The sequence below is a fragment of the Streptomyces sp. NPDC047072 genome (genome assembly GCF_040643855.1).
Classification (GTDB): Bacteria; Actinomycetota; Actinomycetes; order Streptomycetales; family Streptomycetaceae; genus Streptomyces.
The window spans coordinates 1-51,279 of sequence record NZ_JBEYVC010000068.1; the positions used below are offsets into that span (position 1 = coordinate 1).

General features: G+C 70.6%; 42 protein-coding genes, 2 tRNA genes and 3 pseudogenes. 36 read left to right on the top strand and 11 right to left on the bottom strand.

Annotation, left to right across the window (positions count from 1 at the left end; genetic code table 11):
* Positions 1–68 precede the first annotated feature (68 nt).
* The gene (locus ABZ896_RS26515; RefSeq protein WP_360934025.1) at positions 69–785 is read right to left on the bottom strand and encodes an LPXTG cell wall anchor domain-containing protein; all 717 of its coding nucleotides are present in this window, start codon (positions 783–785) and stop codon (positions 69–71) included.
* Between the two features lie 194 nt (positions 786–979).
* On the opposite strand from ABZ896_RS26515, the gene ABZ896_RS26520 reads away from it, so the two are divergent.
* Positions 980–4,555 carry a protein kinase gene (locus ABZ896_RS26520; RefSeq protein ID WP_360934028.1) on the top strand — a complete coding sequence of 1,192 codons (3,576 nt, stop codon included), beginning with the start codon at positions 980–982 and terminating at the stop codon, positions 4,553–4,555.
* A 61-nt stretch (positions 4,556–4,616) separates the two neighbouring features.
* Here the strand turns inward: ABZ896_RS26520 and ABZ896_RS26525 are convergent, their stop codons facing one another.
* Positions 4,617–6,044 carry an amino acid permease gene (locus tag ABZ896_RS26525; protein WP_360934031.1) on the bottom strand — a complete coding sequence of 476 codons (1,428 nt, stop codon included), beginning with the start codon at positions 6,042–6,044 and terminating at the stop codon, positions 4,617–4,619.
* Between the two features lie 204 nt (positions 6,045–6,248).
* On the opposite strand from ABZ896_RS26525, the gene ABZ896_RS26530 reads away from it, so the two are divergent.
* Both ABZ896_RS26530 and ABZ896_RS26535 read left to right on the top strand, forming a co-directional pair.
* Entirely contained in the window at positions 6,249–6,734 is a 486-nt protein-coding gene (locus ABZ896_RS26530; protein ID WP_360934034.1) for a ribose-5-phosphate isomerase, read from the top strand.
* Between the two features lie 56 nt (positions 6,735–6,790).
* Positions 6,791–7,600, top strand: coding sequence for a DNA-formamidopyrimidine glycosylase family protein (locus tag ABZ896_RS26535; protein WP_360934037.1), 810 nt, complete (start codon positions 6,791–6,793; stop codon positions 7,598–7,600).
* A gap of 34 nt (positions 7,601–7,634) precedes the next feature.
* Here ABZ896_RS26535 and ABZ896_RS26540 read toward each other — a convergent pair whose 3' ends face one another.
* A complete protein-coding gene (locus tag ABZ896_RS26540) occupies positions 7,635–8,864 on the bottom strand; it encodes a GNAT family N-acetyltransferase (RefSeq protein ID WP_360934040.1) in 1,230 nt (409 codons plus the stop codon).
* 162 nt (positions 8,865–9,026) lie between these two features.
* On the opposite strand from ABZ896_RS26540, the gene ABZ896_RS26545 reads away from it, so the two are divergent.
* The 4 genes and pseudogenes from ABZ896_RS26545 (at position 9,027) to ABZ896_RS26560 (ending at position 11,898) form a co-directional block, all read left to right on the top strand.
* Positions 9,027–10,202, top strand: a complete 1,176-nt coding sequence (locus ABZ896_RS26545; RefSeq protein ID WP_360934042.1) for a PP2C family protein-serine/threonine phosphatase — start codon at positions 9,027–9,029, stop codon at positions 10,200–10,202.
* Positions 10,203–10,319: 117 nt separating this feature from the next.
* Positions 10,320–10,433 (top strand): annotated as a pseudogene (locus ABZ896_RS26550) (ABC transporter ATP-binding protein); the annotation flags it as partial.
* Positions 10,427–11,443, top strand: a pseudogene (locus tag ABZ896_RS26555) (ABC transporter permease); the annotation flags it as partial. The pseudogenes ABZ896_RS26550 and ABZ896_RS26555, both read left to right, overlap by 7 nt.
* Positions 11,440–11,898 (top strand): HD domain-containing protein, encoded by a 459-nt coding sequence (locus ABZ896_RS26560; RefSeq protein ID WP_360934045.1) that lies wholly within the window; start codon positions 11,440–11,442, stop codon positions 11,896–11,898. The pseudogene ABZ896_RS26555 and the gene ABZ896_RS26560, both read left to right, overlap by 4 nt.
* Here ABZ896_RS26560 and ABZ896_RS26565 read toward each other — a convergent pair.
* Positions 11,888–12,991, bottom strand: coding sequence for an acyltransferase family protein (locus tag ABZ896_RS26565; RefSeq protein WP_360934048.1), 1,104 nt, complete (start codon positions 12,989–12,991; stop codon positions 11,888–11,890). The genes ABZ896_RS26560 and ABZ896_RS26565 overlap by 11 nt on opposite strands.
* A gap of 267 nt (positions 12,992–13,258) precedes the next feature.
* On the opposite strand from ABZ896_RS26565, the gene ABZ896_RS26570 reads away from it, so the two are divergent.
* Complete coding sequence (locus tag ABZ896_RS26570) at positions 13,259–13,453, top strand: hypothetical protein (protein ID WP_020136157.1); 195 nt, start codon at positions 13,259–13,261, stop codon at positions 13,451–13,453.
* Positions 13,454–13,531: 78 nt separating this feature from the next.
* On the opposite strand, the gene ABZ896_RS26575 is transcribed toward ABZ896_RS26570, so the two are convergent.
* Positions 13,532–13,602 (bottom strand) — tRNA-Gly (locus tag ABZ896_RS26575).
* A gap of 130 nt (positions 13,603–13,732) precedes the next feature.
* Here ABZ896_RS26575 and ABZ896_RS26580 point away from each other — a divergent pair.
* The 5 genes from ABZ896_RS26580 to clpX all read left to right on the top strand — a co-directional run bounded on the left by ABZ896_RS26580 (position 13,733) and on the right by clpX (position 18,500).
* A tRNA-Pro gene (locus ABZ896_RS26580) sits at positions 13,733–13,809 on the top strand.
* A gap of 175 nt (positions 13,810–13,984) precedes the next feature.
* Positions 13,985–15,370: a trigger factor gene (gene tig, locus ABZ896_RS26585; protein ID WP_360934052.1), complete on the top strand. Its 1,386-nt coding sequence runs from the start codon at positions 13,985–13,987 to the stop codon at positions 15,368–15,370.
* A gap of 348 nt (positions 15,371–15,718) precedes the next feature.
* Positions 15,719–16,324, top strand: coding sequence for an ATP-dependent Clp protease proteolytic subunit (locus ABZ896_RS26590; RefSeq protein ID WP_360934133.1), 606 nt, complete (start codon positions 15,719–15,721; stop codon positions 16,322–16,324).
* A gap of 48 nt (positions 16,325–16,372) precedes the next feature.
* Complete coding sequence (locus ABZ896_RS26595) at positions 16,373–17,053, top strand: ATP-dependent Clp protease proteolytic subunit (RefSeq protein ID WP_046586779.1); 681 nt, start codon at positions 16,373–16,375, stop codon at positions 17,051–17,053.
* Positions 17,054–17,213: 160 nt separating this feature from the next.
* Positions 17,214–18,500: an ATP-dependent Clp protease ATP-binding subunit ClpX gene (clpX, locus tag ABZ896_RS26600; protein WP_360934055.1), complete on the top strand. Its 1,287-nt coding sequence runs from the start codon at positions 17,214–17,216 to the stop codon at positions 18,498–18,500.
* 67 nt (positions 18,501–18,567) lie between these two features.
* On the opposite strand, the gene ABZ896_RS26605 is transcribed toward clpX, so the two are convergent.
* On the bottom strand, positions 18,568–19,605 hold the full coding sequence (locus ABZ896_RS26605; RefSeq protein WP_360934058.1) for a hypothetical protein: 1,038 nt from the start codon (positions 19,603–19,605) through the stop codon (positions 18,568–18,570).
* Positions 19,606–19,740: 135 nt separating this feature from the next.
* Here ABZ896_RS26605 and ABZ896_RS26610 point away from each other — a divergent pair, with 135 nt between their 5' ends.
* From ABZ896_RS26610 to ABZ896_RS26680, 15 genes are all read left to right on the top strand, one after another.
* Positions 19,741–22,365, top strand: a complete 2,625-nt coding sequence (locus tag ABZ896_RS26610; RefSeq protein WP_360934061.1) for a valine--tRNA ligase — start codon at positions 19,741–19,743, stop codon at positions 22,363–22,365.
* A 105-nt stretch (positions 22,366–22,470) separates the two neighbouring features.
* The gene (locus tag ABZ896_RS26615) at positions 22,471–23,955 is read left to right on the top strand and encodes a folylpolyglutamate synthase/dihydrofolate synthase family protein (protein WP_360934064.1); all 1,485 of its coding nucleotides are present in this window, start codon (positions 22,471–22,473) and stop codon (positions 23,953–23,955) included.
* Between the two features lie 9 nt (positions 23,956–23,964).
* Positions 23,965–24,321 (top strand): DUF4233 domain-containing protein, encoded by a 357-nt coding sequence (locus ABZ896_RS26620; protein WP_360934066.1) that lies wholly within the window; start codon positions 23,965–23,967, stop codon positions 24,319–24,321.
* A 64-nt stretch (positions 24,322–24,385) separates the two neighbouring features.
* Complete coding sequence (gene ndk / locus ABZ896_RS26625) at positions 24,386–24,799, top strand: nucleoside-diphosphate kinase (RefSeq protein WP_360934069.1); 414 nt, start codon at positions 24,386–24,388, stop codon at positions 24,797–24,799.
* Between the two features lie 307 nt (positions 24,800–25,106).
* Entirely contained in the window at positions 25,107–26,126 is a 1,020-nt protein-coding gene (locus ABZ896_RS26630) for a rod shape-determining protein (protein WP_004931372.1), read from the top strand.
* Between the two features lie 131 nt (positions 26,127–26,257).
* Positions 26,258–27,205 (top strand): rod shape-determining protein MreC, encoded by a 948-nt coding sequence (gene mreC, locus ABZ896_RS26635; RefSeq protein ID WP_360934072.1) that lies wholly within the window; start codon positions 26,258–26,260, stop codon positions 27,203–27,205.
* Between the two features lie 12 nt (positions 27,206–27,217).
* Positions 27,218–27,895, top strand: coding sequence for a rod shape-determining protein MreD (gene mreD, locus ABZ896_RS26640; RefSeq protein WP_360934074.1), 678 nt, complete (start codon positions 27,218–27,220; stop codon positions 27,893–27,895).
* 131 nt (positions 27,896–28,026) lie between these two features.
* Positions 28,027–30,282: a penicillin-binding protein 2 gene (mrdA, locus tag ABZ896_RS26645; RefSeq protein WP_360934077.1), complete on the top strand. Its 2,256-nt coding sequence runs from the start codon at positions 28,027–28,029 to the stop codon at positions 30,280–30,282.
* Entirely contained in the window at positions 30,279–31,478 is a 1,200-nt protein-coding gene (gene rodA, locus ABZ896_RS26650; protein WP_360934080.1) for a rod shape-determining protein RodA, read from the top strand. Before mrdA ends, rodA begins: the two co-directional genes overlap by 4 nt.
* A gap of 56 nt (positions 31,479–31,534) precedes the next feature.
* A complete protein-coding gene (locus ABZ896_RS26655) occupies positions 31,535–33,037 on the top strand; it encodes a CYTH and CHAD domain-containing protein (protein ID WP_360934083.1) in 1,503 nt (500 codons plus the stop codon).
* 88 nt (positions 33,038–33,125) lie between these two features.
* Entirely contained in the window at positions 33,126–35,105 is a 1,980-nt protein-coding gene (locus ABZ896_RS26660; protein WP_360934086.1) for a TIGR03960 family B12-binding radical SAM protein, read from the top strand.
* Positions 35,106–35,232: 127 nt separating this feature from the next.
* Positions 35,233–35,631, top strand: coding sequence for a hypothetical protein (locus tag ABZ896_RS26665; RefSeq protein WP_360934089.1), 399 nt, complete (start codon positions 35,233–35,235; stop codon positions 35,629–35,631).
* 229 nt (positions 35,632–35,860) lie between these two features.
* A complete protein-coding gene (locus ABZ896_RS26670) occupies positions 35,861–36,112 on the top strand; it encodes a hypothetical protein (RefSeq protein WP_360934091.1) in 252 nt (83 codons plus the stop codon).
* A complete protein-coding gene (locus ABZ896_RS26675) occupies positions 36,112–37,359 on the top strand; it encodes a putative T7SS-secreted protein (protein ID WP_360934094.1) in 1,248 nt (415 codons plus the stop codon). Before ABZ896_RS26670 ends, ABZ896_RS26675 begins: the two co-directional genes overlap by 1 nt.
* Positions 37,356–37,856, top strand: coding sequence for a hypothetical protein (locus tag ABZ896_RS26680; protein WP_360934096.1), 501 nt, complete (start codon positions 37,356–37,358; stop codon positions 37,854–37,856). The genes ABZ896_RS26675 and ABZ896_RS26680 overlap by 4 nt, the downstream gene beginning before the upstream one ends.
* A 20-nt stretch (positions 37,857–37,876) precedes the next feature.
* Here the strand turns inward: ABZ896_RS26680 and ABZ896_RS26685 are convergent, their stop codons facing one another.
* Positions 37,877–38,845, bottom strand: coding sequence for a zinc-binding dehydrogenase (locus tag ABZ896_RS26685; protein ID WP_360934099.1), 969 nt, complete (start codon positions 38,843–38,845; stop codon positions 37,877–37,879).
* Positions 38,846–38,942: 97 nt separating this feature from the next.
* Between ABZ896_RS26685 and ABZ896_RS26690 the strand changes: the two genes are divergently transcribed.
* Positions 38,943–39,581, top strand: coding sequence for a helix-turn-helix domain-containing protein (locus tag ABZ896_RS26690; protein WP_360934101.1), 639 nt, complete (start codon positions 38,943–38,945; stop codon positions 39,579–39,581).
* Positions 39,582–39,610: 29 nt separating this feature from the next.
* Here ABZ896_RS26690 and ABZ896_RS26695 read toward each other — a convergent pair whose 3' ends face one another.
* Positions 39,611–40,339: a collagen-like protein gene (locus ABZ896_RS26695; protein WP_360934104.1), complete on the bottom strand. Its 729-nt coding sequence runs from the start codon at positions 40,337–40,339 to the stop codon at positions 39,611–39,613.
* 223 nt (positions 40,340–40,562) lie between these two features.
* Between ABZ896_RS26695 and ABZ896_RS26700 the strand changes: the two genes are divergently transcribed.
* Positions 40,563–41,687 (top strand): glycosyltransferase, encoded by a 1,125-nt coding sequence (locus ABZ896_RS26700; protein ID WP_360934107.1) that lies wholly within the window; start codon positions 40,563–40,565, stop codon positions 41,685–41,687.
* Positions 41,688–41,710: 23 nt separating this feature from the next.
* On the opposite strand, the gene ABZ896_RS26705 is transcribed toward ABZ896_RS26700, so the two are convergent.
* The 3 genes from ABZ896_RS26705 to ABZ896_RS26715 are packed head-to-tail and all read right to left on the bottom strand — an operon-like array spanning position 41,711 to position 44,702.
* A complete protein-coding gene (locus tag ABZ896_RS26705; RefSeq protein WP_360934110.1) occupies positions 41,711–42,295 on the bottom strand; it encodes a TerD family protein in 585 nt (194 codons plus the stop codon).
* Positions 42,292–43,686, bottom strand: coding sequence for a M20 family metallopeptidase (locus tag ABZ896_RS26710; protein WP_360934113.1), 1,395 nt, complete (start codon positions 43,684–43,686; stop codon positions 42,292–42,294). The genes ABZ896_RS26705 and ABZ896_RS26710 overlap by 4 nt, the downstream gene beginning before the upstream one ends.
* Positions 43,683–44,702 (bottom strand): Lrp/AsnC family transcriptional regulator, encoded by a 1,020-nt coding sequence (locus ABZ896_RS26715; RefSeq protein ID WP_360934115.1) that lies wholly within the window; start codon positions 44,700–44,702, stop codon positions 43,683–43,685. Before ABZ896_RS26715 ends, ABZ896_RS26710 begins: the two co-directional genes overlap by 4 nt.
* A gap of 109 nt (positions 44,703–44,811) precedes the next feature.
* Here ABZ896_RS26715 and ABZ896_RS26720 point away from each other — a divergent pair, with 109 nt between their 5' ends.
* The 6 genes and pseudogenes from ABZ896_RS26720 to ABZ896_RS26745 form a co-directional block, all read left to right on the top strand.
* On the top strand, positions 44,812–46,323 hold the full coding sequence (locus tag ABZ896_RS26720) for an AbgT family transporter (protein ID WP_360934118.1): 1,512 nt from the start codon (positions 44,812–44,814) through the stop codon (positions 46,321–46,323).
* Between the two features lie 51 nt (positions 46,324–46,374).
* Positions 46,375–47,520: a M20 family metallopeptidase gene (locus ABZ896_RS26725; RefSeq protein ID WP_360934121.1), complete on the top strand. Its 1,146-nt coding sequence runs from the start codon at positions 46,375–46,377 to the stop codon at positions 47,518–47,520.
* 40 nt (positions 47,521–47,560) lie between these two features.
* Complete coding sequence (locus ABZ896_RS26730) at positions 47,561–48,097, top strand: GNAT family N-acetyltransferase (RefSeq protein ID WP_360934124.1); 537 nt, start codon at positions 47,561–47,563, stop codon at positions 48,095–48,097.
* Between the two features lie 15 nt (positions 48,098–48,112).
* Positions 48,113–49,120, top strand: a complete 1,008-nt coding sequence (locus ABZ896_RS26735) for a hypothetical protein (protein ID WP_360934127.1) — start codon at positions 48,113–48,115, stop codon at positions 49,118–49,120.
* Between the two features lie 46 nt (positions 49,121–49,166).
* On the top strand, positions 49,167–49,931 hold the full coding sequence (locus ABZ896_RS26740; protein WP_360934130.1) for a TIGR03936 family radical SAM-associated protein: 765 nt from the start codon (positions 49,167–49,169) through the stop codon (positions 49,929–49,931).
* A 270-nt stretch (positions 49,932–50,201) separates the two neighbouring features.
* A pseudogene (locus tag ABZ896_RS26745) lies at positions 50,202–51,279 on the top strand (ribonuclease E/G); the annotation flags it as partial.

Here is a 51,279-nt window from a genome sequence, read left to right on the forward strand (position 1 = left end):
TCACCGCGCTGGAGCTGCGCGGGCTGGACCAGGAGACGCTGGAGCAGCACTACGGCGAGCCTGTCGGGTCAGTCGGTCTGCCGCGGCCGCCGCTGCGACCACCACAGCCCGGCCCCGCCCGCCGTCAGCAGCATCGCGCCCGCCGCGCCCAGCGGCAGCATGACCCGCTCGCTGCCGGTCTTCGGCAGCGCGTCGCCGCCCGGCGCCACGGGCTTGTTGTCGGTCCCCAGCAGCAGCGGGGTGGCCGGGGCGTTCGGCGTCGGGTTCGTGGTCCCGAAGGGAACCGGACCCTGCTGCCAGAACGTCTTCTTTCCGTCACTCGTCTGCACCGGAAGACAGATCTTGCCGGTCTTGCTGAGATCGAATGTCGCGTCCACGTCGTACGACTCCGACTTACCGGCCGCGAGATTGTCGATGGCGCAGGCGAAACCGCTGTTCGAGCCCTCCGGCAGATCCTTTTCCGCAATCGGAGAGCAGCCTTGAACGTTTTTGACCGTCATGCCGTCGAAACCGACGACCAAAAGCCTGATCTTTCCGCTGTCCTTGGTCCCCTCGTTCTTCACCGACGCGGTGAGCGCGGTCTCCTGCGAACTGTTGTCGACGTCGATCTGCGACGGCAGCGTCGTCGTCAGCTTGACACCGGCCGGTGCCGCGTCAACGGCTTTTCCCCCCTTGCCACTTGCGGGTCCTTCGTCCGCCGCGGCGGTGAACGGAAGGATCATCACCGCCGAGAAAGACGCTGTGACCAGCGTTCCGGCGATGGTCGTCATACGACGAGAACTCATGTTCGTCCCCCTTGGCTGCGCCTGAATTCGCAGTACTGGAAGAGGTACCACAAGATTTCTCCGCACTATGCTGGTACGGCGCGAAGTGTGACCATTGTGTTGAAGTAGTGTTGACCGGGGCGGCGTTGAGGGGGTGCAGCGGATTGCCGGGGAATACGGGAAACACGAGGAGCGGCGGAGTTCCAGGGCTTCTGGTGACCGGACGTTATCGCCTGGTCGAGAGTATCGGTCAGGGGGGAATGGGGCGGGTGTGGCGGGCCGCCGACGAAATGCTCGACCGGCAGGTGGCCGTCAAGGAGATGCGCATCGACGGCCTCGACGCGGAGGACACCCGCACCCGGCGTGAGCGGACGCTGCGCGAGGCCAGGGCCACGGCCCGGATCGACCACCCGAACGTCGTACGGGTCTACGACGTGGTGGACGAGGGCGAACGCCTGTGGATCGTCATGGAGTTGGTCCGGGGCCGCTCCCTGGAACGGATCATGGTGGAGGACGGTCCGCTGGGGCCCGCGGAGACCGCGCGCATCGGACTCGGGCTGGTGGAGGCGCTGCGGCAGGTCCATGCGCGCGGGGTGCTGCACCGGGACATCAAACCCGGGAACGTCCTCGTGGAGTCCGGGGAGCGGGGCGGACGGCGGGTCGTCCTCACGGACTTCGGGATCGCGGCGATGCAGGACGCGAAGGCGCTCACGATGGTGGGGATGCTGGTCGGCTCGCCGGACTACATGGCGCCGGAGCGGATCGCCGGGCGACCGCAGGGGCCTCCGTCCGACATCTGGTCCCTCGGCGCGACCCTGTGCGCGGCGCTCGGCGGCCGCTCCCCCTTCTCCCGCGACACCACCCTCGCGACGCTGCACGCGGTGCTGTACGAGGAGCCCCAACTCCCGTCATCGGCGGGCCCGCTGACCGACATCCTCGCCGCGCTCCTGGAAAAGGACCCGACCGTACGCCCGGCCCTGGAAGACCTCCACGCCGCCCTCCGCCCGATCGCGTTCCCGGCTTCGACACCGACGATGCCGGTGGGCGGGGGAGAGGGCGTGGGGTCGAGTGCCGGTGATCTGATCGAGACGGATTCGGGAGCGGCACGCGCGAGGGAGGAGGCCGAGCGTCCGGGACGTCGGGCAGGCCGGGGGATTCGGGGCGGTGGACCTGAGCGGGAGACGCCGCCGGCGGCCGGTGTGGGTCCGGAGCCGGGGGCGGAGATCGGGGTGCCGGTGCCGGCGGGGGCCGAGTCGCCTGGCGCACCGGGGTCGTCAGCGGGGGTGCCCGTCGCGTCGGCGGACTCGCGAGGCGTCACGGAGGAGGCCGAGGGGCGGGCCGCGCAGGACCCGTCGGCTGAACCGGCCGCTGCCTCGGAGGCGGCCCCTCCGTCTCCGTGGACACCGAGGGAACTGCCCACACCGGCCTATCTGGGGGCCGGGCTCGTACGGGCGGTACGCGATCCACGGGTGCCGGATGCGGGCGGTGAACCGGGGCCGGTGTCCGAGCCCGTGCGGACACCTGAGCTCGGCACGAGGACAGAGGCGCCGTCGGGTGCGGAGGTCCTTCCCCCCGGAGGAGGCGAGGCCGGGCCTTCTGCCGTGCAGGGTGATGTCGAGCCCACCGCGTCGGAGGGCCAGGCCGGGCCGGGCTCTCCCGAGAGCGAACCCGCCGATGCCGTCCCCGCAGACGCCGTACCGAACGGGCCCGCTGACTCAGACACCCACCGCACTCCTCCACACACCCCACCCGAAGGGTTCCGACAGGTCACGGAGGCACCCGACGCAAGAATCCAACCCGCGGCCCTGGGGGAGCCGTCCGTGCCGTCCGCGAGCGCCTCCAGCGAAGCTGCCTCGGCCGAACCGTTTGTGCCGCCTGAGCCCCAGGCCGCCGGTGCTTCCGTCGAGCCGTTCGTGTCGCGGGAGACCCAGGCCGCCGGTGCTTCTAGGGGAGCCGCGTCCGCGGAACCGTCCGTGCCGTCCGCGAGCGCCTCCAGCGAAGCTGCCTCGGCCGAACCGTTTGTGCCGCCTGAGCCCCAGGCCGCCGGTGCTTCCGTCGAGCCGTTCGTGCCGCGGGAGACCCAGGCCGCCGGTGCTTCTAGGGGAGCCGCGTCCGCGGAGCCGTCCGTGCCGCCCGCCTCTCAGGCTGCCAGCGCCCCCAGGGGAGCCGCCTCCGCCGAGCCGTTCGTGCCGCCCGCCTCTCAGGCCGCGAGCGCCTCCACGGAAGCCGCCTCCGGCGAGCGCTCGGAGGTCCGTTCCGAGACGCCGTCCGGGAATTCCGCGGCGGCCGCGCTCCGCGCCTCCGTACCCACCGCGAGCCACCCCGTGGCCAGCGCTCCCACTCAGGACTCCCTGACCGCCGGCGCCCCCACCGAGCACTTCCCGGGCCCGGAGGCCCCGACCCGCGACAGTCTGGCCTCCGCCCCCACCCGAGCCACCCCCCGACGCCCCGGCGTCTCCCTGGCCCGCGCGAAGCCGGTCCCCGAACAACGCCCGCCAGCCGCCCAGGACTTGGAAACCCCCACCCCCGCCACGCCCGGCACCGACCGAGACACCAACGCGCCCCAAGCCCTGGCTCCCGACGCGGGCGCAGGTCAACTCCCCGCCTCCGGTACAGGATTTGCCGCGGGCGCGGGCCAAGCCTTGCTACCAGGCACCAGCCCTGAGGCCGGCGCGGGCCAACTCTCCAGCTCCGGCGCAGGCCGTGACGCGGGCGCGGGCCAAGCCCTGCTACCCGGCACCGGCCCTAAGGCCAGCCCGGGTCAACTCCCCGGCCCCGGCGTCAGCCGTGACGCCGGCGCGGGCCAAGCCCTGCTACCCCGCACCGGCCCCGACGTGGGCGCCGGTCAACTCCCCGGCCCCGGCGCCAGCCGTGACGCCGGCGCGGGCCAAGTCCTGCTACCCCGCACCGCCCCCGACGCCGGCGCGGGTCAACTCCCCAGCTCCAACACAGGCCGTGCGGGCGCAGACGCAGGCGAAGCCCCGGCCTCCGGCACCGGCCCCGATCCACGCCAAGCCCCGGCCTCCGGCACCGCCCCAGACACCCCCACAAACACCCACCCCGACACCGACACCGGCCCCGGAATCCCCGACCCCACCAACACCCCCAACTCCTCCCTCCTCCTAGGCCCCCACCCCCTCCGCACACCCCCACCCCACACCGCCCACCCCCACCGCCGCACCGCGATCCTCGTCGCCCTGGCCGCCGCCATCACCGCGGGCGCGGTCGTCGTCGCCGTCCTCCTGATGAACGGCTCGCCCGACGACAACCGTGCGAACCCGTCGACGTCGATCCCACCGTCCGCCTCCGCCTCCACCACCGGCCCCTCACCCACCGTCGAGGGCACCTCCAGGCCGCCCCTCCCGCCCGGCACCCGCAACGAGTCCGGGCTGTTCACCTGGATCCCGCCCGACGGCTGGAAGCGGACGGTCTTCAGCGGGTCGTACGTGCGCTACACCTCACCCGACGGCACCCAGGAGATCTGGGGCCGGGCGAGCATGGCCACCAAGAACTCCACCCTCCTGCAGAACTGGGAGCAGGAAGAGGCCACCCACACCAGCAAGGGCCAGGGCTACCGCAGGATCCGGCTGGAGGAGACCACCTTCCAGGACCGGCCCGCCGTCGCCTGGGAGTACACGGTCACCACGCAGGGCGAACCCTGGCACGCCCGCCTCCTCGGCTTCCGCAAGGGCAGAATGTCGTACGAGATCAGCACCTGGTACCAGGCCGACACGGAGAGCACGGCCGTGCCGACGTACGAGAAGGTCCGCGACAGCTTCACCGCCCTCTGAAGTTCTCTGAAAAGCAGAACGGGCCCCGCGGCACACGCCACGGGGCCCGATACCGGGAAGGTCAGCCCACGGACACCTTGTCCGTCGCCTCGCCCTCACCGCCCGCGCTCGCCACCGCGACCGCCGAACGCCCGCCCCCGACCCGCTCCTTGACCACCGCGACGACCAGCACCCCCGCCGCGACGAGCAACGACAACAGCACGGTCGTACGCCCGTCGTGCTCCGTGTCGGTCAGCATGTAGCCGAGGACGAACACGATCAACGCGGCCGTCGCCCACGTCAGATACGGGTACAGCCACATCTTCACGACCAGCTTCTCCGGCGCCTCGGCCTGGATGATCCGCCGCATCCGCAGCTGCGAGGCGCAGATGACCAGCCACACGAACAGGGCGACCGCGCCTGAGGAGTTGACCAGGAAGAGGAAGATCTTGTCGGGCGAGAGGTAGTTGAAGAAGACGGCGACGAAACCGAAGACCACGGACGCGAGGATCGCGGCCATCGGTACGCCCCGGGAGTTGACGCGCGCGAACGACTTCGGCGCGTCCCCCCGCTCGCCGAGCGAGAAGGCCATCCGGGAGGCCGTGTAGAGGCCGGAGTTGAGACAGGACAGCACCGAGGTCAGCACGATGAAGTTCATGATCTGACCGGCGTGCGCGATACCGAGCGAGTCCAGGGCGGCGACGTAGGACCCCTCGTCGGCGATGGACTTGGAGTCCCACGGCAGCAGCGTGACGACGACGAAGATCGAGCCCAGGTAGAAGACGGCGATCCGCCAGATCACGCTGTTGGTGGCCTTGGTGACGGCCTGCTGCGGGTTCGCGGTCTCGCCCGCGGCGAGCGTGACGATCTCGCTGCCCATGAAGGAGAAGACGACCAGCAGGACACCGGTGAGGATCGCGCCCGCGCCGTTCGGCAGGAACCCGCCGTGCCCGGTGAGGTTGGAGAAGCCCGCCTGGTCCGCGTCGACGCCCGGCAGCACACCGAACACGGCCAGCAGGCCGATCACGATGAACGCGCCGATCGCCACGACCTTGATCCCGGCGAACCAGAACTCGAACTCGCCGTAGGAGCCCACGGACACGAGGTTGGTGGCGGTGAGCACGATCATCACGATCAGCGCCCAGCCCCACTGCGGTACGGCCGGGATCCAGCCCTCCAGGATCTTGGCGCCGGCGGTGGCCTCCACCGCGAGCACCACGACCCAGAAGAACCAGTACAGCCAGCCGATGGAGAAGCCGGCCCAACGGCCGAGCGCGCGGTCGGCGTGCGCGGAGAACGAGCCGGAGGTGGGGTTGGCCGCCGACATCTCGCCGAGCATCCGCATCACGAGGACGACGAGCAGACCGACGAGGGCGTACGACAGGAGGATGCCGGGGCCCGCGGTGGCGATGCCCGAGCTGGAGCCGACGAAGAGACCGGCACCGATGACGCCGCCGATGGCGATCATCGAGAGATGGCGGTCCTTGAGTCCGGCCTGGAGACCAGTCATGGGGGGAATTCCTTCGCGCCAGGTGGGGGAGTGGCGTACGAGCGGCGTACGAGTCGGTCCAGTGAATCGGAGGTTAAGTAATTCGTGAACCTCTGAATCCAGATCGTTACTTGAGGTTTCCTTGAGGTTCCATGGTGGCCTGCAGAGTTTTCCGGGCCGACACCCGAGGCTGCTGCCCCGAAACAGCCATGTCACACTCATCCCATGCGCGTGTATCTCGGCTCCGACCATGCGGGCTTCGAACTCAAGAACCACCTCGTCGACTGGCTGAAGGCGGCCGGTCACGACCCGGTGGACTGCGGCCCCCACATCTACGACGCCCAGGACGACTACCCGCCGTTCTGCCTCCGCGCCGCGGAGCGGACGGCGGCGGACCCCGACGCCCTCGGCATCGTGATCGGCGGCTCCGGCAACGGCGAGCAGATCGCGGCGAACAAGGTCAAGGGCGTGCGCGCGGCCCTCGCGTGGAGCGAGGAGACCGCGGCGCTCGGGCGTCAGCACAACAACGCCAACGTCGTGGCCATCGGCGGGCGCATGCACACCACGGAGGAGGCGACGAAGTTCGTCGAGACCTTCCTCGGCACGCCGTTCTCCGGTGACGAGCGCCACGCCCGCCGTATCGAGATGCTGGCCGACTACGAGACGACCGGCGACCTGCCCCCGATCCCGGCCCACCACCCCCAGCAGTAGTTCGCAGCCGGAGGACGGCCGACGAGGAAAGACGGACGACGAGGAAAGAGGGGCCCGTGCCTGAGGGGCACACCATTCACCGGCTGGCGCAGGACTACGGCGCCAGGTTTCTCGGCACGGCACCCCGCGTCACCAGCCCCCAGGGCAAGTTCTCCGACGCCGCCGCCCTGCTCGACGGCTCCGAGCTGACCCGTACCGAGGCGCACGGCAAGCACCTCTTCCTCGGCTTCCGCGACAGCGACTGGGTCCACATCCACCTCGGCCTCTTCGGCAAGGTCGCCTTCGGCGACGCCCCCGCGCCCCCGCCCACGGACACCGTCCGGCTGCGGCTCGCGAACAGCACGGCGTACGTCGATCTCCGCGGCCCCACGACCTGCGCGCTGATCACCCCCGACGAGAAGCGGGCGATACACGACCGCCTCGGCCCGGACCCGCTGCGCGAGGACGCCGACCCGCGCGCCGCCCACCGGCGGATCTCCCGCAGCCGTACGACGATCGCGGCCCTGCTGATGGACCAGAAGGTCATCGCCGGCGTCGGCAACGTCTACCGCGCCGAGGTCCTCTTCCGGCACCGCGTCGACCCGTACCGCGCGGGCAAGGACATCACCCCCGCCGAGTGGGACGCGATCTGGGCCGACCTCGTCGACCTGATGCGCGAGGGCGTCCGCAACAACCGCATCGACACGGTCCGCCCCGAGCACACCCCGGAGGCGATGGGCCGCCCGCCCCGCGTCGACGACCACGGCGGCGAGGTCTACGTGTACCGCAGGGCGAACCTGCCCTGTCACATCTGTGGCGGCGAGATCCGCACCGCCGATCTCGCCGCCCGCAACCTCTTCTGGTGCCCCGGCTGCCAGAAAGCCTGACGCCCGGCCAGAAGCCGTAAGGTCCGACGCCTGACTAGAACCCGTGCGGCAGCCAGGGCGCCACCGCCGCCCCGAACGCCACCGTCGCCTCCGTCAACGCCCCCTGCCGTACCTCCCGCACCAGTCCGGCGGTCGCCAACGAGGAGAGGCTCACGCCACCGAGGTACGCGGCCGCCAACTCCCGTACGGACAGGGCGAGATCGGCCGAGTCCGTCGTACGGGAGCAGGACGCGCCCTTGGCGTCGCCGCTCAGGCGCCAACGCCCGCTGTTCCAGGGGCAGAAGGCGTCCTCGACCTCCAACACGACGTCCACCGGCGCCTGGTAGGTCCGCGCCTCCAGGGCCGCCCCGACGTCGACCAGGCGGACGTGCAGGGAGTCCCGGAGCAGGAGTCCGCAGCGGCGCAGGTCGGAGGCGAGGTACTGCCACGGCTCGTCGACCGGGCGGCGCCGCGCGTCGATCCGGCTCGTGAGGTCGAGGTCGAACAGGAAGCGCCACAGCGCGGCGTGCGCCGGGGCGTCCAGCGCGTCGAGGTCCGAGAGGACGACCGTGCCCTTGGGCCCGGCGGGCTCCCAGTCCGCCTTCACGCGGTAGCGGACGTACCCGACGACCTCGCCGTCCCGCTCCGCGACCACGCACTGCAGCGGCGAGGCGCCGTCCCGCTCGCTCTCCGGGTCGAGCAGCCACAGCTTCTCCCAGCCGGGGATCCGGGCCACCATGCCCGGCCGCCCGGGCACCAGACGCGCGTACACCGCCTCGCACGCCTCCAGCACGTCGGCGGGCGCCGCGTACCGCAGCCGTACGGCGTCGGTGCCGGGCGGCACGGTGAGCCGGACCCGGGTCGTGTCGATGTCGGCGTTGAGATGGAAGGTGGCGGCGGCGTACCCGAACCGGCCGTAGATGGCCGGTTCCGACGCCGTCAGGACGGCCAGCGGCTCGCCCCAGGCGCGGACGTCGTCCAGCTGGCGGCGCATCATCGAGGTCAGCACACCGCGCCTGCGGTGCGTGCCGGCCACGCTGACCATGGTGACGCCCGCCGCCGGCACCGAGGCGCCGCCCGGCACGGTGAGCCGGAAGGAGAACGCCCCCGCCGTGCCGACGCACAGGTCACCGTCCCAGGCGCCGATCGAGCGGTCCCGTTCGGTGAGTTCGCGCCACAGCGCCTGCTCCTCGGCCGACTCCGCGACCCCGCCAAAGGCACGGACCAGGCCGTCGTACCACTGGTCCCAGTCATCCTGTTCGAGCACCCGCAAGTCAGTCCCCATGAACCATGCCTACCAGGGCATTGCGGGACGAGCGAGGGAATTTCTCCTTGGCGGCGACGCGACGGCCCCCGGTGAAGTTCACTGTGAAGTTGAACCTCGGACGGGGGACAAGTGGGACCTCCCGTGCCAAGCAGCTGGTCCGATGGATAGGGTCCCGAACTAATGGCAGCAGGACGAGAGCGGCGCGCGGAAGCCGAGACGTTCACGGCCCGGTTGAGAATGCAGTGGCACCGGGCCCGCGTCGGCGTGCGCAGAAGCGCCGTGGACTACTTCCGCGGCGACGGCTCGGACTGGGTCGCGCTCGCGGGTCTGCTGCTCACGATCCCGCTGATCGCCGCCGTCACGCTGATGAACGAGGTGTGGTGCTCCCCGGCCGCGCTGGTCCTCCCGATCGTCGCCGGCGGCCTGCTGCTGCGCCCGGCGAGCCTGCTCGGGCTGTACGCGGCCGCGGCCACCGCGCTGATCGTGGAGTCGGTGCAGCTCGGGCCGTACACCGAGGGGCCCTCGCGGGTCACACCGGGTGTGGTCCTGGTCGTGGCCGCCTGCGGGTTCTTCGGGCTGCTGATCGCGCAGTTCCGCAGCCGGGTCGGCGTGCCCTGGCGGCGTGGCGGAACCATGCTGTTCGACCTGCGCGAACGCATCCGCGTGCAGAGCAAGCTGCCGACGCTGCCGCCCGGCTGGCACCGCGAGATGGCGCTGCGGCCGGCGGGCGGCCAGTCGTTCTCCGGTGACTTCGTCGTCGCGGCGCGGACCAACGGCGGCCGGACCATGGAGGTCGTCCTCACGGACGTCTCCGGCAAGGGCATGGACGCGGCGTCGCGTGCGCTGCTGCTGTCGGGCGCGTTCGGCGGACTGTTGGGTTCCCTGCCCCCGCACGCGTTCCTGCCGGCCGCGAACGGCTATCTGCTGCGGCAGGACTGGGACGAAGGTTTCGCCACGTCCATCCACCTCGTCCTCGACCTGGACTCGGGCGACTACGAGTTGTACTCCGCGGGGCATCCGCCGGGCCTTCAGCTGAGCTCGGGCAGCGGCCGCTGGGAGGAGAAGGCAGCGGAGGGGCCGCTTCTCGGTGTGTACGACGGCGCGCAGTTCGACCCTGTGAAGGGCTCGCTGCGGCCCGGTGACGTGTTGATGCTGTTCACAGACGGTCTGGTGGAGACGTCCGACCGCGACATAGTGGAGGGCATCGACCGCCTCACCGGCGAGGCGGACCGCTATGTCGCCGGCGGCTTCCACGGCGCGGCCTGGCACCTCATCGAGGCGGTCGCGAAGGACGTCAACGACGACCGGGCGCTGCTGCTGATCAGCCGCGAAGGGCACGCGTCGGTCCGGGTGTAGTCGCCCCGCCGGGTGGGGTTTCCCCCCGGGCCCATCCGCCGGCCGACCTCATCGCCCCGGGCCACCCCCGATCCGTACGTTCGAGAGGACGACGCAACGGATCGAAGGGCCCCCGCCGTGCCAGCCGCCTGGGCCGTAGAACTGCACGGAGTGACCCGCCGCTACGGGCGGGGTTCCTCCGCCGTCCACGCCCTGCGCGGTATCGACCTCACCCTCCCGCCCGGCACGTTCGCCGTCTGGCCTCCGCGATCACCCCGATCGTGCTCGCCATGGCCTTCTCGTCGGTCCTCGTCTTCATGCACACCAGCGAGGACCGCGTCACCGAGAAGCAGCAGCGCGCGGGCATCCTCGCCGACCACATCGTCACCGCCGACCCGGGGCTGGCCCCGGACGCCGTACGACAGGCCGAGCGCGCCCCCGAAGTCACCGCCGCCGTGGGCCTGTTGCGCACCTCGGTGCTGGTGCCCGCGTCGGACGGCTCGCTCGCCTCGGCCTCAGCACAGGGCGTCATCGGCACGGCCCACGACCTGGACGCCGTACAGGACTTGGACGTGCGCCAAGGCCAACTGGCCCTGAAAGCCGGGGAGATCGCGGTCGACGCCACCGTCGCCGACAACGCCGACCGCGCCGTCGGCGACCGCCCCCCCGGTCCGCCTCCCCGACGGCACCCGCGCCGAGCCCCGGATCGTGGCCACGTACGGCCGCGGCCTGGGCCTCGCCCAGGTGACGATGGCCCGCGCCGACCTCGCACCCCACGTCAGCAGCGCCTACGACACCGAACTGTGGACCAAGGACGACTACACCACCGCCCAGTCCGTCGACCGCGCGCTCAACGCCTGGGCGAACAACGTCATGGCGGCCGTCCTCGGCGGCTTCGCGGCCGTCGCCGCCGTCAACACGCTGGTGATGACCGTCCTCGCCCTCCCCCACGCTCGAACAACCTCGCGCGGGGGGACCCCCATCGCGAACTCGGCACGCTCCGCCTCATCGGCTCCACCCGCCGCCAGGTGCTGCGCATGGTCCGCTGGGAGGCCCTCCTGGTAGCCCTCGCCGGCATCGTCCTCGGCACGGCGATCGCCCTGGCCACGCTGGTGCCGATGACGAAGGGGCTGACGGGGGAGGGGCCGTACATCCCGCCCCTGGTCTACGGCCTCTTCGCGGGCGCGACCGTGGCGCTCGGGCTGACCGCGGTCACCCTTCCCGCCCGCGCCGCGCTCCGGGCGGAGACACTGGACGGGTGACGCACACCGGACGACTCACCCTGGCCGAGGTCGAGGCCACCGCCCGCGCCGCCCACGAGGGCCAGACCGACAAGGCGGGCCGGCCCTACGCCGAACACCTGAGCGCGGTCGCCGAGGGAGTCCGCGCGCGGGGCGGCGACGAGGAGCAGATCGCGGCGGCCTGGCTGCACGACGCCGTCGAGGACGACGCGCTCTCCGCGCACTGGCTGGAGGAGGCGGCCCTGAGCCGCCGTACGAAGGACATCGTGCTCGCCGTCACCAAGCGGGCCGGGGAGCCGCCGGAGGCGTACGCCGGGCGCATCCTCGTCACCCCGGGCGCGCTCCTGGTCAAGGAGGCGGACCTGGCGCACAACGCGGACCCCGAGCGCCTCGCCGTGCTCGACGGGGCGACCAGGGCGCGGCTGACCGAGAAGTACGCCAGGATGCGCGCGCTGCTCGGTGTCCCTACGCGTTGACCTTCTGACGCGGGGCCGGCACCACGGGCGGGATCCGCTCGGGGACCGCGTCGGGCTTGAACGCCCACTTCATGTCGGGCTCCATCACACACCGGAAGAGTCGCCGTACCGGCGCGGTGCACAGCGCGGTGACGGCGAGCGCGGCGAGGGCGCTCACGAAGAGCTCGCCGAGCGGGCGGTGCAGCCAGGCGCGGTCGAACCAGCCCGCGTACTCGGCGGCCTTGATCAGGAAGCCGTGCAGCAGATAGCCGTAGAGCGTGCCCGCGCCGAGCGCGGTGCACCACAGCCGCCGGCCCGGCACCCAGGCGAAGAAGCAGGCCGTCAGCAGCAGCGAGCAGGCGAACATCGCCAGGACCATCAGCGGGCCCGTCCACCAGGGCGCGCCCAGCTGCTGCACGGCGTCCCGGTGGAAGAACCACTCGACGTCCATGCGCGGCACCGCCCACCAGCCGACGGCGAGCGCGGCCGCGAACACCGGCACCGCCGCGACCCGCACCGAGCGCCGGCGCACCAGCCGGAAGTGCTCGGGCTTCAGCACCAGGCCCAGGACGAAGTACGGCAGGAACTGCAGCACCCGCTGGAGGTCCAGGTCGTCGCCGATGTCCGGAGTCACGGACGCCAGCATCGCGATGCCGAGCGCGAGCGGCAGCGGCCACCGCACGACCTTCCAGACCGGGGTGGTCAGCCGCCAGACGAACAGGGCGACCAGGAACCAGGTCAGGAACCACGGGTCGAGGAGGCTGATCTCCATGCCGGGGTCGTGGCCGCCGTAGCGCTGGAAGAGGGCGTACGCCGTCTCGAAGACGACGTACGGCACGGCGACACCGGTGACCAGCCGCCGCAGTCGGTCGGGGCGCATGTCGAAGCCGCGCGAGAAGAACCCGGAGATCACGATGAACGCCGGCATGTGGAACATGTACACGACCGTGTACACGCCCTCCAGGATCCGGCTGTCGTCCTTGATCGGTTCCCAGGAGTGGGCGACGGCCACCAGGACGATCGCGAGGTACTTGGCGTTGTCGAAGAAGGGGTCGCGCTGCTCGGCCCGCGGCGGGCGCGGACGGGGGACGGCGTCGGCGGCGGCTGAAAACATCTGAGGCACCTTAGACCCGGCTGTGTGTTTCCGTAAAACCCGCTTGACGGCTCCCCGTTGTTCACTCACGGTGTCATCCCGGGGCGTCCGCAGGGGGGTTCGCACCGAAATGATCCGGCCATCGCGGCCACCCCGGGTATCGGCCTGGCCAAACGTTGGCTCACCGGCCGCATATGCGGGCCGCGTTGGTGGCACGATGGTTCTGGCGGGGGTGCGCGGGGTCGCGTCCCCGGGCCGGGAGCGGACCGACCGAGGGTGTGATCAGTTGTGGCCATTTCACTGTCAGTGGTGCTGCTGTTGGGGATCATCCTGGTGGTGTTGATGCGGGGCGGCTCCATCAAGGCGGGACCCGCCATCGTCGCCGTGCTCTTCGGCTTCTTCCTCGCCTCGACCGGCATGGCCGACGACATCCAACGCTTCCTGGACTCGATAGCGGACACCATCAACTCGATCCAGTTCTAGCCCCGCACCACCCGGCGAAGAACCACAAAGACCTCCGGCCCGACCCCTCGAAGGGGACCGGGCCGGAGGCCTTGTCAGAGCGGGCGACGGGAATCGAACCCGCGTAGCTAGTTTGGAAGACTAGGGCTCTACCATTGAGCTACGCCCGCACGGAGCGCGCCGCAGATCGGTGACCGCGGCACTGGAGCATCCTAGCGGGTCGTCCCCCCTCGCCGCACACCCGGTTAATAGGGCGGCCGTGCCCCCCCCGCGGGCATGTACCCTACGTGTCGCACCAGACGGGGTGTGGCGCAGCTTGGTAGCGCGTCCGCTTTGGGAGCGGAAGGCCGTGGGTTCAAATCCCGCCACCCCGACCATCTGATCATCCGGATCGTCTCCAGTGATCGCCTTTGGGGCGTGTCGCCGCTGCCGTTACTATGCAAGCTGCACGCCCGTGTGTCTCTCCTCTGATGAAGTCCTCCGGGCGGCTAATCCGCAGGGTCGGTCTGGCCCCGGCGGAATCCAAGATGTCAGCCACAAGGAGACCGAACCGTGAAGAGCGCCGTGGAGACCCTGAACCCGACCCGGGTTCGGCTCAGCATCGAGGTGCCCTTCGAGGAGCTCAAGGACAGCCTCGACGCGGCGTACAAGAAGATCAACCAGCAGGTCACGGTGAAGGGCTTCCGCAAGGGCAAGATCCCCGCGCGCGTCATCGACCAGCGGTTCGGCCGCGGTGCGGTCCTGGAGGAGGCCGTCAACGACGCGCTTCCGAAGTTCTACACCGAGGCGGTCAACGAGGCCGAGATCGACGTCCTCGGCCAGCCCGAGGTCGACATCACGGAGCTGAAGGACGGCGAGACGCTGAACTTCACCGCCGAGGTCGACGTCCGCCCCGCCCTGGAGCTTCCCGAGGACTTCTCCTCCATCGAGGTCGAGGTCGACGCCGTCGAGGTCACCGAAGAGGACATCGACAAGTCCGTCGAGCAGCTCCGCGAGCGCTTCGCCTCCACCTCCCCGGTCGAGCGCGCCGCCGAGGACGGCGACGTCGTCACCATCGACCTGGAGGCCAAGGTCGACGGCGAGGTGCTGGAGGACGGCATCGCGTCCGGCGTCTCCTACACCATCGGCTCCGGCGAGCTCCTCGAGGGCATCGACGACGCCGTGAAGGGCCTGGAGGCCGGTGGCGAGGCCACCTTCACCTCCGAGCTCAAGGGCGGCTCCGCGGCCGGCAAGGAGGCCGAGGTCACCGTCAAGGTCAGCCAGGTCGCCGCCCGCGAACTGCCCGAGCTGGACGACGAGTTCGCGCAGCTCGCCTCCGAGTTCGACACCCTCGACGAGCTGAAGGCCGACAGCCGCAAGCGCCTCGAGAACATGAAGCAGTACGACCAGGCCACCCAGGCCCAGGAGCGCGTCCTGGAGAAGCTCCTGGACCTCGTCGAGGTGCCCGTCCCCGAGAAGCTCCTCGAGGACGAGATCAACACCCGCAAGCACAACCTGGAGCACCACCAGCTCGGCCAGATGGGCCTCGACCTCGAGAAGTACCTCGAGATCCAGGGCAAGACCGCCGAGGAGTTCGACACCGAGACCAAGGACGCCGCGGTCAAGGGCATCAAGACCCAGTTCGTCCTCGACGAGCTGGTCAAGCGCGAGAAGCTGAACGTCAACCAGGAGGAGCTCACCGAGCACCTCATGCGCCGTGCGGCCTCCTCCGGCATGTCCCCCGACCAGTTCGCCCAGGCGGTCGTCGAGGGCGGCCAGGTCCCGCTGCTCGTCGGCGAGGTCGCCCGCGGCAAGGCCCTCGCGGTCGTCGTCGAGTCCGCCACGGTCAAGGACACCAACGGCGAGATCGTCGACCTGGACGACGAGGAAGAGGAGACCGAGGCGACCGACGGCGAGACCGTCGAGGCCCCGGCCGCCGAGGACAAGCCCGAGGCCTGACGCCTACGGCGCCTCTGAAGGACGTACGACGGGCTCTGGGGAGTGAGACAACCCAGGGCCCGTCTTGTCATACCCCAGGGGCAGCACACCCAGGGGCGCGGGGAACTGCGCGACAAGCCTCCACGCACCCGCAGCCGCCCACAGACCCTCACCGCCACGGCGACTAGGCGGCGGCCCCCTCTACGCCCCCGGCGAACAGCCCCGTATCAGGGATTCCCCGAAGGGACCCGCGCGTTAGGGTCCATGAATACGAGGGCAGTGGAGTCCCGATCGGCTCCCTCCCGAAGGGAAACGCGAAGACGGCCCGGCGCCGTCGTAAGACGAGCAGGTGGATACGTGACGAATCTGATGCCCTCCGCCGCCGGCGAGCCTTCCATCGGCGGTGGCCTCGGCGACCATGTCTACAACCGGCTGCTCAACGAGCGGATCATCTTCCTCGGCCAGCCGGTCGACGACGACATCGCGAACAAGATCACCGCACAGCTGCTGCTCCTTGCCGCCGACCCCGACAAGGACATCTACCTCTACATCAACAGCCCGGGCGGTTCGATCACGGCCGGCATGGCGATCTACGACACCATGCAGTACATCAAGAACGACGTGGTGACCATCGCCATGGGCCTCGCCGCCTCCATGGGCCAGTTCCTGCTCAGCGCGGGCACCCCCGGCAAGCGCTTCGCGCTGCCGAACGCCGAGATCCTGATCCACCAGCCCTCCGCCGGTCTCGCCGGCTCGGCCTCGGACATCAAGATCCACGCCGAGCGGCTGCTGCACACCAAGAAGCGCATGGCCGAACTCACCTCGCAGCACACCGGCCAGACGGTCGAGCAGGTCACCCGCGACTCGGACCGCGACCGCTGGTTCGACGCCTTCGAGGCCAAGGAGTACGGCCTCATCGACGACGTGATCGCCACGGCCGCCGGTATGCCGGGCGGCGGCGGCACCGGGGCCTGACCCCCTGGAGCCCCTCAGCCGACCGCCCAAGCCCCTAGGAGACAGACAGTGAACGACTTCCCCGGCAGCGGCCTCTACGCCCGCACCGAGGCCGAGTACACCGGCCCGCGGGCCGAGTCCCGGTACGTGATCCCCCGCTTCGTCGAGCGCACCTCGCAGGGCATCCGCGAGTACGACCCGTACGCGAAGCTCTTCGAGGAGCGCGTGATCTTCCTCGGCGTGCAGATCGACGACGCCTCCGCCAACGACGTCATGGCGCAGCTGCTGTGCCTGGAGTCGATGGACCCCGACCGGGACATCTCGGTCTACATCAACAGCCCCGGCGGCTCCTTCACGGCGCTGACGGCCATCTACGACACGATGCAGTTCGTGAAGCCCGACATCCAGACGGTCTGCATGGGCCAGGCGGCCTCCGCCGCCGCGATCCTGCTGGCCGCCGGTACGCCGGGCAAGCGCATGGCGCTGCCGAACGCGCGCGTGCTGATCCACCAGCCCTACAGCGAGACCGGCCGCGGCCAGGTCTCCGACCTGGAGATCGCCGCCAACGAGATCCTCCGGATGCGCTCGCAGCTGGAGGAGATGCTGGCCAAGCACTCCACCACACCGATCGAGAAGATCCGCGAGGACATCGAGCGCGACAAGATCCTCACGGCCGAGGACGCGCTCGCGTACGGCCTGGTCGACCAGATCATCTCCACCCGGAAGATGAACAACGCCGCCGTCCGCTAGGCGGACCCCGTAGGATATGCCGCCCCTTGGCACCGTGCACGTCAAAGTGAACCCTGCCAAGGGGGGCCCGAACGGGGGGCCCGGCAAGGTACCGTCGGACATAAGGCAGCACCAGGAGCCGCTGGACGTAGGCGTCTCCCAGGCGAAGGGGAAGCACACCGTGGCACGCATCGGTGACGGCGGCGATCTGCTCAAGTGCTCGTTCTGCGGCAAGAGCCAGAAGCAGGTCAAGAAGCTCATCGCAGGGCCTGGTGTGTACATCTGCGACGAGTGCATCGATCTCTGCAACGAGATCATCGAGGAAGAGCTCGCCGAGACCAGCGAGGTGCGCTGGGAGGAGCTCCCCAAACCCCGCGAGATCTTCGAGTTCCTCGAGGGCTACGTGGTGGGCCAGGACGCGGCCAAGAAGGCCCTGTCCGTCGCGGTCTACAACCACTACAAGCGCGTCCAGGCGGGCGAGAACTCCACCGGCAGCGGCCGTGACGACGCGATCGAGCTCGCCAAGTCCAACATCCTCCTGCTGGGCCCCACCGGCTCCGGCAAGACGCTGCTGGCCCAGACCCTGGCCCGCATGCTGAACGTCCCGTTCGCCATCGCCGACGCCACCGCGCTCACCGAGGCGGGCTACGTCGGCGAGGACGTCGAGAACATCCTCCTGAAGCTGATCCAGGCGGCCGACTACGACGTCAAGAAGGCCGAGACCGGGATCATCTACATCGACGAGATCGACAAGGTCGCCCGGAAGAGCGAAAACCCGTCGATCACCCGGGACGTGAGCGGCGAGGGCGTCCAGCAGGCCCTGCTGAAGATCCTGGAGGGCACCACCGCCTCCGTGCCGCCGCAGGGCGGCCGCAAGCACCCGCACCAGGAGTTCATCCAGATCGACACGACGAACGTCCTGTTCATCGTGGGCGGTGCCTTCGCGGGCCTGGAGAAGATCATCGAGTCCCGGGCGGGCGCCAAGGGCATCGGCTTCGGCGCCACGATCCGCTCCAAGCGCGAGCTGGAGTCCAAGGACCAGTTCGAGGAGGTCATGCCCGAGGACCTCGTCAAGTTCGGCATGATCCCCGAGTTCATCGGCCGCCTCCCCGTCATCACCAGCGTCCACAACCTGGACCGCGAGGCCCTCCTCCAGATCCTGGTCGAGCCGCGCAACGCCCTGGTGAAGCAGTACCAGCGCCTCTTCGAACTCGACGGCGTGGAGCTGGACTTCGAGCGCGAGGCCCTTGAGGCCATCGCCGACCAGGCGATCCTCCGCCAGACCGGCGCGCGCGGCCTGCGCGCCATCATGGAAGAGGTCCTCCAGGGCGTCATGTACGAGATCCCGTCCCGCAAGGACGTCGCCCGGGTCGTCATCACGGCGGACGTCGTCCACTCCAACGTCAACCCGACGCTCATCCCGAGGGACGCCCGCGGGCGCGGCCCGGGCGAGCAGAAGACGGCGTAACGCGCGAGGACTTGCGAAGGGGCCCCGGTCAACCGACCGGGGCCCCTTCGGTGTCGAGTGCGCCGCGTCAGGCCTTGACGCGAACTTCCTTGCGCAGCTTGGCCGTCATGTCGGCCGCGTTCGACAGGTCCGCCTTCTTGCCGGCCATCGCGTCCGCCATGTCGATCGGGATGACGACACCCAGCGTGCTGTGGTCGCCCCAGATGCACACCGGCATGCTGATCGAACTCGGGCCGGAACCAGAGGAGTCGGAGATCTTCGTCTCCTGGCACTTGAGGACCGCGCCGTCCAGACCGGCCGGGGTGTACGCCTTCGGGGAGCCGACGGCCTCGCCGTCGCTGTCGTCGGCGGCGCTCTTCTTCATCTCGGCGAACATCGCGTCGACGACCTTCTCCGGGTCGTCGATGTCGCCGTAGACACCCATGAAGTTGACCATCTTCATGTTCAGGTAGCTGGAGACGTCACCCGACTGGTAAGTGGCGCTCACGTCCTGGGCGTTCTTCACGCCGTGCTTCTCGGCGTCCTTGACGTCGTCCTCGCTGAAGCCGCCGCTGCTGTCGGAGGCGGCGGCCTTCTTGTAGTCGGTGAGGACCGTGGCCGGGGTCGCCAGCTTGTGCGCGCCGTCGTCGGGGACGCTGGAGGAGCTGCCGCCGCCCCCGCCGATCACCAGGTACGCGCCGACCGCGATGGCGGCCACGACCGCGACCGCGCCGAGGATGATGCCGATCTTCTTGCCGTTGCCGCCGCCGGGGGCGGGCGGCTGCGGGACGCCGTAGGGGTCCTGGCCGTAGGGCGGCTGCTGACCGTACGGGGCCTGCTGGCCGTACCCGGGCTGCGGGGGCTGCTGCGGCTGGCCGTAGGGACCCGGCTGGCCGTACGGAGGGGTCTGCGGGGGGACACCCTGCGGGGCCTGCTGCGGGGCGCCCTGCTGCGGGTAGCCGTACCCGGGCTGCGGCTGCTGCGGAGGCTGCGGCGGCGGGGTCTGCTGGGGGTAGCCGTAGCCGGGCTGGGGGGCCTGCGGCGGCTGGCCGTAAGGACCCGGCTGGCCGTACGGCCCGGGCTGCTGGGGCTGCCCGCCGTACGGGCCCGGCTGGTTGTTGCTCATCTCTGGGTTCCCCTCCAGATGTTTATGTGGTCCTGACATCCTGGCCCAGCCGCCGCGGGCGCACCGCATCGGGGCCCCACCGTTACAGAACAAACGAGTTTCGGGGCACCGCCGCGGCACCCCTAAACTGACCCCGTGACCGAGAACGCTCAGCAGCAGCCCACAGCGCCCCACACCGAACTGCCGACCCAGTACGCGCCGGCCGATGTAGAGGGGACGCTGTACGAGCGCTGGGTAGAGCGTGGTTACTTCGCCGCCGACGCGAAGAGCGACAAGCCCGCGTACACCATCGTCATCCCGCCGCCCAACGTCACCGGCTCCCTCCACCTGGGCCACGCCTTCCAGCACACGCTCATGGACGCCCTCACGCGCCGCAAGCGCATGCAGGGCTATGAGTCGCTGTGGCTGCCCGGCATGGACCACGCCGGCATCGCCACCCAGAACAAGGTCGAGCAGCAGCTCGCCGAGGAGGGCAAGTCCCGACACGACCTGGGGCGCGAGGAGTTCGTCTCGCGCGTCTGGCAGTGGAAGGAGGAGTACGGCGGCCGGATCCTCGGCCAGATGCGCCGGCTCGGCGACGGCGTCGACTGGGACCGCGAGCGGTTCACCATGGACGAGGGCCTCTCCAAGGCCGTCCTCACCATCTTCAAGCGGCTCTACGAAGACGAGTTGATCTACCGCGCTGAGCGGATCATCAACTGGTGCCCGCGGTGTCTGACGGCCATCTCGGACATCGAGGTGGAGTACCAGGAGGACGCGGGCGAACTCGTCTCCATCCGTTACGGCGAGGGCGAGGACAGCATCGTCGTCGCGACCACGCGCGCGGAGACGATGCTCGGCGACACCGCCGTCGCCGTCCACCCGGACGACGAGCGGTACAAGCACCTCATCGGCAGGCAGATCAAGCTCCCGCTGACCGACCGCACCATCCCGGTCGTCGCCGACACCCATGTCGACCCGGAGTTCGGTACGGGCGCGGTCAAGGTGACCCCGGCGCACGACCCGAACGACTTCGAGATCGGCCGCCGCCACGACCTGCCGTCCCTGACGATCATGGACGAGCACGGCGTCATCACCGTCCACGGCCCCTTCCTCGGCCTGGACCGCTTCGAGGCCCGCTCGGCCGTCGTCGGCGCGCTCAAGGAGCAGGGCCGGATCGTCGCCGAGAAGCGCCCCTACATGCACTCCGTCGGCCACTGCTCGCGCTGCAAGACCACCGTCGAGCCGCGGCTGTCGATGCAGTGGTGGGTCAAGGTCGGCCCGCTCGCCAAGGCCGCCGGTGACGCGGTCCGCGACGGCCGCGTGAAGATCCACCCCGAGGACATGTCGAAGCGCTACTTCGACTGGGTCGACAACATGCACGACTGGTGCATCTCGCGTCAGCTGTGGTGGGGCCACCGCATCCCGATCTGGTACGGCCCCGAGGGCGAGGTCGTCTGTGTCGGCCCGGACGACGAGCCGCCCACGGGCGAGGGCTGGACCCAGGACTCCGACGTCCTGGACACCTGGTTCTCCTCCGGCCTGTGGCCGTTCTCCACGCTCGGCTGGCCCGAACAGACCGAGGACCTGCGGAAGTTCTACCCGACCGACGTCCTGCTGACCGGCCACGACATCATCTTCTTCTGGGTCGCCCGGATGATGATGTTCGGCCTCTACGCCATGGACGGGGTCGCTCCCTTCCACACCATCGCCCTGACCGGCCTGGTCCGCGACGAGTTCGGCAAGAAGATGTCGAAGTCGAACCCCAACGCGGTCGACCCGCTGGTCTGGATGGACGCCTACGGCTCCGACGCCGTCCGCTTCACCCTCGCCAACGGCGCCAACCCGGGCGCGGACGTGCCGATCGGCGAGGACTGGGTCAAGGCGTCCCGGAACTTCACCAACAAGATCTGGAACGCCACCCGCTTCGCGCTGATGAACGGTGCCACGATCGAGGGCCCGCTGCCGGACGCCTCCGAGATGTCCGCCGCGGACCGCTGGATCCTCTCGCGCCTCAACACCACGGTCGCGCAGGTCGACGCCTACTACGACGACTACCAGTTCGCGAAGCTGGCCGACGCGCTCTACCACTTCGCGTGGGACGAGGTCTTCGACTGGTACGTCGAGCTGTCGAAGACGACGTTCTTCGCGGGCGGCGAGCAGGCGAGGGTCTCCGGCCGGGTCCTGGGCGAGGTCCTGGACGTGATGCTGCGCCTCCTCCACCCGGTCATCCCGTTCGTCACGGACGCCCTGTGGACCACGCTCACGGGCGGCGAGTCCCTCGTGATCGCCGACTGGCCCGCGGACTCCGGTTTCCGCGACGAGGCCGCGGAGAAGGAGATCGAGCTGGTCCAGCGGGTCATCACGGAGGTCCGCCGCTTCCGCAAGGACCAGGGCCTCAAGGACGGCCAGAAGGTCCCGGCCCGCCTGACCCTCGACGGCACGGCCCTGGCCCCCCACGAGCCCGCCATCCGCCAGCTCCTGCGCCTCCAGCCCGAGGGCGACACCTTCGCGGCCACGGCCACCCTCCCGGTCGCCGGCGCCACGGTCGCCCTCGACCTCTCCGGCACGATCGACGTCGCGGCGGAGCGGAAGAGGTTGGCCAAGGACCTCGCCGCGGCGGAGAAGGAGAAGTCCCAGGCGACGGCGAAGCTCGGCAACGAGGCGTTCCTGGCGAAGGCCCCGGACAACGTCGTGGACAAGATCCGAGGCCGCCTGGCCAAGGCGGACGAGGACATCGCACGGATCCAGACCCAGCTGGACAGGCTTCCGGAGGCCTGACCCACCCAGGGGCGCGGGGAACTGCGCGACCAGCCACAATGTTCCCCGCGCCCGCCAAACAGGACCAGCCACCCCTCTCCTCACGCGCAGCCCTAAACTGACCGTGTGAGTGACAGCGACCCCTTCGACGAGATCATCGCGAACGAAACCGACCGCGACCCCGATCTCGCGGTCATCGAGGCCGGCAGCCGAACCCTCCGCACCCAAGGAGGCCCGCCCAGCACCGATGTCCCCGCACGCCCCGAAGACCCCGAGGTCGACAAAGCTCTCCGTACGGTCGAAGCGGCGCTGGCCACCCGCTGGGGCGAGACCAAGCTGGAGCCGTCGGTCACCCGCATCGCCGCGCTCATGGACGTCCTGGGCGAGCCGCAGCGGTCGTACCCCTCGATCCACATCACGGGCACCAACGGCAAGACCTCCACCGCCCGCATGATCGAGACCCTCCTCGGCGCCTTCGAACTGCGCACGGGCCGCTACACCAGCCCCCACGTCCAGTCCGTCACCGAACGCATCAGCCTGGACGGCGCCCCGATCTCCGCCGAGCGGTTCATCGAGACGTACGACGACATCAAGGCGTACGTCGAGATGGTCGACGCCCAGCAGGAGTACCGGCTCTCCTTCTTCGAGGTGCTGACCGGCATGGCGTACGCGGCCTTCGCGGACGCCCCCGTGGACGTGGCCGTCGTAGAGGTCGGCATGGGCGGTTCCTGGGACGCGACGAACGTCATCGACGGCGATGTCGCGGTCGTGACCCCCATCGACCTGGACCACACCGACCGGCTCGGCGGGACGCCGGGGGAGATCGCGGTCGAGAAGGCCGGGATCATCAAGCAGGACGCGACCGTGATCCTGGCCCAGCAGCCGGTGGACGCGGCGCAGGTGCTGCTGAAGAAGGCCGTCGAGGTGGACGCCACGGTCGCGCGCGAGGGCCTGGAGTTCGGGGTCGTGGCCCGCCAGGTCGCCGTCGGCGGCCAGCTGGTGACCCTGCGCGGGCTCGGCGGCGAGTACGAAGAGGTGTACCTCCCGCTGCACGGCCCCTACCAGGCGCACAACGCCGCGGTGGCGCTGGCCGCCGTGGAGGCGTTCTTCGGGGTCGGCGCCCAGCGCCCGGAGCGCCTCGACATCGACACCGTCCGCAAGGCCTTCGCCGCGGTCTCCTCCCCGGGCCGGCTGGAGGTCGTACGGCGGTCCCCGACCGTCGTCCTGGACGCCGCCCACAACCCGGCGGGTGCCCGTGCCACCGCCGAGGCGGTCGGTGAGGCCTTCGACTTCAGCCGGCTGATCGGGGTGGTCGGCGCGAGCGGCGACAAGAACGTGCGGGGGCTCCTGGAGGCCTTCGAGCCGATCTTCGCCGAGGTCGTGATCACCCAGAACTCCAGCCACCGCGCGATGGACGCCGACGAACTCGCCGCGATCGCCGTCGAGGTGTTCGGCGAGGACCGGGTGCAGGTCGAGCCGCGGCTGCCGGACGCGCTGGAGGCGGCGATCACGCTCGCCGAGGAGGAGGGCGAGTTCGCGGGCGGCGGTGTGCTGGTCACCGGGTCGGTCATCACGGTCGGCGAGGCCCGACTGCTGCTGGGAAGGGGCTGACGGGCAGCCATGCGTACGCTCTGTGCTTCGACCCTCATCGGCGAGCTCTTCGTCATCGGCTTCGCCGGGCTGGTCGCGATGAAGGACCCCGACCTGTCCATGTCGACCGTGTGGACGGTGAGCGGGATCGCCATGTTCCTGTGCCTGGTGCTGTGCGGCATGGTGACCCGGCCCGGGGGGATCGCCCTGGGCTGGGCGCTGCAGGTCGCGCTGATCGCCTCCGGGTTCGTCCTGCCGACCATGTTCTTCCTGGGGGCGGTGTTCGCGGCCCTGTGGTGGGCGTCCGTGCACTACGGGCGGAAGATCGACGAGGCGAAGGCGAGATTCGCCGCGCAGGCGGACTCCACTACACCTGACGCTGTGTAACAGTCGAGCGGACACGCCCTGTAACCTCGTCCCACCGCACACCAGCAGGAAAAAGGAGCCCTTCGTGAGCCAGCGCACCCTCGTCCTCCTCAAGCCCGACGCCGTCCGTCGCGGCCTGACCGGCGAGATCATCAGCCGTATCGAGCGGAAGGCCGGCTGGCGGATCACCGCGCTGGAGCTGCGCGGGCTGGACCAGGAGACGCTGGAGCAGCACTACGGCGAGCACAAGGGCAAGCCGTTCTACGAGCCGCTGGTGGAGTTCATGTCCTCCGGCCCGGTCGTCGCGCTGATCGTCGAGGGGGAGCGGGTCATCGAGGGCGTACGCCAGCTGGCGGGCCCGACCGATCCCGTTGCCGCCGCGCCCGGCTCCATCCGCGGCGACTTCGGTGTCATCGTGCGCGAGAACCTCATCCACGCGAGCGACTCCGTCGAGTCGGCGGAGCGTGAGGTGAAGGTGTTCTTCCCGGACCGCGCCTAGGCCGTAGGGAGTTTTCGTGGACGTTTCTGACGAGACGTCAGCCTCCTCTCGTGCCTGACCTGGGACGGCCGGTCCTTTTCGGCCGTCCCCCGGCATATGCGCGCCGATCGGGGGAACGAGTGGCCCTTATGGACCGTCTCCACAAGCGGGGCGGCTTTACATCTGCTGACAATGGCGAAGACCCTCGCGCAGTGTTCGTGCAGGCGCGTCTACGATGGAAGCCTTCACGTCACAGCACCCACTTCGCCGACCTGAAAAGCCCTCAAAAGCTCGCGGGAAGGCCAGACGAATCCTGATGGGGAACTCAATGTCGTTCATCGGCCGTGACATGGCTGTCGACCTCGGGACCGCCAACACGCTGGTGTACGTCAGGGGTCGCGGGATCGTACTCAACGAGCCGTCCGTCGTCGCGATCAACACGAACACCGGTGGAATTCTGGCAGTCGGTGCCGAGGCCAAGAAGATGATCGGGCGGACCCCCGGCAACATCGTTGCCGTGCGCCCGCTGAAGGACGGCGTGATCGCCGACTTCGAGATCACCGAGCGGATGCTCCGCTACTTCATCCTGAAGATCCACAAGCGGCGGTATCTCGCGAGGCCGCGCGTCGTCGTGTGTGTCCCCTCGGGCATCACCGGCGTCGAGCGCCGCGCCGTCATCGAGGCGTCGTCCCAGGCCGGCGCCCGTCAGGTGCACATCATCGAGGAGCCCATGGCGGCCGCCATCGGCTCCGGCCTGCCGGTCCACGAGGCCACGGGCAACATGGTGGTGGACATCGGCGGCGGCACCACGGAGGTCGCGGTCATCTCCCTCGGCGGCATCGTCACCGCCCAGTCCATCCGCGTGGCCGGCGACGAACTGGACAACGCGATCATCCAGCACATCAAGAAGGAGTACTCCCTCCTGCTGGGTGAGCGGACGGCCGAGCAGATCAAGATCACGATCGGTTCGGCGTACGACCTCGACGCTGACGAACACACCGAAATCCGCGGCCGGGACCTGGTCTCCGGCCTGCCCAAGACCGTCGTCATCTCGGCCGCCGAAGTCCGCAAGGCGATCGAGGAACCCGTCAACGCGATCGTCGACGCCGTCAAGACGACCCTCGACAAGTGCCCGCCGGAGCTCTCCGGCGACATCATGGACCGCGGAATCGTTCTGACCGGTGGTGGCGCCCTGCTCCGCGGCCTGGACGAGCGGCTGCGCCGGGAGACCGGCATGCCGATCCACATCGCCGAGGACCCGCTGGACAGCGTGGCGCTCGGCTCCGGCAAGTGCGTCGAGGAGTTCGAGGCACTCCAGCAGGTGCTGGACGCCCAGCCGCGCAGATGACGTAACACTTCGATTCCGCCGTACGAGACGATCTCCTCTCGTGCGGCGGATCGTTGATATAGAGGCATAAGCTCCCGCAAACCGAACTTCCCAACGTTCGAACTTCGATGAGAAGGGCACGGCCGCCGCACGTGAGGGACACACGAGAGAGCCGGCTGCTCCTGGTGCTGCTGGTCGCCGTAGCGTTCGCGCTGATCACGGTCGACATCCGCGGCGGGGAGGACTCACCGGTCGACGGTGCCCGCCAGGCGGCGGCCGCGGTGTTCGGCCCGGTCGAGGACGGCGTGTCGTCCGCGGTCGACCCGGTCGGCAACGCCGTCTCCGCGATCCGCGACTCCGGCGACCGGCACGACCGGCTCGCCGCGCTGGAGAAGGAGAACGCCGCCCTGGAGGCGAAGCTCGGCAGCGACGACCGCAACCGCTCCCGCCTCGCCCAGCTCGACAAGATGCTGAAGATCGCCGGCGAGGGCCAGTACGGCATCAAGGGCGCCGAGGTCATCGCCATAGGAGCGGCCCAGGGCTTCTCCTGGACCATCACCATCGACGTCGGCGCGAGCGACGGCATCAAGCGCGACATGACCGTCCTCAACGGTGACGGACTCGTCGGCCGGGTCACCACCGTCGGCCCGGACACCGCCACCGTGCTGCTCGCCAACGACCCCGACTTCACCGTCGGCACCCGTATGGAGGCCAGCGACGAGCTCGGCTTCGCCTCCGGCCAGGGCGACCGGCCGCTGCGCGTCGAACTCCTCAACGGCAAGGCGGAGGTGAAGAAGGGCGACCGGCTCGTCACCTTCGGCTCCCAGGCCGACCGGCCCTTCGTCCCCGGCGTCCCGGTCGGCGTGGTCTCCCGCGTCGACCCCTCCGGCGGCGACCTCACCCGCACCCTCTACGTGACGCCGTACGTCAGCTTCACCAAGCTCGACATCGTCGGCGTCGTCGTCGAGGCCCCGAAGAAGGACCCGCGCGACACCGTGCTGCCCGCCAAGCCGAAGCCGACGCCCACCCCGACCGTGACGGTCACCGTGACCCCGTCCGCGAACGCGCCGGTCGACGGCGAGATCCAGCAAGAGCAGTAGGAGCTGTAGCCCATGCGCGTCAACCGGATCCTGCTGTCCACCTCCCTGGTCGTCGTCGCCCTGGTGGTCCAGGTGAGCATCCTCGCCCGCCTCCATCTCCCGGGCGCCGTCCCCGACCTGCTGCTCCTGACCGTCCTCGGCCTCGCCCTCGTCTACGGCCATGTCGGCGGCGCCCTCGTCGGCTTCGGCGCCGGTCTCCTCGCCGACCTCGCCCCGCCCGCCGACCACGCCGCCGGGCGGTACGCCCTGGTGCTGTGCGTGATCGGCTACCTCGCCGGGCTCGCCAAACCGGAGAACGGCAGACTCAAGTCGGCCACCGGCCCGATGGTCGTCGTGGTCGCCGCCGCCGTCGGCACCACCCTGCTGTACGCCGGTGTCGGCGCCCTCGTCGGCGACACCGCCGCCCGCCATGTCGGCCTGCCCAGCCTGCTGTTCACGGCCGCCCTGTACGACCTGCTGCTCGCCCCGTTCGTCGTCCCCGGCATCATGGCGCTCGCCCGCCGCGCCGAGAACGACCCGCTCGCCGAGACCGGCTCCGCCGCCAAGTCGGCCGACATCTCCTCCGGATGGCTCTCCTCCGGCACGGGACTGAAGATCGGCGGCCAGCGCGGCGGCCTCGGCACCCTCAAGAACAAGGCGCGGACCCGGACGGCCCGGGTCGGGCGCATCAAGGGAGTCAAGCGGCTGTGACGGCCGGGCAGTTCAGGGCTGCGGAGTTCACTCGAACGGGTTCGCGGGGGCGGAACGCGCCTTCACAGGTCGGCCGTTCATCATTCGTACGCGCACACACGTCAGCGCACTGAGAGGGGGCGGCAGCCGCAGTGACCAACATCCCCGAGACCGGGCGGACCCCACGGGTCCAGATCCGGCTCGTAGTGATCCAGATCCTCGTCCTGTCCCTCCTCGGCACCCTCGGCGGCCGCCTCTGGTACCTCCAGATCCGCGAGGGCGACGCATACGCCAAGGAGGCCTCCGGCAACCACGTCCAGCAGGTCGTCGAGCCCGCCGTACGCGGCTCGATCCTGGACGCCCGCGGCGTGCCCATCGCGGACAACGAGACGCGGCTCGTGGTCTCCGCCTCCCGCACCGACCTGCTGAAGATGAAGGACGACGGCAAGGCCGTCCTGACCAAACTGGCCGGCGTCCTCGGCATGACGCCCCAGGAGGTCATGGAGAAGGTCCGGCTGTGCGACGCGAAGACGCCCCAGCCCTGTTGGAACGGCTCGCCGTACCAGCCGATCCCCATCACCGACGAGGCCACCGTCAAGCAGGCCCTCCAGATCCGTGAGCGCGCCGAGGACTTCCCCGGCATCACCGCCGAGCCCGAGGCCGTCCGCCGCTACGCCTCCCCGGGCAAGGCCAACACCGCCCAGGTCCTCGGCTACCTCTCGCCCGTCACCGACGACGAGATCACCAAGGCCCAGAACACCAGCTCGCCCTATCTGCGCTCCGACCAGGTCGGCCGCTCCGGCCTGGAGCGGGAGTACGACAAGGAGCTGCGCGGCAAGGCCGGCGTCACCCGCTACGAGGTGGACAACCTCGGCCGCGTCATCGGCGAGGCCGAGGCGGACCCGGCCCAGCCCGGCGACAACCTCGTCACCAGCATCGACTCCCGCGTCCAGCGCGTCGCGGAGTACGAACTGAACGACGCGATGAAGGAGGCCCGCAAGACCTACGACGACATCACCGGCGAGAACTACAAGGCCGACTCCGGGGCCGTCGTCGTCATGGAGGCCAAGACCGGCCGCGTCGTCGCGATGGCCTCCAACCCGAGCTACGACCCCAACGCCTGGGTCGGCGGCATCTCGGCCAAGGACTACGCCAAGCTCACCGGCAAGAAGTCCAACTACCCGCTGCTCAACCGGGCCATCCAGAGCCAGACCGCGCCCGCCTCCACCTTCAAGGTGATCTCCACGGCCGCCGCCGTGAAGGCCGGCTACGACTTCGACGGCCGCTACGAATGCTCCAGCTCGTACTCCGTCGGCGGCCGGGTCTTCCAGAACTTCGAGTCGCAGAGCTACGGCCCCATCTCGCTCGGCCGGGCCCTCGAGGTCTCCTGCGACACCGTCTTCTACCGCCTGGCCAACGACCAGTGGAACAAGGACGGCGGTATCAACCCGAAGAAGGGCGAGCCCAAGGACTACTTCTTCAAGACCGCCCACGAGTTCGGCCTCGGCAAGACCACCGGCATCGACCTGCCCAACGAGGCGACCGGCCGCGTCCCCGACCGCCAGTGGAAGCAGAACTACTGGGAGGCCAACAAGGCCGCCTGGTGCAAGAGCGGCAAGAAGGACGGCGACTACGTCCAGCAGATCGCGTACGAGAACTGCCTCGAAGGCAACAAGATGCGCGTCGGCGACGAGATCAACTTCTCCATCGGCCAGGGCGACACCATGGTCACCCCGATCCAGATGGCCACGATCTACGGAGCGATCGCCAACGGCGGCACGCTCTACGACCCCACCGTCGGCAAGGCCGTCGTCAGCGCCGACGGCAAGACCGTCCAGGAGATCGAGCCCAAGTCCCACGGCAGACTTCCGGTGGACAAGGCCACGCTGAAGAAGATGGACGCGGCCCTCGCGGGCGTCGCCACCCGCGGTACCGCCGCCTGGCGCTTCGCCCAGGTCGGCTGGCCGCAGGACAAGATCCCGATGCACGCCAAGACCGGTACCGGCGAGGTCTACGGCAAGCAGACGACGTCCTGGTTCGCCACGTACACCAAGGACTACGTCATCGTCATGACGATCTCCCAGGGTGGTACGGGCTCCGGCGCCTCGGGCCCCGCCGTCCGCAACATCTACGACGCGCTCTACGGCGTCTCCGACGACGGCACCATCAACAAGAAGAACGCCCTGCTGCCGACCCCCGAGAAGAGCCTGCCGAAGATCCAGACCGACGGGTCCATCAAGTCCCCGAAGGTCGCCAAGGACCCGGCCAAGGACCAGCGGGCGAGCCAGGAGGGCGCGCCCGAGCCGGACGAGACACAGCAGGCGGCGACGGTGAACACACCGACGACCGGCAACCGTGACACCCGCAGGCGCCGCCGCAAGCGGGGAAACCGGAGGATGCTCACATGACCGGGGCGAACAGCTTCCAGGTCTCCGGGTACGGCCCGCAGCGCGCGGGCTGGACCCGGCTGCTGGCCCGAGACTCGCTCGCCCGCCGGCTGGACTGGCCGATACTGTTCTCGGCCATCGCCCTGTCCCTGATCGGCTCGGTCCTGGTCTTCTCGGCGACCCGCAACCGCACCGAGATCAACCAGGGCGACCAGTACTACTTCCTGATCCGGCACCTCATGAACACCGGCATCGGGTTCGCCCTGATGATCGGCACCGTCTGGCTCGGCCACCGCACCCTGCGCACCGCGGTGCCGATCCTCTACGGCGCCTCGGTCTTCATGATCCTGCTGGTCCTCACCCCGCTGGGCTCGACGGTCAACGGCGCCCACTCCTGGATCGTGCTCGGCGGCGGCTTCTCGCTCCAGCCCTCGGAGTTCGTGAAGATCACGATCATCCTGGGCATGGCAATGCTGCTCGCGGCCCGGGTGGACGCGGGCGACAAGCCCTACCCCGACCACCGCACCGTGCTCCAGGCCCTGGGCCTGGCCGCCGTACCGATGCTGATCGTGATGCTCATGCCCGACCTGGGGTCGGTCATGGTGATGGTCATCATCGTGCTCGGGGTGCTGCTCGCCTCCGGTGCCTCCAACCGCTGGGTGTTCGGCCTGCTCGGCGCGGGCACGCTCGGCGCGGTCGCGGTGTGGCAGCTCGGGATCCTCGACGAGTACCAGATCGCCCGCTTCGCCGCCTTCGCCAACCCCAGCCTCGACCCGGCCGGCGTCGGCTACAACACCAACCAGGCGCGGATCGCGATCGGTTCGGGCGGACTGACCGGCGCGGGCCTCTTCCACGGCTCGCAGACCACCGGCCAGTTCGTCCCCGAGCAGCAGACGGACTTCGTCTTCACCGTCGCCGGTGAGGAGCTGGGCTTCGTCGGCGCGGGCCTGATCATCGTCCTGCTCGGCATCGTGCTGTGGCGCGCCTGCCGGATCGCCCGCGAGACGACCGAGCTGTACGGCACGATCGTGGCCGCCGGGATCGTCGCCTGGTTCGCCTTCCAGTCCTTCGAGAACATCGGCATGACCCTCGGGATCATGCCGGTCACCGGTCTGCCGCTGCCGTTCGTCTCGTACGGCGGAACGTCGATGTTCGCGGTGTGGGTGGCGGTGGGGCTCCTCCAGTCGATCCGGGTGCAACGTCCGATGTCGGCGTAGGGGTGTGCGGGGTGTGCCCTCTGCCGTAACAGGCTGATGGGCACTAGATTCGGGTCATGGCGGACACAAAGCGTGAGATCGAGCGTAAGTACGAGTCCGATGACAGCGGGCTGCCCGACCTGACCGGTGTCGCCGGGGTCGCGTCCGTCGTCGACAAGGGTGTGGCGCATCTGGACGCCACCTACTACGACACGGCCGACCAACGGCTCACCGCGTCCTCGATCACCCTGCGCCGGCGCACCGGCGGGTCGGACGCGGGCTGGCATCTGAAGTTCCCCGTCGCCCCGGGTGTCCGCGACGAGATCCGGGCCCCGATGTCCGACACGCTCCCCGACGAGCTCGCCGCCCTGGTCCGCTCCCGGGTCCGCGAGGTCGAGCCGGAGCCCGTGGTCCGGCTGCGGTCGGACCGCGACGTACGCCACCTCCTCGACGCGGAGGGGCGTCTCCTCGCCGAGGTCAGCGTGGACGCGGTGCACGCCGAGCGGCTCAGTGGCGGCGTCGGCAATGCCCAGTGGACCGAGATCGAGGTGGAGCTGGCCGACGGCGGCGACCCGGCCTTCCTCGACAAGGTGGAGAAGCGGCTGCGCAAGGCGGGCGTACGGCCGTCGGCGTCCTCCTCGAAGCTGGCGCGGGCCCTGGAGGAGACGGAGCCCAGGGAGAAGATTCCGGCCGCACTGGAGCCCGTGACCGCGGGCGACCACGTCCTCGCGTATGTGCGCGCCCAGCGGGATGCGATCGTCGGGCTCGACCCGGCGGTCCGCCAGGACGTCGAGGACTCCGTGCACAGCATGCGCGTCGCCACCCGCCGGCTGCGCTCCACCTTCAAGTCGTACGACAAGGTCCTGGACCGGACCGTCACCGACCCCATCGGCGTCGAGCTGAAGTGGCTGGCCGGCGAGCTGGGTGTGGACCGGGACCGCGAAGTGCTGCACGCGCGGCTGACGGCGGCGCTGGAGGAGGTGCCGGGGGCGCTGGTCTCCGGGCCCGTGGCCGAGCGGCTGGACGCCTGGGCGGGGGACCGGCCCGGCGGGGCGAGCGCGCGGCTGATCGGCGTACTCGATTCCCACCGCTATCTCACCCTGCTCGACACCCTGGACGCGCTGATCGCCGACCCGCCGCTGCTGAAGGCGGCCGGGAAGAAGCCGCACAAGGTGATCGCCGCGGCCGTGACGAAGGACTTCGGGAAGGTGGCCGGGCTGGTCGGACAGGCGCTGGAGGTGGAGCCCGGCACCGAGCGGGACGTCGCGATCCACGAGGCCCGCAAGAAGACCAAGCGCACCCGTTACGCGGCCGAGGCGGCGAGACCGGCCCTCGGTAAGCCGGCCAAGGGCATGGTCAAGTCCATGAAGGCGCTCCAGAACCTGCTGGGCGAACACCAGGACAGCGTGATGGCCCGGCAGACCCTGCGCGAGCTGTCCGCGGTCGCGCACGCGGCGGGGGAGAGCGCGTTCACGTACGGGCTGCTGTACGGGCGTGAGGAGCGGCGGGCGGCGGCCGTGGAGGCGGAGCTGCCGGGGTTCTGGGACGGGGTCAAGGGTGAGGCGTCGTCGTTCCTGTGATCCTTCGGGCGGGCGGAGCGTGGCCGCGATCGCGTTACGCTAGATGGTCACCCCTGTCAGTTCAGTCCAGCCCACGAAGGTGCGCGAGATGCCTGCCGAAGTCGCTGCGGCCGCAGAGTCTGTGTTCCCGCAGCTCGAAGCTCTGCTCCCGCATGTGCAGAAGCCGATCCAGTACGTCGGCGGAGAGCTCAACTCCACCGTCAAGCCGTGGGAGTCGTGTGACGTCCGCTGGGCGCTCATGTACCCGGACGCGTACGAGGTCGGGCTGCCCAACCAGGGCGTCATGATCCTCTACGAGGTGCTGAACGAGCAGGAGGGCGTCCTCGCCGAGCGCACGTACAGCGTGTGGCCGGACCTGGAGGCGCTGATGCGCGAGCACCGGGTCCCGCAGTTCACGGTGGACAGCCACCGCCCGGTGGGCGCCTTCGACGTGTTCGGCCTGTCCTTCTCCACGGAGCTGGGCTACACCAACATGCTCACCGCGCTGGACCTGGCGGGTATCCCGCTGGAGTCGCGCGACCGCGGTCTCGACGACCCGATCGTGCTGGCCGGCGGCCACGCCGCGTTCAACCCCGAGCCGATCGCGGACTTCATCGACGCGGCGATCATCGGCGACGGCGAGCAGGCCGTGCTGGACATGACGAAGATCATCCGCGAGTGGAAGGCGGAGGGCCGGCCGGGCGGCCGCGAGGAGGTCCTGTTCCGGCTCGCTCGCACCGGCTCGGTGTACATCCCGGCGTTCTACGACGTGGAGTACCTGCCGGACGGCCGGATCGCCCGCGTCGTCCCCAACCGCAGCGGGGTGCCGTGGCGGGTGTCGAAGCACACGGTCATGGACCTCGACGAGTGGCCCTACCCCAAGCAGCCCCTGGTCCCCCTGGCCGAGACGGTCCACGAGCGGATGTCGGTCGAGATCTTCCGCGGCTGCACCCGAGGCTGCCGCTTCTGCCAGGCGGGCATGATCACCCGCCCGGTGCGCGAGCGCTCGATCACGGGCATCGGCGAGATGGTGGACAAGGGCCTGAAGGCGACGGGCTTCGAGGAGGTCGGCCTTCTGTCGCTGTCGAGTGCGGACCACTCGGAGATCGGCGACATCGCGAAGGGCCTGGCGGACCGGTACGAGGAGGACAAGATCGGCCTGTCCCTCCCCTCGACCCGCGTGGACGCCTTCAACGTGGACCTGGCGAACGAGCTGACGCGCAACGGGCGTCGCTCGGGCCTGACCTTCGCCCCCGAGGGCGGCTCGGAGCGCATGCGCAAGGTCATCAACAAGATGGTGTCGGAGGACGACCTCATCCGCACGGTGTCCACGGCGTACGGCAACGGCTGGCGTCAGGTGAAGCTGTACTTCATGTGCGGGCTGCCGACGGAGACCGACGAGGACGTCCTGCAGATCGCCGACATGGCGACGAGGGTGATCGCGGAGGGCCGCAAGGTCTCCGGCCAGAACGACATCCGCTGCACGGTCTCGATCGGCGGCTTCGTCCCCAAGCCGCACACGCCCTTCCAGTGGGCACCGCAGCTCTCGGCGGAGGAGACGGACGCGCGCCTGCAGAAGCTCCGCGACAAGATCCGCGGCGACAAGAAGTACGGCCGCTCGATCGGCTTCCGCTACCACGACGGCAAGCCGGGCATCGTGGAGGGCCTGCTCTCGCGCGGTGACCGCCGTATCGGCGCGGTCATCCGGGCCGTCTACGAGGACGGCGGCCGCTTCGACGGCTGGCGGGAGCACTTCTCCTACGACCGCTGGATGGCGTGCGCCGACAAGACGCTGCCGGCCTTCGGCGTGGACGTCGACTGGTACACCACCCGCGAGCGCTCCTACGAGGAGGTCCTCCCCTGGGACCACCTGGACTCGGGCCTGGACAAGGACTGGCTCTGGGAGGACTGGCAGGACGCCCTCGACGAGACGGAGGTCGAGGACTGCCGCTGGACGCCGTGTTTTGACTGCGGGGTGTGCCCGCAGATGGACACGCACATCCAGGTGGGGCCGACGGGCAAGAAGCTGCTGCCGCTGACGGTGAAGAACGGTGGCCCGACGCCGGCTTCGAGCGGTCACGTGCACTGAGGCGGGAGCGGCCGGTGCGTTGAATTCTCGCCGCGCGGTGGAGTGGGTTGTGAGCCCCTAGGTCTCCTTTCGGTCATATCGTTTGCTGGCCGCATGATTCGCCGGATCCGCAGCCACGATTACTGGCATGGCGACTTCGGGGGCGAGAAGCAGTCGGTTCGGTGGTTTGGGGCAGTGGTGGGGCGTCCTGGCCGGGGCTCTTCTCATCGCGGCAGCCGGTCCAGTGGTGATCATCACCCTGTCGGCCTTGGTTCTGCTGTGGTCCTTCTTCCAGGCTCCGGTGACCTGCGGGGCACCGGTCCGGGGACGGACCGATGGCTGCCGTAACAACGCCACCGGCATCCTCATGGGCTGCCACATTCATCAACACCGCTGGCAGAAGCTCAAGATGCTGATCCTCCGGCGGCGCGTGCGCGAGTTCTGCTCCGGGCTGTTCTCGGACGGCAAAGCCACCCTCGTCACCCTCGCGGCGCTGGGCAGCTTCCTCTCCGGGCTGGTGGCGCTGATTCCAGGTGTCGCTGTCTGACGCGGACGCACGGGCCAAGTGACGGGCCGGTGTCATTGGTTGGTGGTTCTGGGGCAAATTTCGGTTCAAGTCGGCTGGTGGGGCGGTTCGGGGGGCCGGGGGCGTTGTTAGGCTCGCGGGGCGGGGGTGGTGCTTGGCGGGGGAGGCGCGGGGCATGTCGGACGGGTTCTCTGTGGACCTCGACTCGTTGCGGAAGGCTGCGTCCGGGATCAGTACGACCTTGGATGCGATGGCCACCAAGAAGGTCAGTGACATCGACGCCTCGAAGGGGGACTTCGGGCACGACGAGCTGGCCTCGGCGGTCGGCGACTTCTGTGACCGGTGGAACATCGGGGTCTCCCATCTCGCCTCGGACGGCGCGGAGGTCACCGACCGGCTCAACCGCTGCGTCGCGAACTACGAGGCCGCCGAGCAGCACATCCAGCTGACGAACGAAGGGGTCCTCCGGTCGTCGACCGGCAGCGACCCGGGGGCGTCCTGATGGCGCAGCTCGGTGAGACCTCGGATCCCCGCGTGCTCGTTCCCGGCTCGCCGGACGCGCTGACGACCACCGCGCAGTCCCTGCTCGCCTACGGCGACGTCCTCGTCGAGGCCGGCGAGGGGCTGGCGAAGATCGACACCGAGGACGGCTGGCGCGGTGTGGCCGGTGACGCCTTCCGGGAGCGTTTCCACGGGCAGCCGCGCCGCTGGGTCGAGGCGGGCGACAACTTCCACGCCGCAGCCAACGCCCTGTACGGCTACATCACCACCCTCCGCACCGCTCAGCAGCGCGCCGCGGACGCCATATCCCAGTACGCGCGCGGCGAGTCGGCCACCGCGACCGCCAGGAACGCCCACGAGCAGCGGGTCAACGAGGCGCGCGGCAAAGGGGACAGCACCGAGATCCCCTTCGACGACCCCGGAGAGGCGGACCGTTCCGCGGCCCGGGCGACGCTCGAAACCGTTCGCGGCGATGTGCAGAGCGCGGGCGCTACCGCGGCCGCGCTGGTGAAGAAGACCACCGAGTCCGCCCCCGAGCGCCCGGGATTCTGGTCCAAGGTCGGCGACTTCTTCAGCGACGCGGGCGAGGAGCTGCTGGACGGCGGCAAGACCGTCGTCAACGACCTCGCCTCCTTCGGGAACGCCATGATCCAGCACCCGGGCGACAGCGCGGCGATGCTCGGCGGCATGCTCCTGACCGGGGTCAGCGCCGGCGGCGAGGGGCTCGGTGTCGCCCTGGACGCCACCGGCGTCGGCGCCATCGCCGGCGTCCCCCTGAACGCGGTCTCCGCCGCCGGCATCGTCACCGGTGTCGGCCTCACGGGCGCCGGCGCCGTGGACCTCGCGCGGCACGCCGGTGACGACTCCCGGGTCGAGCCGCTGCGGATGAACAGCGAGGGGTCCGGCACGGGCGGCTCCTCGCAGCAGGAGGCCTCGGAGCTGATCAAGAACGGTCAGCAGTACCAGGGCACCGGCGGTCGCGCCGGCAACAACCTGCCGGTGGAGAACGGCCCGAAGAACGGCACCCTCTACAAGACGGACCCGCAGACCGGGAAGGTCACCAACTACACGACGTACGACTCCGAGGGCCAGGCGGTCAAACGCGTGGACCTGGAGGGGCGGCCGCACGGCGGGGTGGAGACACCGCACGTCGTAGAGTACGTGCGTAACACCAACCCGAAGACCGGCGAGGTCTTCGTGCGCCCGTCCAAGGAAGTGCGCGCCGCGTTCCCCTGGGAGATTCCGTGAGCAGCAGCAAACCGGCGTGGTCCGAGCGGGAGCTGCCGGAGTTCTTCAGGCGGTGGCGTACGGAGTGGAAGGACGAGGAGCTCGGGCCGGACAACTTCCTCGACTTCGAGGGCGGGCTGCGGTTCGTGCTCGCCGCGGCCTGGCTGTTCTGTCCGGAGACCGTCGAGTACCGCGGGTGCGTGTTCCTGAAGGACCGCTTCCGGCAGAGCACCGTCGACGACTGGTTCACCAACCAGGGCGGCGATCGGTCACGTATCGAAACCGTCGTCAACCACGTCGAGTTGTGGGACATGTTCGGCAACACCGCGCTGACGGACGACGACCGGCTCGGTGAGGAACTCCCCCAACTCGCCCTCGCGTTGGGGGAGTGCTGGCAGGGTGTGCTGTCCGCTCGCTATCCCGACCGGGAGGTCACCGTCGAGGTGAGCGACGAGGAGGACGGCGCCTACGGGCCGACGGTGACCTTCTGGACGTCCCCGTCCTCCGCCTTCGGCTAGCCCCGCCTTCGGCTAGCTCGTCACGGCAAGAGCGCCAGCCTGCCGAAGACCTCACCGGCGGCCATCTTGCCGTGGGCCAGGGCCGCTTGGTCCAGGGGCAGGGTCCCGTGGACCGCCGCATGGAGCTCGCCCTGGACCGCCGCCGTGAACTGCGCCGCGCGGACCGCGTGTTGGTCGGCCTTCGGCACGGTGTCGGCGCTGAAGGTGGCGAAGGACAGCGACTTGCGGACGCCCGCCAGCAGGTGCTTGCCGAAGTCGGCCGGCGGCCAGCCGCCCATCACCCCGAGCAGCACCATCCGGCCGTTCGGGTGGAGGCGGTCCAGGAAGCCGGGCATGTCCGGGCCCGCCACGATGTCGACGACGACGTCGTAACCGGCGGGGGCGTCCGCGCCGCCCTCGCTCTCGCCCGAGCGGTCCAGCACATGCGTCGCGCCCAGGGCCCGCAGGCGCTCGCCCCGCGCCGGTGACGAGGTCGTGACCGCCACCGCCCCGGCGCCGCCGCGGGCCGCGAGCTGTACCGCCATGACCCCGATACCGCCGGCCGCGCCGCGGACCAGGACGGACTCGCCGGGCCTGAAGTGGGCGTGGGCCAGGGCGAAGTGGGCCACCGTGCCGGAGGAGCCGAGCGCCACCGCGGCGGCGGGGGACAGGTCCGCCGGCAGCGGCACCAGCTCCTCGACGGCGGCCGTCGCCTGTTCCGCGTAACCGCCGCCGAGGCCCGTGAACGCCCACACCCGCCGGCCGAGCCACGCGCGGTCGACACCCTCGCCGACCTCCGTCACGGTGCCCGCCACCTCGCTGCCCGGGATGTGGCCCGGCTCGAAGCCGTACGAGGCGATCGCGCCGCTGCGGATCACGACGTCGACCCCGCCGACGCCGATCGCCTCGGTGGCGATCAGCACCTCTCCGGCGCCGGGCGCCGGGGCCGGTATGTCGATGACCGTCAGTACCTCGGGGCCGCCGAACTCCTGGATCGCGACTGCCTTCACGTTACGTCTCCTGACTGCGGGAATCGGCGGGACGGAACCGTCCCGCCGGTCCCGGACGCTAATGGACGCCCCCGTCCGTTTGGCTAAAGTGAGAGCGGTGACCGGTCATTTGCCTCACCCCCTGCCGCCGCATCCCCTGCCGCCCCACCCCCTGCGCTCCGACGCCCGGGACAACCGGGAACGCGTCCTCGACGCGGCCCGCGCCCTGTTCGCCACCGAGGGGCTGAATGTGCCGATGCGCGAGATCGCCCGGCGCGCCGAGGTCGGCCCCGCCACCCTGTACCGGCGGTTCCCGACCAAGGAGTCGCTGGTCACCGAGGTCTTCACGGAACAGATGCGGGAGTGCCGGGCCATCGTCGAGGGCGGGCTCGCCGATCCCGACGCGTGGCGCGGACTGTGCGCGGTGATCGAGCGGACCTGTGAACTGCACGCGCACAACCGGGGGTTCACCGAGGCGTTCATGGCCACGTTCCCCGACGCGGTCGACTTCACCGCGGACCGCGAGTACGCGCTGAACGCCCTCGCCAGGCTGGCCCGGCGCGCGAAGGAGACCGGACGGCTGCGGTCCGACTTCACCGTGGACGACCTGATCCTGATGCTGATGGCCCACCGGGGCATCCACGCCGGTTCGACGGCGACCCGGCTCGCGGCCTCCCGGCGCTACGCCCGGCTGGTGATCGACGCGTTCCGGGCCTTCCCGGGCGAAGACGCGGGAGGGCCCGGCCACCTCGGATGACGTGGCCGGGCCCGCGTGCTCTCCCGGGATCAGTTGTTGTTCGCGCCCGGCTTGGGCGGGTTCAACGGGGTCCAGGAAGCCGCGCACGTCAGAGCGGGCGCAGCGCCCATGGCCTGGCTCTCGGTGCAGATGATCTCGTAGACCAGGCCCGTGGTCGTGATGACGTCGATCTTGACGCCGGCCAGGTCCTGCATGCCCTGGCTGTGCTCGTTGACGGAGACTCCGCAGGCGAAGCCGGTCGTCGTGCTGTTCGGGTAGCCCGTACGGCCGCTCAGGTCGGTCCACCGCATCTTGTGGTCCTGGTTCGGGCGGACGTCGCGGATGCCGGCGTACGTCCTGCGGTTGCTCACCGCGGCACGCACCTCGTACACCTGCTGGTCCTGGTAACCGTCGATGTCCGTGCACGGGCCCGCGGGACCGGTGGGACCCTTGGGACCCATCGGGCCTCTCGCCCCGGTGGCACCCTTCGGGCCGGTGGCGCCCTTGGGGCCCCGCGGTCCGGTGGGCCCCGTCGCGCCCTTGCAGCCCGTGGCGGGGATCCCGTGGGGCTGGGCCCGGTACTCGTGGCCCTGCTGGCAGTTCGCGGTGCGGGCGGTCGTCGCCTGTGCGCGATCGCTCACGTCACGGGTGGCGGCGGCGGCCGGGGTGGCCAGGCCGGTCGCCAGGACCAGCGCCAGCGACGCCACCGTCCCGGCCTTCCTGAAGGTGTCTCGCGCCAGTGGCCCGAGCGGTGAGGACGCCCCGAACTCAGGTCTCATCTGCATGCTCCTTGCCTCAACCGGATCGGGTGACGTCCCGAATCCGAGTGCGAGCTTGACCTGGACCGGTCGGTCGGACCGGCTTCACGGGCCGGAACGCGCCTGCTTGTCGACGTATCGGACTAATCCATGCCATCTGATGGGGCATTTTCTGCTCACGGTCACCCGAGCGGCTCCCGCGTGGATGAGCGCCCCGGACGCGCGCCCGTGCCACCTTGGCGCGGTGAAACAGCAGACCCTCTGCCTGTGCATGATCGTCAAGAACGAGTCCGCCGTGATCGAGCGCTGTCTGAGCGCCGTCCGCCCCTTCATCGACCACTGGGTCATCGACGACACCGGCTCCACCGACGGCACCCGGGAACTGATCCGCGAGGTGCTGGACGGCATCCCCGGCGAACTCCACGAGGAACCCTGGGTCGACTTCGGGCACAACCGGACCCGCAACATCCAGCGGGCGCGGGGACGTGCCGACTACCTGCTCACCCTCGACGCCGACCACGTGCTGCGCCAGGACGCCCCGCTGCCCCGCCTCACGGCCGACTCGTACCTGCTGCGCTACGACGTCCCCGGCACCCAGCACCGGTTCAAGCACCTCCTGCGGGGCGACCGGCTTTGGCGCTACGAGGGGGTCACCCACGAGTACCCGTGCACTGACGAGGACGACGTACAGGAGAACCTGGACGCACTCGTCGTGGAGGACCATGCCGACGGCGGGTGCCGTGACGACAAGTTCGAGCGGGACGCGCGGCTGCTGCGCGCCGAGCTGGTCCGCGAGCCCGGCAACCCCCGCACCGTCTTCTACCTGGCCAACACCGAACGCGACCTCGGCCACGCCGAGGAGGCGATCCACCTCTACGAGCGGCGGGCCGCGATGGGCGGCTGGGGCGAGGAGGTCTACGTCTCGCTGCTGGAGGCCGGCATCCTCCGGGCCGGGCGGACCGACGGCTGGCCGGCGGCGATGGACACGTTCTCCCGGGCCTGGGACGCCCGTCCCACCCGGCTCGAAGCCTGCTACGAACTGGCCGCGGGCCTCAGACTGCGCGGCCGCCACCACACCGCGCACGCCCTGCTCTCCCGGGTCGTCGGCCGGCCGGAGCCGGACGACCTGCTGTTCACCCGGTCCTGGGTGTACCGGTGGGGACTGCTCTTCGAGTACGCCGTCACGGCCCACTGGGTGGGCGACCACGAGGCCGCCGTCCGCGCCTGCGACCGGTTGCTGGCGCTGCCGGACCTGCCCGCCGAGATCCGCCAACAGACCCTGATCAACCGGCAGTTCTCGGCGCCGTGGGTGCCCGGGCCCTCGTCCCCTGCCCGCAGGCCGAAGGCGGGCAGGGGGAGGAAGAGGTGAAGGGCTGACAACGGGGTTTCCCGTTACTTGCTGACGGCGAACCGCATCAGGCCCAGCTCGTCACCCTGCTTGATCTTGCCCGTGACGTTGATGACCTCCAGCTTCCACACCGGTCCGACGCGCACCGCCTTGGCGACCGCGCAGGCGTTGTCCGTGGTGAGCATCGACGGCCAGATGTCGGCGACCTGCTGGGAGCTGCCGCCGGTGGCGTCGTAGACCTTGAAGCTGATGTTGCGCGCCTTCTGGAAGGAGCTGCCCTTCTTGTAGGCGGCGGCCACGAAGACGATCGACGTGATGTGCGGCGGGATCTTCGCGAACTCGACGGTGACCGTCTCGTCGTCGCCGTCCCCGTGGCCGGTCTGGTTGTCGCCGCTGTGCAGCAGCGAGCCGTTGCCGATCGGGTCGAGGGAGTCGAGGCCCGCCAGGCGCACCGGGTCGCTGTCGTGCAGGGCGATCGCGATGAGGTCCAGGTCGGTGCCGGACTTGCGGCGGAGCATGCCCATGACGCCGCCGCTGGAGCCGGAGGTCGGGTCCCAGGAGACGCCTATGGAGAGATGGGTGACACCGTCCAGATCGGCGGGGCCGCTTTCCTTCGTGAGCGTAATCATGCGCTCATACTGCCCCGAACCTCCCCGAGGTCCCAGAAGAGACCCGCCATGATCGCCAGGGCCTCCCGGGCCACCGTCCCCAACAGGTGCTCGTCGGGGGCGTGTTGGGCGCAGGACGGATGGGAGTGCGGGACCCACACCGTCGGCAGGCCCAGGACGTCGGCGAAGGCGTCGTTTGGGAGGGTCCCGCCCAGGTTGGGCAGGATCGCCGGGGACTTGCCCGTCGTACGGCGCAGGGAGGCCGTGGCCCAGCGGACCCAGGGGGAGCCGGGGTCCAGGCGGGTCGCGGGGACGGCGGCGACGCGGTCCACCTCGACCATGGGGAAGCCGTGGGCGTCGAGATGTTCTCTTACTGTTCCCGCGAGGTTCCGCCAGTCCGTGCCGACCACGAACCGCAGCTGGACGTCCGCGTGGGCGGTGCCGGGGATCGCGCCCACCGGCTTGGCCGGGTCGCCGGCGGAGAGGGTCAGCACCTCCAGGGTGTTCCAGGCGAAGACGCGCTCGGCGGGGGTGAGACCGGGCTCGCCCCAGTCCTCGTCGACCGCCGGGTCGGCCTCCCCGCCACCGACGGTGAGGTCCGCGAGGGCCGCTCTGACCGGCTCGGGGATCGCGGGCGGTCGTAGCCCTTCGACGCGGATACGGCCGTCCGCGTCGACCAGGGTCGTCAGGGCGGCGGCGAGGACGGTGGCCGGGTTGCGCAGGGCGCCGCCCCAGTTGCCGGAGTGGTGGGCGCCGGCCCGCAGGGGCACGCCGAGGCGGAAGTTGGCGGCGCCGCGCGAGCCGAGGAACAGGGTGGGGCGGTCGGCGGCGAGGCGGGGGCCGTCGGAGGCGATGAGGAGGTCGGCGGCGAGGTCGTCCCTCATCGCGTGGCAGAACTCGCGCAGGCCGGGGGAGCCGGTCTCCTCGCCGGTCTCGATCAACAGCTTGAGGTTGAAGCCGAGTTGGCCGTCGCGGGCGGTCAACACCTGTTCCAGTGCTGCCAGGTTGACGGTGTGCTGGCCCTTGTTGTCCGCCGAGCCGCGGCCGTAGAGGCGGTCGCCCTCGACGGTCAGGTGCCAGGGGGACAGGCCCTCGCGCCAGCGGCCGTCCTGGCCGGGGACGACGTCGCCGTGGCCGTAGACCAGCACGGTCGGCAGGTCGTCGGCCTCGTGGCGGTGGGCGAGGAGGAAGGGGCCCGCGTCCGCCACGGGGTTGTCGAGGATGCGGACGCTCGCGCCCAAGTGGCGGGCGGCCGGGGCGAGTTCGTGCTGGAGGTAGGCGTGCAGGCGGCTGATGTCGGCGTCCGGCCCGCTCTCCGTCGGCATCGCGACCCGGCGGCGCAGGTCCGCGAGGAAGCCGCCGGAGTCGAAGTAGGCGGTGGCCAGGTCGACGGCGGTGTCGCGGCTGCTCATGCGTCTCCGTTCGTGGGCTTCTCAAGTCCGGCCAGGCGCCCGTCCTCGCGGTCCAGCCAGTGCCGTCTCAGCGCGTCCAGGACGACGCTGACGTCGAAGGACGTGACGCCCGGCAGGTCGGCCAGGTCCCGGGTGAGGAACGCGGTGAGGCCCTCCTCGTCGCGGAACACGGCCACATGGACCACGCAGGAGGTGCCCGCGGTGGTCGTGACGTAACGCGCCGACGGATGCCGGGCGAGGGTGTCGGCCACCTCGCGCATCGCGCTGGGCGCGACCGTCAGACCGATCGCCACCTCCAACGCGTAACCCAGCAGGCCCGGTTCGATCTCCACACGCGGGCGGACCAGGCCCCGCTGGAGCAACGACTGGGTGAGCCGGTACGCCGTGGACTGGCCGATGCCGAGCTCGCGGGCGACCTGGGCGGCCGTCATGCGGGCGTCGGCGGCGAGGAGCCGCAGGATGCGCAGCTCGTCCTCGGTGAGCGCGCCGGTGCGGGGCGCGCTGCCGGGGGTGCCCTCCTGGGCGGTGTGCCGCGCGAGCCGTCGTACCTGATCCTCGGAGAGCCGGGGCAGGCGCCAGGAGTCGGACTTGGTGCCGGCCGACAGGATCAGGTCCGAGCGGGCCGAGCGGACGCCCGGGAGCGCGGGGACGGTCCGCCCCAGCAGCTCGGTGGTGCGGTCGCGGCGGGACGGCTGGACCGAGCAGTAGACGTCCCACTGGCCCGCGGTGACCGCGACATGGCTGGTCTCGGGCAGGTCGGCGAGCCGGCGGGCGACTTCGGGGGCCCGGCCGGGTTCCGCCGTCACCCAGACATGCCACGGGTGGCCCTCGCCGGAGACCGACCAGTCCAACTGGCCGATCACCCGCAGCAGTCGGTCGGACTCCAGCCGGGCCAGCCGCCGCCCCGCCGTGCTCGCCGACACCCCCAGCACCTCCGCCAGCAGACTCAGCGGCGCCCGGGGGGCGTGCTGGAGGGCTGCGACGAGGTCGAGGTCGTCGTCGTCCAGTGCGGTCATGGATCCATCGTAGAGAACGAATCCATCAGATGGCAGCGTCATGTGAAGGATACAAGCGCAACAAGCATTTTACTTGCATGATGCCGTCGCATGGGGAGTCAATGGAGCGGTGACTGACCGCGTGCTCGCCACCCTCGTCCGTGTCGAAAAGGCCGGGAACAGACTCCCGCACCCCTTCTGGCTGTTCGGGGTGCTGAGTGCCGTACTCGCCCTGGTCAGCTGGGCGTTGGCCGCCGCCGGTGCCTCCGCGCCCAACCCCGCGACCGGCAGGACCGTCACCGTCCACAGCCTCGTCTCCGGCGAGGGGCTGCGGATGATGATCGGCGAGGCGGTCACCAACTACGCCACCTTCCCGCCCCTCGGCACGATCCTCGTCGTCATGCTGGGCGTGGCCGTCGCCGACCGTTCCGGGCTCCTGCCGACGATGCTGCGGGCCGCCGTCGCCCGGGTCCCGGCCCGCTGGCTCACCTTCACCCTGGCGTTCACGGCGATGGTCGCGCACGTCGCCTCCGACGCCGCGTACGTGGTCCTCGTGCCGCTCGGGGCGATGGCGTTCAAGGCCGTGGGGCGCAGCCCGATGCTGGGCGCGGTGGTCGCGTTCGTGTCGGTGTCCGCCGGCTACGACGCGAGCCCGCTGGTCACCCCGACGGACGCGGTCCTCTCCGGGCTCACCACCGCGGCCGCGCAGACCGTCGACCCCGGATACGTCGTCACCCCGCTCTCCAACTACTTCTTCTCGCTGGGCTCTTCACTGGTCCTGGCCGCCGTCGTCACCGTCGTCACCGAGAAGGTGATCGCCAGGCGGGTGGCCGCGATGCCGGACGAGGAGGACGCGACCGGCACGGAGGCCGAGGAGTTGACCCTGCGCGAGGACGAGCGGCGCGGGCTGCGGTTCGCCGGTGTCGCACTGCTCGCGTACGCCACCGTGATCGTGGCCGCGATGATCCCGTCCGGCTCGCCCCTGCGCGGCGAGGGCGGCAGCATCGTGCGGTCGCCCGTGCTCACCGGCATCGCGGTCGTGCTCGCGGTGGCGTTCCTGATCGTCGGCGCGGTGTACGGCCGCACGGTCGGCACCGTGCGCACCGCCCGCGACATCCCCGACCACATGGCGCAGGGGCTGCGGGAGTTGGCCCCGATCCTCGTCCTGTTCTTCGCGATCTCGCAGTTCCTCGCCTACTTCAAGTGGACCGGCGTCGGCGAGGTCATGGCGATCCGCGGCGCCGACCTGCTCAAGTCGGCCGGGATCACCGGCCCGGTGGCCTTCCTCGGCGTCCTCGTGGTCTGCACGGTCATCAACCTGCTCGTCACCAGCGGCTCCGCCCAATGGGCCCTGGTCGGCCCGGTGTTCGTGCCGATGTTCATGCTCCTCGACATCTCGCCCGAGGTGACCCAGGCGGTGTACCGGATCGCCGACTCGTGCACCAACGCGATGACCCCGATGAGCGCCTACTTCGTGATGACCCTGGGCGTGATCCAGCGCTACCGCCGCTCGGCCGGCATCGGCACGCTGCTCTCGCTCACCCTCCCGCTCTGCCTGACCATGCTGGCCGCCTGGACGCTGCTGTTCTACGCCTGGTGGGCGCTGGGCATCCCGCTCGGACCCGGGGTACCGGTCCGCTGAGCCCCGTCCACAAGGACCCGCCGACCGCCGTACGAGAGAGAAGAGCCGCCGATGTCCCTGCGCCGCCTGGAGTCCCTGGCCCGCGTCGCCCTGCCCGCGATGACCGACGACCTGCGCGCCCTGGTCGAGCTCGAAACCCCCAGCCACGACAAGGAGTTGCTGAACAAGGGCCTCGCCGCGATCGAGACCTGGACCCAGGACCGACTCGGCCCGCCCGACGCCGTACGGCGCTACGACGGCGGCCCGCACGGCGACATGCTGGAGCTGCTGTACGCGGGCACCGCACCGACGACCGCCCTGGTGCTGTGCCACTACGACACGGTCTGGCCCGCCGGGACCCTGGCCGAGTGGCCCTTCGAGGTGACCGGAGGGCGGGCGAGCGGGCCCGGTGTCTTCGACATGAAGTGCGGTCTGGTGCAGGCCGTTTGGGCCCTGCGGCTGCTGCGTGAACTCGATCTCCCGCGCCCCGCCGTCCGTCTCTTCCTCAATGGGGACGAGGAGATCGGCAGCCCCGCCTCCCGGCCGCACATCGAGCGGCTCAGCGAGGACGTGGTGGCCACGCTGGTGTGCGAGGCGGCGGCCGGGCCCGAGGGGGCGCTGAAGACCGCGCGCAAGGGTGTCGGCCTGTTCGAGGTGGACGTCGAGGGCGTCGAGTCGCACGCGGGTCTCGACCCGGACCGGGGCGCGAGCGCGGTGCACGCCCTGGCCGAACTGGTCACGCGGATCGCCGGGTTGGGCTCGCGCGAGCACGGCACGACCGTCAACGTCGGGATGATCGGCGGCGGGACGGGGAGCAACGTCGTCGCCGGGCGCGCGTACTGCCGTATCGACGTACGGGTCGCCGTGCCGTCCGAGGCGGACCGCATCGACGCGGCGCTCGCGGGGCTACGGCCCTCCGACCCCCGGGTGAAGGCCACGGTCACCGGCGGCTGGAACCGGCCCCCGATGGTCCCCGGCACCGGACTGCTGTTCCGGCAGGCCCAGTTGATCGCCACCGACCTCGGCGCATCCCTCGACGAGACCGCCGTCGGCGGCGCGAGCGACGGCAACTTCGTGGCCGCCCTGGGCCGTTCGGTCCTCGACGGACTGGGAGCGGTGGGAGACGGCGCTCACGCCCGCCACGAACACGTACTGCTGGAACACATCCCGACACGCACGGCGCTGATCGCGGGGTTGCTCGCGAGGTGCGCCGGATAATCCCGTGGCCGGGACCGGGAAGGGCGCAGGAGACTGGGGTATGCCTCGACTCATCACCCCCGAACCCCGGTTCCGCACCTCCTTCCTGGACGCCGTGCGCGAGAACCTCGCCGAGGGCGGGCGCGTCGGCGACATCCTCGCCTGGGAGCTGCGCGAGTACGGCGACACCTGGGACGAGCCCGAGGGGTTCGCGCGTTACGTCCGCGCCGCGCGGGAGCAGGCGGCGGAGGAGGAGGGGTACCGGTCCGCGGGCTTCGTGCCGGTCAGTTGGTACTGGTACGTGGACGGGGACCACTACATCGGGCGTATTCAGGTCCGCCATCGGCTGACACCGCACCTGCGCGACTACGGCGGCCACATCGGGTACGGCGTACGCCCCACCGCGCGTCGGCGCGGGCACGCTACGGCCATGCTCCGAGAGGCGCTGCCGCACGCCCGTGCCCTGGGGCTGGGGCGGGTGCTTGTCACCTGCGATGTCGTCAATATCGGGTCCCGTAAGGTGATCGAGGCCAATGGTGGTGTTCTCGAGGACGAACGGGGCGGGAAGTTGCGGTACTGGATCCGGACCGGGAACTGAGGCGTCTTCGTCGTCATGGACCTGGAGAAGCAGCCCGCGCGGCGCGAGCCCGAAGGGTGTCTGACCGTCGCGATCAGGATTCCCGTGCGGATCGTCGTGCTCGTTCTCGTCGTGCCCGTGCGGGTGGTGTGGGACGGGCTCGTCGTGCTGGGGCGGTTCCTGCGGGACAGCGTGCTGCGGCCGCTGTGGCGGGTGCTGGTCGTCTGGCCGTGCGTGGTGCTGTGGCGGTACGGCGTCGTGCCGCTCGCCAAGGCGGTCGGGTGGCTCGGGAAGGTGCTCCTCGTCATCCCGGCCGGCTGGCTCTACCGCTATGTGCTGACGCCCGTCGGACACGGCGTCGCGTGGTTCCTGCGGGGTACCGGGGCGGTGCTCGTGTGGATCTACGCGCGCGTGCTCACGCCCGTCGGACACGGGATCGCGTGGCTCGTCACCGGTATCGGGGCCGTCCTCGCCTGGATCTTCACCCCGGTGGGCCGTGCGATCGCCTGGTGCGCCCAGGGGATCGCCTGGCTGGCGAACACGGTCGCCACCGGCGTCGGGATCGCCCTGTACTGGATCGCCCGGATCCTGCTCGTGCTGCCCGCGCTCGCCCTGTGGCGCTGGCTCCTCGTGCCCGTCGGCCGCGTCCTCGCCGTCGTCGGCCGCGAGGTCTGGGACGCCCTCGGGCACGCCTGGCGGATCGCCGGGCACATCTCGCTCGCCGTCGGACGGTTCCTCGCCACCCTCTTCAGGTGGATCTTCGTGGAGCCGGTGCGCTGGGTGTACCGCACCCTGCTCACACCGGTCGGCCATGTGATCCGGGACGTCGTGCTGCGCCCCGTCGCCGAGGCCGCGCGCAGTGTGGGACGGGTCACCCGGGCGGCGCTGGACTCCGCCCGCGAGTCGGTACGCCAGGCCCGCGCCGACTTCCGGCGGATGCTCTTCGGGGCGACCCGCGAGCGTGAGGCGGTCGCCCGACGGGAACCGACGGGCGCCGACACACGTACTCTTGGTAGTAGTACGACCGCACTCACGAAGGACTAGGACACTGGGCAAGCGACAGCCCGAAGGCCCGCCGCCCGCACCCGCGGTGCAGCGCATCCGACTGCGCTACACCAAGCGCGGCCGCCTCCGGTTCACCAGCCACCGTGACTTCCAGCGCGCCTTCGAGCGTGCGCTGCGCCGCGCCGAGGTGCCGATGGCGTACTCGGCGGGGTTCACGCCGCATCCGAAGGTGTCGTACGCCAATGCCGCACCCACCGGCACGGGCAGTGAGGCGGAGTACCTGGAGATCGCGCTCACCGAGGCGCGCGACCCGGAGAAGCTCAGGCTCCTCCTAGACGAGTCGCTGCCCACCGGGCTCGACATCGTCGACGCGGTCGAGGCCCGCACCTCGGGACTCGCCGACCGGCTCACCGCCTCGGTGTGGGAGCTCAGGCTGGACGGCGTGGACCCGGAGCGGGCCGAGAGCGCGGTCGCGGCCTTCAAGACCGCGGACGCGGTCGAGGTCCAGCGGACGACCAAGAACGGCCTCCGCACCTTCGACGCCCGCCCCGCGGTCGTACAACTGGAAACGCACAGTGAGACGGCTGATAGGCCGACCGACCAGCCCTGTGCGATACTGCGGCTGGTTGTTCGGCACGTGACGCCTGCCGTTCGACCCGACGACGTCCTGTCCGGTCTCCGCGCCGTGGCCGACCTGGCGCCGCCGGTCCCCGCAGCGGTGACCAGGCTGGCGCAGGGGCTGCTCGATGAAGAGACCGGCACGGTGACCGACCCGCTCGCGCCCGACCGCGAGGCAGCCGAGGCCCTCTCGAAGGCCGAACCGACTGCCATCGCGACGGCGTCGGCGTAGAAGGTCCCGCGAAGGACGGACGTCGTAGCGCCGCCCTTGTACTCGGGAGCCACCTGGGTCGGGCAGCGCACCGACCACAAGACTTTCGCCAGGCCGTACGTACACATGGCGTACGGAACCGGTGAGACAGGACACAGAGAGCTCCCGTGTGGCGCCCGCGCCCCGGACGGCGGCGACGCGCATCGCGCGAGCCGCGGACGTCAACGGCGGTCGATGCCATCGATGCCGGACCAGCGCGGCGCCCGGGGGCCTGACGGGAGAAACGCCCGCATGCTCGAACCGACCGAGCCCACCGAGGGCTCCGAAGAACTGAACAGCCCGAGCGACACCCTGCCGCCGCGTCGGCGGCGCCGTGCCGCGTCCCGGCCCGCGGGGCCGCCGGCCGCTGTCGTCCCGACCGACGAGGAGATCGTCGCCCCGGCCATACCGGCCGCGGAGGCGGAGGACCTCGTGACCGATCTCGTGCCGGACGAGGACGAGAAGCTCGACGAGAGCGTCGACGGTGTCGAGAGCGCCGACGACGCCGACGGTACGGCCGAGGTCGTGGCCGAGCCCGCTCCGCGTACGCGTCGCCGGGCCACGCGGCGGGCCTCCGCGCCCGCCGGGGCGCCGGCCGCGGCAGCGGAGAGTGCCGAGACCGTGGTGCCGGTGGCTGCCGCCGGCTCCGGTGACCAGGAGAGCGCGGCTGTCGAGAGCCCCGAGGCCGAGGAGTCCGCCGCGCCCCGCACTCGCCGGCGCGCGACCCGTCGTGCGTCTGCTCCGGCCGGGACGCCTGTGGTCGCCGAGACCGACGGTGCGACTGCTGCGCCGGTGAGCGCCGAGACGGCCGTTGCCGAAGCGCCCGCCGCCGCTGAAGCGCCCGCCGCCGAAGAGGCCGCGCCCGCTCCGCGTCGGCGTCGGGCTTCCCGGCGCGCTTCCGCGCCGGCCGGTGCTCCGGAGGCCGCCGAGGCGGTCGTGAGCGCCGTAGAGGCTGTCGAGACCGCGCCCGCCGTAGAAGCCGCGCCCGCTGTAGAAACCGAAACCGCCGAGGACGACGCTCCCCGTCGTGGGCGGCGCCGGGCCACGCGTCGGGTGACCGCGCCCGCCGCCGAGGCCGCCGCTGAGGGCTCCGCCGACGTGCCGAGTGCCGCTGCCGTTGAGGAGGCCGCCGTGGCCGACAGCTCTGCCGAGGTCTCGGAGGCCCCGGCCGCCGAGGAGGCGCCCGCCGAGGACGCCTCCCCGCGTCGTCGCCGTCGTGCCGTGCGGCGGGCCGCCGGTGGGTTCTCCGAGCCCGCCGCCCGGGACGCCGTGGACGAGGACGACTCTCGCCCGCGGTGCCGACGATGGCCGCCTTGCCGAACGACTCGAT

Coding starts and splice junctions, on each gene's coding strand:
- ABZ896_RS26515 (WP_360934025.1), bottom strand. CDS start 785: ATGAGTTCTCGTCGTATGACGACCATCGCCGGAACGCTGGTCACAGCG.
- ABZ896_RS26525 (WP_360934031.1), bottom strand. CDS start 6,044: ATGACTGGTCTCCAGGCCGGACTCAAGGACCGCCATCTCTCGATGATC.
- ABZ896_RS26530 (WP_360934034.1), top strand. CDS start 6,249: ATGCGCGTGTATCTCGGCTCCGACCATGCGGGCTTCGAACTCAAGAAC.
- ABZ896_RS26540 (WP_360934040.1), bottom strand. CDS start 8,864: ATGGGGACTGACTTGCGGGTGCTCGAACAGGATGACTGGGACCAGTGG.
- ABZ896_RS26545 (WP_360934042.1), top strand. CDS start 9,027: ATGGCAGCAGGACGAGAGCGGCGCGCGGAAGCCGAGACGTTCACGGCC.
- ABZ896_RS26565 (WP_360934048.1), bottom strand. CDS start 12,991: ATGTTTTCAGCCGCCGCCGACGCCGTCCCCCGTCCGCGCCCGCCGCGG.
- ABZ896_RS26590 (WP_360934133.1), top strand. CDS start 15,719: ATGCCCTCCGCCGCCGGCGAGCCTTCCATCGGCGGTGGCCTCGGCGAC.
- ABZ896_RS26605 (WP_360934058.1), bottom strand. CDS start 19,605: ATGAGCAACAACCAGCCGGGCCCGTACGGCGGGCAGCCCCAGCAGCCC.
- ABZ896_RS26620 (WP_360934066.1), top strand. CDS start 23,965: ATGCGTACGCTCTGTGCTTCGACCCTCATCGGCGAGCTCTTCGTCATC.
- ABZ896_RS26630 (WP_004931372.1), top strand. CDS start 25,107: ATGTCGTTCATCGGCCGTGACATGGCTGTCGACCTCGGGACCGCCAAC.
- mreD (WP_360934074.1), top strand. CDS start 27,218: ATGCGCGTCAACCGGATCCTGCTGTCCACCTCCCTGGTCGTCGTCGCC.
- rodA (WP_360934080.1), top strand. CDS start 30,279: ATGACCGGGGCGAACAGCTTCCAGGTCTCCGGGTACGGCCCGCAGCGC.
- ABZ896_RS26655 (WP_360934083.1), top strand. CDS start 31,535: ATGGCGGACACAAAGCGTGAGATCGAGCGTAAGTACGAGTCCGATGAC.
- ABZ896_RS26660 (WP_360934086.1), top strand. CDS start 33,126: ATGCCTGCCGAAGTCGCTGCGGCCGCAGAGTCTGTGTTCCCGCAGCTC.
- ABZ896_RS26665 (WP_360934089.1), top strand. CDS start 35,233: ATGGCGACTTCGGGGGCGAGAAGCAGTCGGTTCGGTGGTTTGGGGCAG.
- ABZ896_RS26670 (WP_360934091.1), top strand. CDS start 35,861: ATGGCCACCAAGAAGGTCAGTGACATCGACGCCTCGAAGGGGGACTTC.
- ABZ896_RS26675 (WP_360934094.1), top strand. CDS start 36,112: ATGGCGCAGCTCGGTGAGACCTCGGATCCCCGCGTGCTCGTTCCCGGC.
- ABZ896_RS26695 (WP_360934104.1), bottom strand. CDS start 40,339: ATGAGACCTGAGTTCGGGGCGTCCTCACCGCTCGGGCCACTGGCGCGA.
- ABZ896_RS26705 (WP_360934110.1), bottom strand. CDS start 42,295: ATGATTACGCTCACGAAGGAAAGCGGCCCCGCCGATCTGGACGGTGTC.
- ABZ896_RS26710 (WP_360934113.1), bottom strand. CDS start 43,686: ATGAGCAGCCGCGACACCGCCGTCGACCTGGCCACCGCCTACTTCGAC.
- ABZ896_RS26715 (WP_360934115.1), bottom strand. CDS start 44,702: ATGACCGCACTGGACGACGACGACCTCGACCTCGTCGCAGCCCTCCAG.
- ABZ896_RS26725 (WP_360934121.1), top strand. CDS start 46,375: ATGTCCCTGCGCCGCCTGGAGTCCCTGGCCCGCGTCGCCCTGCCCGCG.
- ABZ896_RS26730 (WP_360934124.1), top strand. CDS start 47,561: ATGCCTCGACTCATCACCCCCGAACCCCGGTTCCGCACCTCCTTCCTG.
- ABZ896_RS26735 (WP_360934127.1), top strand. CDS start 48,113: ATGGACCTGGAGAAGCAGCCCGCGCGGCGCGAGCCCGAAGGGTGTCTG.